Source organism: Streptomyces sp. NPDC051109, assembly GCF_044455885.1.
Lineage (GTDB): Bacteria > Actinomycetota > Actinomycetes > Streptomycetales > Streptomycetaceae > Streptomyces.
Genome location: NZ_JBITFF010000031.1, coordinates 1 through 56767 on the forward strand (window position 1 = coordinate 1; position 56767 = coordinate 56767).

Annotated in this window: 53 protein-coding genes, 1 tRNA gene and 2 pseudogenes (1 of these 56 cut by a window edge); 32 read left to right on the top strand and 24 right to left on the bottom strand. The window is 70.7% G+C overall.

Features of this window, described 5'->3' with window-relative positions:
- Positions 1-590 precede the first annotated feature (590 nt).
- Positions 591-1184 carry a TMEM165/GDT1 family protein gene (locus ACIBAD_RS34095; protein ID WP_134075251.1) on the bottom strand — a complete coding sequence of 198 codons (594 nt, stop codon included), beginning with the start codon at positions 1182-1184 and terminating at the stop codon, positions 591-593.
- A gap of 549 nt (positions 1185-1733) precedes the next feature.
- On the opposite strand from ACIBAD_RS34095, the gene ACIBAD_RS34100 reads away from it, so the two are divergent.
- From ACIBAD_RS34100 to ACIBAD_RS34115, 4 genes are all read left to right on the top strand, one after another.
- Positions 1734-2378, top strand: a complete 645-nt coding sequence (locus tag ACIBAD_RS34100) for an HNH endonuclease family protein (protein WP_134075844.1) — start codon at positions 1734-1736, stop codon at positions 2376-2378.
- Between the two features lie 103 nt (positions 2379-2481).
- Positions 2482-4167, top strand: a complete 1686-nt coding sequence (locus ACIBAD_RS34105; protein ID WP_398910682.1) for an alkaline phosphatase D family protein — start codon at positions 2482-2484, stop codon at positions 4165-4167.
- A 281-nt stretch (positions 4168-4448) separates the two neighbouring features.
- Positions 4449-5084, top strand: coding sequence for a VTT domain-containing protein (locus tag ACIBAD_RS34110; protein WP_134075253.1), 636 nt, complete (start codon positions 4449-4451; stop codon positions 5082-5084).
- 165 nt (positions 5085-5249) lie between these two features.
- On the top strand, positions 5250-5759 hold the full coding sequence (locus ACIBAD_RS34115) for a hypothetical protein (protein WP_398910684.1): 510 nt from the start codon (positions 5250-5252) through the stop codon (positions 5757-5759).
- Between the two features lie 192 nt (positions 5760-5951).
- Here the strand turns inward: ACIBAD_RS34115 and ACIBAD_RS34120 are convergent, their stop codons facing one another.
- The 5 genes from ACIBAD_RS34120 to ACIBAD_RS34140 all read right to left on the bottom strand — a co-directional run bounded on the left by ACIBAD_RS34120 (position 5952) and on the right by ACIBAD_RS34140 (position 11742).
- Complete coding sequence (locus ACIBAD_RS34120) at positions 5952-6179, bottom strand: DUF2277 domain-containing protein (protein WP_134075254.1); 228 nt, start codon at positions 6177-6179, stop codon at positions 5952-5954.
- A gap of 15 nt (positions 6180-6194) precedes the next feature.
- Positions 6195-6827, bottom strand: coding sequence for a hypothetical protein (locus tag ACIBAD_RS34125; protein WP_398910687.1), 633 nt, complete (start codon positions 6825-6827; stop codon positions 6195-6197).
- Positions 6828-7184: 357 nt separating this feature from the next.
- Positions 7185-10130 carry an NACHT domain-containing protein gene (locus ACIBAD_RS34130; RefSeq protein ID WP_398910689.1) on the bottom strand — a complete coding sequence of 982 codons (2946 nt, stop codon included), beginning with the start codon at positions 10128-10130 and terminating at the stop codon, positions 7185-7187.
- Between the two features lie 164 nt (positions 10131-10294).
- The gene (locus tag ACIBAD_RS34135; RefSeq protein ID WP_398910691.1) at positions 10295-10954 is read right to left on the bottom strand and encodes a YdcF family protein; all 660 of its coding nucleotides are present in this window, start codon (positions 10952-10954) and stop codon (positions 10295-10297) included.
- 2 nt (positions 10955-10956) lie between these two features.
- A complete protein-coding gene (locus ACIBAD_RS34140; RefSeq protein WP_398910693.1) occupies positions 10957-11742 on the bottom strand; it encodes a GntR family transcriptional regulator in 786 nt (261 codons plus the stop codon).
- Positions 11743-12231: 489 nt separating this feature from the next.
- Here ACIBAD_RS34140 and ACIBAD_RS34145 point away from each other — a divergent pair, with 489 nt between their 5' ends.
- The 12 genes and pseudogenes from ACIBAD_RS34145 (at position 12232) to xerC (ending at position 22037) form a co-directional block, all read left to right on the top strand.
- Complete coding sequence (locus ACIBAD_RS34145; RefSeq protein WP_398910695.1) at positions 12232-12489, top strand: DUF6284 family protein; 258 nt, start codon at positions 12232-12234, stop codon at positions 12487-12489.
- 59 nt (positions 12490-12548) lie between these two features.
- Complete coding sequence (locus ACIBAD_RS34150) at positions 12549-13550, top strand: hypothetical protein (protein ID WP_398910736.1); 1002 nt, start codon at positions 12549-12551, stop codon at positions 13548-13550.
- On the top strand, positions 13547-13888 hold the full coding sequence (locus ACIBAD_RS34155; protein ID WP_398910697.1) for an RRQRL motif-containing zinc-binding protein: 342 nt from the start codon (positions 13547-13549) through the stop codon (positions 13886-13888). The genes ACIBAD_RS34150 and ACIBAD_RS34155 overlap by 4 nt, the downstream gene beginning before the upstream one ends.
- A gap of 29 nt (positions 13889-13917) precedes the next feature.
- Positions 13918-14436, top strand: a complete 519-nt coding sequence (locus tag ACIBAD_RS34160; protein ID WP_398910699.1) for a hypothetical protein — start codon at positions 13918-13920, stop codon at positions 14434-14436.
- Positions 14436-15046: pseudogene (gene traA / locus ACIBAD_RS34165) on the top strand (plasmid transfer protein TraA). The gene ACIBAD_RS34160 and the pseudogene traA overlap by 1 nt, the downstream one beginning before the upstream one ends.
- A 13-nt stretch (positions 15047-15059) precedes the next feature.
- Positions 15060-17107 (top strand): annotated as a pseudogene (traB, locus tag ACIBAD_RS34170) (plasmid transfer protein TraB).
- Between the two features lie 171 nt (positions 17108-17278).
- The gene (locus ACIBAD_RS34175) at positions 17279-17758 is read left to right on the top strand and encodes a hypothetical protein (protein ID WP_398910701.1); all 480 of its coding nucleotides are present in this window, start codon (positions 17279-17281) and stop codon (positions 17756-17758) included.
- A gap of 6 nt (positions 17759-17764) precedes the next feature.
- Entirely contained in the window at positions 17765-18097 is a 333-nt protein-coding gene (locus ACIBAD_RS34180) for a hypothetical protein (protein WP_398910703.1), read from the top strand.
- A 79-nt stretch (positions 18098-18176) separates the two neighbouring features.
- Positions 18177-19097: a bifunctional DNA primase/polymerase gene (locus tag ACIBAD_RS34185; protein ID WP_398910705.1), complete on the top strand. Its 921-nt coding sequence runs from the start codon at positions 18177-18179 to the stop codon at positions 19095-19097.
- A gap of 197 nt (positions 19098-19294) precedes the next feature.
- Positions 19295-20533: a DUF3631 domain-containing protein gene (locus ACIBAD_RS34190; RefSeq protein WP_398910707.1), complete on the top strand. Its 1239-nt coding sequence runs from the start codon at positions 19295-19297 to the stop codon at positions 20531-20533.
- A 164-nt stretch (positions 20534-20697) separates the two neighbouring features.
- Positions 20698-20895, top strand: coding sequence for a helix-turn-helix domain-containing protein (locus ACIBAD_RS34195; RefSeq protein ID WP_266633573.1), 198 nt, complete (start codon positions 20698-20700; stop codon positions 20893-20895).
- Entirely contained in the window at positions 20895-22037 is a 1143-nt protein-coding gene (xerC, locus tag ACIBAD_RS34200) for a tyrosine recombinase XerC (protein ID WP_398910710.1), read from the top strand. Before ACIBAD_RS34195 ends, xerC begins: the two co-directional genes overlap by 1 nt.
- A 63-nt stretch (positions 22038-22100) precedes the next feature.
- On the opposite strand, the gene ACIBAD_RS34205 is transcribed toward xerC, so the two are convergent.
- A tRNA-Val gene (locus tag ACIBAD_RS34205) sits at positions 22101-22175 on the bottom strand.
- Positions 22176-22280: 105 nt separating this feature from the next.
- Here ACIBAD_RS34205 and ACIBAD_RS34210 point away from each other — a divergent pair.
- From ACIBAD_RS34210 to ACIBAD_RS34220, 3 genes are all read left to right on the top strand, one after another.
- Entirely contained in the window at positions 22281-23525 is a 1245-nt protein-coding gene (locus ACIBAD_RS34210) for a hypothetical protein (protein ID WP_398910712.1), read from the top strand.
- A 138-nt stretch (positions 23526-23663) separates the two neighbouring features.
- Positions 23664-24365, top strand: coding sequence for a DUF4383 domain-containing protein (locus ACIBAD_RS34215; protein ID WP_398910714.1), 702 nt, complete (start codon positions 23664-23666; stop codon positions 24363-24365).
- An 80-nt stretch (positions 24366-24445) separates the two neighbouring features.
- A complete protein-coding gene (locus ACIBAD_RS34220; protein WP_030160452.1) occupies positions 24446-24649 on the top strand; it encodes a zinc ribbon domain-containing protein in 204 nt (67 codons plus the stop codon).
- Positions 24650-24730: 81 nt separating this feature from the next.
- Here the strand turns inward: ACIBAD_RS34220 and ACIBAD_RS34225 are convergent, their stop codons facing one another.
- The 4 genes from ACIBAD_RS34225 to ACIBAD_RS34240 are packed head-to-tail and all read right to left on the bottom strand — an operon-like array spanning position 24731 to position 29983.
- Entirely contained in the window at positions 24731-25390 is a 660-nt protein-coding gene (locus ACIBAD_RS34225) for an O-methyltransferase (protein WP_134075349.1), read from the bottom strand.
- The gene (locus ACIBAD_RS34230) at positions 25387-26241 is read right to left on the bottom strand and encodes an HAD family hydrolase (protein ID WP_134075350.1); all 855 of its coding nucleotides are present in this window, start codon (positions 26239-26241) and stop codon (positions 25387-25389) included. Before ACIBAD_RS34230 ends, ACIBAD_RS34225 begins: the two co-directional genes overlap by 4 nt.
- Complete coding sequence (locus ACIBAD_RS34235; RefSeq protein ID WP_398910738.1) at positions 26238-28784, bottom strand: phosphoribosyltransferase; 2547 nt, start codon at positions 28782-28784, stop codon at positions 26238-26240. The genes ACIBAD_RS34230 and ACIBAD_RS34235 overlap by 4 nt, the downstream gene beginning before the upstream one ends.
- A 32-nt stretch (positions 28785-28816) precedes the next feature.
- Positions 28817-29983: an HpcH/HpaI aldolase/citrate lyase family protein gene (locus ACIBAD_RS34240; protein ID WP_134075351.1), complete on the bottom strand. Its 1167-nt coding sequence runs from the start codon at positions 29981-29983 to the stop codon at positions 28817-28819.
- Between the two features lie 194 nt (positions 29984-30177).
- Between ACIBAD_RS34240 and ACIBAD_RS34245 the strand changes: the two genes are divergently transcribed.
- Entirely contained in the window at positions 30178-30969 is a 792-nt protein-coding gene (locus tag ACIBAD_RS34245) for a TerD family protein (RefSeq protein ID WP_398910717.1), read from the top strand.
- 112 nt (positions 30970-31081) lie between these two features.
- On the opposite strand, the gene ACIBAD_RS34250 is transcribed toward ACIBAD_RS34245, so the two are convergent.
- The 6 genes from ACIBAD_RS34250 to ACIBAD_RS34275 form a co-directional block, all read right to left on the bottom strand.
- Entirely contained in the window at positions 31082-31822 is a 741-nt protein-coding gene (locus ACIBAD_RS34250) for a Tellurium resistance (protein ID WP_398910719.1), read from the bottom strand.
- 118 nt (positions 31823-31940) lie between these two features.
- Positions 31941-33056 (bottom strand): DUF475 domain-containing protein, encoded by a 1116-nt coding sequence (locus ACIBAD_RS34255; RefSeq protein ID WP_398910721.1) that lies wholly within the window; start codon positions 33054-33056, stop codon positions 31941-31943.
- Between the two features lie 25 nt (positions 33057-33081).
- Entirely contained in the window at positions 33082-33657 is a 576-nt protein-coding gene (locus tag ACIBAD_RS34260) for a TerD family protein (RefSeq protein WP_053688414.1), read from the bottom strand.
- Between the two features lie 156 nt (positions 33658-33813).
- Positions 33814-34389, bottom strand: coding sequence for a TerD family protein (locus ACIBAD_RS34265; RefSeq protein ID WP_030160471.1), 576 nt, complete (start codon positions 34387-34389; stop codon positions 33814-33816).
- Between the two features lie 206 nt (positions 34390-34595).
- Positions 34596-35054 (bottom strand): peroxiredoxin, encoded by a 459-nt coding sequence (locus tag ACIBAD_RS34270; RefSeq protein ID WP_134075355.1) that lies wholly within the window; start codon positions 35052-35054, stop codon positions 34596-34598.
- Positions 35055-35203: 149 nt separating this feature from the next.
- A complete protein-coding gene (locus ACIBAD_RS34275) occupies positions 35204-35635 on the bottom strand; it encodes a DUF3052 domain-containing protein (RefSeq protein ID WP_053688416.1) in 432 nt (143 codons plus the stop codon).
- 448 nt (positions 35636-36083) lie between these two features.
- On the opposite strand from ACIBAD_RS34275, the gene aceE reads away from it, so the two are divergent.
- Both aceE and ACIBAD_RS34285 read left to right on the top strand, forming a co-directional pair.
- Positions 36084-38816, top strand: a complete 2733-nt coding sequence (gene aceE / locus ACIBAD_RS34280; protein ID WP_134075356.1) for a pyruvate dehydrogenase (acetyl-transferring), homodimeric type — start codon at positions 36084-36086, stop codon at positions 38814-38816.
- An 81-nt stretch (positions 38817-38897) separates the two neighbouring features.
- Positions 38898-39797 (top strand): potassium channel family protein, encoded by a 900-nt coding sequence (locus tag ACIBAD_RS34285; RefSeq protein WP_398910725.1) that lies wholly within the window; start codon positions 38898-38900, stop codon positions 39795-39797.
- Here ACIBAD_RS34285 and ACIBAD_RS34290 read toward each other — a convergent pair.
- Entirely contained in the window at positions 39778-40179 is a 402-nt protein-coding gene (locus ACIBAD_RS34290) for a peptidase inhibitor family I36 protein (RefSeq protein WP_134075358.1), read from the bottom strand. The two genes, ACIBAD_RS34285 and ACIBAD_RS34290, sit on opposite strands and share 20 nt — an antisense overlap.
- 211 nt (positions 40180-40390) lie before the next feature.
- Positions 40391-41983, bottom strand: a complete 1593-nt coding sequence (locus ACIBAD_RS34295; protein WP_134075359.1) for an MFS transporter — start codon at positions 41981-41983, stop codon at positions 40391-40393.
- Positions 41984-42124: 141 nt separating this feature from the next.
- Between ACIBAD_RS34295 and ACIBAD_RS34300 the strand changes: the two genes are divergently transcribed.
- From ACIBAD_RS34300 to ACIBAD_RS34310, 3 genes are all read left to right on the top strand, one after another.
- Complete coding sequence (locus ACIBAD_RS34300; RefSeq protein ID WP_134075360.1) at positions 42125-42775, top strand: TetR family transcriptional regulator; 651 nt, start codon at positions 42125-42127, stop codon at positions 42773-42775.
- Between the two features lie 168 nt (positions 42776-42943).
- Positions 42944-44095 (top strand): alpha/beta hydrolase, encoded by a 1152-nt coding sequence (locus tag ACIBAD_RS34305; RefSeq protein ID WP_134075858.1) that lies wholly within the window; start codon positions 42944-42946, stop codon positions 44093-44095.
- Between the two features lie 76 nt (positions 44096-44171).
- Positions 44172-45023, top strand: a complete 852-nt coding sequence (locus tag ACIBAD_RS34310; RefSeq protein WP_134075361.1) for a DUF4429 domain-containing protein — start codon at positions 44172-44174, stop codon at positions 45021-45023.
- Positions 45024-45143: 120 nt separating this feature from the next.
- Here the strand turns inward: ACIBAD_RS34310 and ACIBAD_RS34315 are convergent, their stop codons facing one another.
- Both ACIBAD_RS34315 and ACIBAD_RS34320 read right to left on the bottom strand, forming a co-directional pair.
- Complete coding sequence (locus tag ACIBAD_RS34315; RefSeq protein WP_134075362.1) at positions 45144-46163, bottom strand: aldo/keto reductase; 1020 nt, start codon at positions 46161-46163, stop codon at positions 45144-45146.
- Positions 46160-46555, bottom strand: coding sequence for a MerR family transcriptional regulator (locus ACIBAD_RS34320; protein ID WP_245236684.1), 396 nt, complete (start codon positions 46553-46555; stop codon positions 46160-46162). Before ACIBAD_RS34320 ends, ACIBAD_RS34315 begins: the two co-directional genes overlap by 4 nt.
- Before the next feature lie 70 nt (positions 46556-46625).
- Between ACIBAD_RS34320 and ACIBAD_RS34325 the strand changes: the two genes are divergently transcribed.
- On the top strand, positions 46626-47444 hold the full coding sequence (locus ACIBAD_RS34325) for a serine hydrolase domain-containing protein (RefSeq protein ID WP_134075859.1): 819 nt from the start codon (positions 46626-46628) through the stop codon (positions 47442-47444).
- Positions 47445-47452: 8 nt separating this feature from the next.
- Here ACIBAD_RS34325 and ACIBAD_RS34330 read toward each other — a convergent pair whose 3' ends face one another.
- Complete coding sequence (locus tag ACIBAD_RS34330; protein ID WP_134075364.1) at positions 47453-48106, bottom strand: pirin family protein; 654 nt, start codon at positions 48104-48106, stop codon at positions 47453-47455.
- A gap of 82 nt (positions 48107-48188) precedes the next feature.
- Here ACIBAD_RS34330 and ACIBAD_RS34335 point away from each other — a divergent pair, with 82 nt between their 5' ends.
- From ACIBAD_RS34335 to fabF, 5 genes are all read left to right on the top strand, one after another.
- Positions 48189-49394 carry a CdaR family transcriptional regulator gene (locus tag ACIBAD_RS34335; RefSeq protein WP_030160498.1) on the top strand — a complete coding sequence of 402 codons (1206 nt, stop codon included), beginning with the start codon at positions 48189-48191 and terminating at the stop codon, positions 49392-49394.
- An 89-nt stretch (positions 49395-49483) separates the two neighbouring features.
- Positions 49484-50401: an ACP S-malonyltransferase gene (locus ACIBAD_RS34340; RefSeq protein ID WP_134075365.1), complete on the top strand. Its 918-nt coding sequence runs from the start codon at positions 49484-49486 to the stop codon at positions 50399-50401.
- 19 nt (positions 50402-50420) lie between these two features.
- Complete coding sequence (locus ACIBAD_RS34345; protein ID WP_134075366.1) at positions 50421-51425, top strand: ketoacyl-ACP synthase III; 1005 nt, start codon at positions 50421-50423, stop codon at positions 51423-51425.
- 58 nt (positions 51426-51483) lie between these two features.
- A complete protein-coding gene (locus ACIBAD_RS34350; RefSeq protein ID WP_053688427.1) occupies positions 51484-51732 on the top strand; it encodes an acyl carrier protein in 249 nt (82 codons plus the stop codon).
- 79 nt (positions 51733-51811) lie between these two features.
- Positions 51812-53077 (top strand): beta-ketoacyl-ACP synthase II, encoded by a 1266-nt coding sequence (gene fabF / locus ACIBAD_RS34355; protein WP_134075367.1) that lies wholly within the window; start codon positions 51812-51814, stop codon positions 53075-53077.
- A gap of 73 nt (positions 53078-53150) precedes the next feature.
- On the opposite strand, the gene ACIBAD_RS34360 is transcribed toward fabF, so the two are convergent.
- Positions 53151-53645 carry a DUF3145 domain-containing protein gene (locus ACIBAD_RS34360; protein WP_134075368.1) on the bottom strand — a complete coding sequence of 165 codons (495 nt, stop codon included), beginning with the start codon at positions 53643-53645 and terminating at the stop codon, positions 53151-53153.
- Between the two features lie 250 nt (positions 53646-53895).
- On the opposite strand from ACIBAD_RS34360, the gene ACIBAD_RS34365 reads away from it, so the two are divergent.
- Positions 53896-54804, top strand: a complete 909-nt coding sequence (locus ACIBAD_RS34365) for an SGNH/GDSL hydrolase family protein (protein ID WP_134075369.1) — start codon at positions 53896-53898, stop codon at positions 54802-54804.
- Between the two features lie 84 nt (positions 54805-54888).
- On the opposite strand, the gene ACIBAD_RS34370 is transcribed toward ACIBAD_RS34365, so the two are convergent.
- Positions 54889-56767 carry the 3' portion of a beta-glucosidase gene (locus ACIBAD_RS34370; protein ID WP_398910734.1) on the bottom strand. It continues 641 nt past the right edge of the window, so only the last 1879 of its 2520 coding nucleotides appear in the window; its start codon lies beyond the right edge, outside the window — the gene reads right to left on this strand; it ends in the stop codon at positions 54889-54891.

The window sequence follows — 56767 nt, forward strand, 5'->3', positions numbered from 1 at the left end:
GTCAAGGGTGGCCGAAGGCCATCGCGAAGCGACGCGACCGCAGGGAGCGCCCTTGACGGACCGACCCGACACGGAAGGACAGTGGACTGACGGGAAGCCCCCCGGACACACCACCAACCCCGACCGGCCGGGACCCCGCCCTCCCCTACTGCCCTACCCGCGACCACCGCCGGGTCGGCCACCGCGCCGCGAGGTCCGCCGCCCGATCCTCGACCGTCCGGTAGTGCCGTCGTACGTCCTCGCCCGCCATCGTGTCCTCGTCGGGGGTGGACGAACATGTATGGACCAGCCGAAGCTCCGCTCGGCCCCGGGCACGCCGCGGAGTCACCGTTGTCGATCACGCCGGCGAGCGTTCCCGCGCGCACGCCCCCCGCAAGGGATCCCGGCCAGCGCCCCCTCAGTCCGGCAACCCACAGTCCGGCAGCCCTCAGCCCGGCAGCCCGCAACCGACCGAGCCGCAACCCGGCAGCCGCAGTCTCTCCGCCTCCAACCGGCCGAGCCGCACTCCGGCAGCCGCAGCCCGGCGGCGTGTCAGCCCCTCAACCCTCAGCCCACCACCCCCAACCCACCACCCTCAGGACCTCGATCGCTCAGCCCACGATCGCCTCGTACAGGGAGAACGCGGCCAGCGCCGCCATCACGCCCGCCGCGACCTTCGTGATCAGGCGCAGCGGCACGTACTTCATCAGCGTCTTCCCGCCCAGGATCCCGATGCCCGCGACCGCCCACAGGGCCAGGACGGCGCCGATGCCGACCGAGACGGGGTTGTCGTACCGCGCGGCGAGGTTCGCCGTCATGATCTGGGTCAGGTCGCCGAACTCGGCCACCAGGATCAGCATGAATCCTGCCCCGGAGACCTTCCAGAAGGACTGGTCGGCAGGTGCCTTGACCTCCTCGTCCCCGTCGCTCTTCTTCAGGAGCAGCATGGCCGCACCCGCGAGGAAGAGGACGCCGACGACGGCTTGGACGAGCCGGTGCGGGAGCAGGGTGAGCACGCTGCCCGCGGCGATGGCGAGTGCGACGTGCACGGCGAAGGCGGCGGCGACGCCGGCGAAGACGTACGAGGCGCGGTAGCGGGTGCCGAGCATGAGTCCGGCGAGCGCGGTCTTGTCGGGGAGCTCCGCGAGGAAGACGACTCCGAAGGCGATCGCCGTGACGGTGATGCTGAAGGTGCTGCTGAACACGGGGGTGGAACCTCAATCGGTCGGGCAGGACGCCTTCGATACCGAGAGACCTTGGGGTGTTTCAGGGGTCGCTTCGGCTCGGCGGCGCCCCGACTGCGTCCCTGCACCCGCCGTGGACGGGTGCAGATGGACAAGAACAGGACACTGCGGCCGAAGGTCTCGCTGGCCGGCCGCTGCGTGCGACCTGCCTCCGGGCGCCGGCTGGGATGACCCAGCAGTATGTCGACGGTCCGGCGAAGAGCTACTCCCCTTCTGCACTCCACAGAATACGTGACGGCCGCCGCGGCTCGAAATAGGCCTTTGGTCCCGCAGTGGCCGGGCCGACCCACCCAGCCCGGCCCCCTCCTCCCCACCTCGTCCCCGGAAGGCCAACTTCCGCTTAATCTGCAGCAGTTACCCGCCCACATGTGACGTGCTCATGTCGCATGCCTGTAACCTTGCGCCCGCCGCCACGCAATCTGGCGCCGCCACCATGGCCGCGCCCCTTCGGGGCTGACCGGCCACAATCCCCCCGCATTCAGGGAGCCCCTCATGGCCCTCAAGACCCTCATACCCAGCGTCTACGCGCGTCGAATTGGCGTGCTCGCGTCAGCTGCGACCCTCGCCGCCCTCACCTCGCTCGTGAACGCGCCCGTCGCCCAGGCCGCCCCGCCCACCCCCATCAGCGCCGCGGCCGCCCGCTCCTACCTCGCCACGGTCACGCCGAAGACGGAGGGATCCCTCAGCGGGTACAGCCGCACCCTCTTCCCGCACTGGAGCACCGTCTCCGGCAGCTGCAACACCCGCGAGACCGTCCTGAAGCGCGACGGCGTCGGCGTGGTCACCGACTCCTCCTGCGCCGCCGTGAGCGGCAGCTGGTACTCCGAGTACGACGGCGCCACCTGGACCAACGCCGCCGACCTCGACATCGACCACGTCGTCCCGCTCGCCGAGGCCTGGCGCTCCGGGGCCAGCGCGTGGACCACGTCCAAGCGCCAGCAGTTCGCCAACGACCTCACCCGCCCGCAGCTCATCGCGGTCACGGACAACGTCAACCAGGCCAAGGGCGACCTCGACCCGGGCAAGTGGCTGCCGTCGCGGACCGCCTACCGCTGCACGTACGCCCGGATGTGGGTCGAAGTGAAGCAGTACTGGGGCCTGAGCATGGACTCCGGCGAGAAGTCGGCCCTGGTGGGCATCCTCAACGGCTGCTGACACCCGCCGGCCATTCACCCGGCCTCTCCCCCGCCAGGGGGAGGCCACGCCCCCCTTCCCCGTCGTACCGTGATCGAAGGGGCTACGGAGGAGGGGGAGTTGCATGGCCGGATTGCGTCTGGGGCCGCTGCTTCGCTACGTCGACTGGGACACGGGCGGTTCGGCCACGATATGGGTCGAGGCCGACCGCCCCTGTACGGCGGAAGTGCGGTGCGCCGACGGGGCCGGCGGGAGCGTGCGCACCTTCCAGATCGCCGGGCACCACTACGCGCTGGTGCCGGTGACCGGTCTGGCCCCGGGGCGCACCACGGAGTACGAGGTACTGCTCGACGGCGTGCGCGTCTGGCCGCTGCCGGGCACCGGCTTCCCGCCGAGCACGATCACCACCCCCGCCGTGGCCGCAGCCGGTCGGCCGGCCCCGGGGCTGCGGCTGACGTTCGGGTCGTGCCGGCAGGCCGCGCCACCGGCCGGCCGGCACGGGCCGCACGGTGCGGACGCCCTCGACACGCTCGCGGCGCGGCTGGCCGCAGATCCGGATGAGGTGCGGCCGGATGTGCTCCTCCTGCTGGGCGACCAGGTGTACGCGGACCAGCTGTCGAAGGAGACCAGACAGTGGCTCGCGGCCCGGCGGGATCTGCGGGAGGCTCCCGGCGCCCAGGTCGCGGACTACGAGGAGTACACGCGGCTGTATGACGAGTCCTGGCTCGACCCGGAGATCCGCTGGCTGCTGTCCACCGTCCCCAGCCTGCAGATTTTCGACGACCACGACGTCGTGGACGACTGGAACACGAGCGCGGCGTGGCTCGCGGAGATGCGGGCGACGCCCTGGTGGCAGGAGCGCGTGCTCAGCGGGCTGATGTCGTACTGGGTCTACCAGCACCTGGGCAATCTCTCGCCGGCCGAGCTCGCGGCCGACGCGGTGTACGGGGCCGTACGCGAGACCCCGGACGGTACGGATGCGCTGCGGGCCTTCGCCGCCGCCGCCGACGCCGATCCGGGCTCGGTGCGCTGGAGCTACCGGCGCGACTTCGGCCGGTCGCGGCTGCTGATCGTGGACACGCGGGCGGCGCGGGTGCTCGCCGAGGACGGGCGGGCGATGCTGGACCCCGCGGAGCAGCAGTGTCTCCGCGACAACGCCCTCGCCGGGCACGGCGGTTACGACCACCTCCTCATAGGGTCGTCGCTGCCGTGGCTGATGCCGCCGCTGATCCACGACGCGGAGGCGTGGAATGCGGCGCTGTGCCGTGGCGAGCGGGGGGATCGGTGGGCGCGGATCGGGGAGGATCTGCGGCGGCGAAGCGATCTGGAGCACTGGGCCGCCTTCCCGGCTTCGTTCGCGGCGCTGAGCGATCTGATCGAGGAGGTGGGTACGGGACCGCGGGCGCCGGCGACGGTGTGCGTGCTGTCCGGGGACGTGCATCATGCGTACGTGGCCGAGCCTCGAATACCCACTACGGCGCGGGTCTTCCAGTTGACGTGCTCGCCGGTGCACAACTCGATCCACGCGGCGGTGAAGTGGGGCTTCCGGCTGGGCTGGTCGCGGACGGGGCGATGGCTGGGGCGCGGGTTCTCGCGGCACGGGCGGACGGGTCGGCCGCCGCTGAGCTGGCGGCGTACGGGTGGGCCGTGGTTCGGGAACCAGCTGATGACGCTGTCGCTGGCGGGCCGTTCGGCCCGGCTCCGCCTCGACCAGGCACACAAGGGACGGAAGGGACGAGCGGGCAAGGCGGGCCAGAGGGTCGCCCGGCTGGTGACCGTCCTGGACCGGGAGCTGACGTCGGCGGACTGAACACCGAGGACTGAACCCCTCGGTGTGGGCGCGGCGGACTGGATCCGGCGGGTGTGAGCGAGCACGACGGACCGGGCAAGCGGACGGACTGCGACGAGGTCGGGCGGCACGAAGGGAGCCCGCAGCCCGAGCTGACAGACTGTGGGCCCGGGCAGCCCCCGGGCATACGGCGCACCAACGCCAGGCGTACGCTGTATGGCTGTCAAGCCGCCCCTGCCGCTCCCCCGCGACGTCGCGGCGCTTCATGCCGCAGCACGTCAACCGGACTGGGGAGTCCCGCCTTGTTTGAGACTCTGGGGTCGCTGACCGCGAGCCCATGGATCTACGCCGTGGTGGCGGTGTCCGTCGTGCTCGACGTCTTCCTCCCGGTGCTGCCGAGCGGGGTTCTGGTGATCACGGCTGCTGCGGCCGCGGCGGCCGCCGGTGCGGCCGGTCCGGTGCCGGTGGCGGTTCCGGCGCGGGTGCCGGACATCCTCGCGCTGCTGGTGATCGCCACGACCTCGTCGGTCCTGGGTGACATGGCCGCGTTCCGGCTGGCCCGGCGCGGCGGGGCCCGGCTGGACCGCGCGATCGCCCGGTCCCGTCGGCTGACCCGCGCCCAGGAACACCTGGGTACGGCCCTGGCCCGCGGCGGCGGCGCCCTGGTGGTGGTCGCCCGCTTCGCCCCGGCCGGCCGCTCGGTGGTCTCCCTGGGCGCCGGCAAGACCCACCGCAAGGTCATGGAGTTCCTGCCGTGGTCGGTGCTGGCGGGCATGGCCTGGGCCGGGTACAGCGTGGCCCTCGGGTACTTCGGCACCCAGTGGCTCGGCGCCACCTGGCTCGGCACGGCGGTCTCCGTGATAGCCCTCTTCGCCGCGGGCGCTCTGGCGGCCTTCGTCATCCGCCGGCCCGCCCCGGCCGCGGCCCCGGCGGCATAGCGACCGCCTGGATCCCTCGGGTGGAGCAGCGGCTCACCCGTTCACCCGGCCCCGATCGCCGCTCCGGGCCCGGGCTCCTAGCGTCCACAGCACGGCGCGCAACCGAATCCGCGTCACATCCGTGCCCTGGCCGCGCCGTTTCGAGGAGCCCGAGGAGTTCTCTCCATGCCCGCCACGCCGCTCGCCCAGCCGTCGAACCGCCGCCTCCTGGCGAGGGTCGCGGCCGCGACCCTCGTTCTCGCCGCGGCCACTCCCGTCACCCTCGCCCACTCCGCCTCCCCCTCCGCCAGCGTCTCCCCCACCGCCGTCGCGCCGGGGAGCCGGGTCAGCCTGAACGTCACGGGCTGCGGGACCAAGACCGGCACGGCCTCGTCCACCGCCTTCGGCGACGTACGCCTGACCCCCGGCAGCCTGGAGGCCGCCAACCTCATCGGCAGTGCCACCGTCTTCGGCGACGCCAACTCCGGGGCGCACACCGTCACCTTCGAATGCGGCGGCTCCGGCGGCCAGCGTTTCACCGTCTCCCTGCAGGTCACCTCCGGCGCGGCCCGCGGTGGGCTGGGCGGCAGCGTCGGCGAGATGAGCCCCGGCCAGATCGCCCTGGGCGGCACACTGGCGGCAGGGGCGCTGGCCATCGGCATCCGGATCCTCCGCCGCCGCTCACGCCTGACCTGAGGAACAGGAACCAGGGCGCCCAGGGGATGTCGTCAAAGTAGCGCCGGCCGCCCGAAGGGGCGGGGCCGGCGGGGTCTGGTGCGTGCGATCGCAAGGCGGAGGAGGGAATCGACGCGGAGCGTCGGTGACCGACGACATCGCGGCGAGCGTGCGTACCGGCAGTCCGGCCAGACGGGGCTTTGACGACACTCCCTAGGCGGTGACGGAGACCGCGCCTCTGACCTGCAGACCGTCCAGCAGGTCCCGCGTCGCCTCGGCGATCGCGTCGACGGCGGACTCGAAGACCTCCTGATTGTGCGCGGCGGGCGCCCGGAACCCGGACACCTTCCGTACGTACTGCAGCGCGGCGGCGCGGATCTCCTCCTCCGTGGCCTTCTCGGGGAGGGCGGGCGGGCGCAGGGTCTTAATGGAACGGCACATACACCCACTATCCCGCTACTGGGGCAGCTCGGCACCGGACAGTTTCATGATCAAACCTGCCTGCAGCCGCGCCCGCAGCACCGGATCCGCGACCTCCTGCAACAGCTCGGCGGCCTGCTGCAGGGCGGCGGCGGCCCGCCGGTCCTCGCGCAGGGAGGCGGTCTGGTCGGCCATGTGCCGCAGGGCGATGTCGGCCCGCCGGTGGAAGAGCTGCCCGACGAGCGTGATGACGAGTCCCACCGAGCTGGTGACCACCCCGAGGTACAGCTCCCCGCTGGTCCCGGCCTTCCACACCGCGAGCGCCACCCCGAGCAGCAGGATGACGGCTCCCGCCCCGGCGAACCGCTGGCTGGTGACGAAGCTGCTGCGGGCCTGCGTCAGCCCGTACGCGTAGTACTCGACCAGCACGGACGTGAACTCGGCGTCCCCGTGTCCGCCCCGCCCGGCCGCAGGCAGCCCCCCGACATCGGCGTACTTCGGATCCCCCACGACTCCCTCGGGCTCCGCCACCTGCGCCAGCAGCCGCGCCCGCTCGGCATCCCGCCGCCGCTCGAACCCCTCCCTGGCCAACCGGTCCAGCACGACGTACGCCACGCCGCCGGCCACGACCGCCAGCAGCCCGACACCCCCCACGACCCACTCGCCCATCCCCCGACGATCCCACGCACCCTCAACAGCCGGTCAAGCCTCCCGCACCAACGAACCGCGCGACCACGAAGGGCAGTTGCACCCGGTCCAACACAACGCAACAGAAGGGGGAGGCATGGGGCGCCCATGACGAAGGCCCCCAACCAAGATCGGTTGGGGGCCTTCGTACTGGTGGGCGTGGACGGTTTCGAACCGCCGACATCTGCTTTGTAAGCTCGCCTGGGCACCCGGGAAGCCGGCCGCCCATACAACGAAGGCAAAGCGACGGCAGCCCACCCAGTCTGTCGAGACCCTCTGATGTCCGGTGCCGTTGCCGTCAGCTACTGCCGTCAGTTCGGCAGCCGCCGACTTGGAGGCTCATGCTTGAGAATCCACAGCAGCCTCACATGCAGCCACGTCTCCAACAGTGGTGACTTCGCCGTCAATCCACTTCGCAATGAAGGCTTTCGTCTCATCGGCCAAATCCAATGCGCGGAGAGTAGCTTTTGCGGACTGTCGAAACTCTGGATGCTGACGAGCAAATGCCCACTTACGGAGAATGCGATAAACCATTCCACCTGTAGGCCAAGGACCTGCCTTCTTAGGGGGCTGACCCTCCCCAAGCCCACCCTCAGCCAACGGCAAGAGGAATAGGATTGCACCATCCCTCTGCTTTCCACTCCTGTTATGCACGGGGCCATTACAGAATCTCAGCACCGGCAGGGCGATTTCCGATTCAATGCATCGAGCAGGCACCCACGGGGTGGCCATTGCTGGAAGAATATCCGCGAGCCCGCTCAAGCACTCGGACGCACCAGATGAGATCCTGTCGAATCGCCCCCCTACCCATGCTTCATCACGGAAGTTCGCAAGTATCACAAAGGCCACAGTAGCGTTCGACCAGTAGCTCTGATCAACTCGCCACAAATCATGTACCCCATAGGTGTCCAGCAAATAATTCACTGGCAATTCACCCATGGTTACACGCCTATGGGCTGCCCAATAACTCTCGCCTTGATGACGTTCCACCTCTGGGTTAAGCGTCTCCACCAACTCTTGAACGAACGCCTGCCAGTGAGCCCGGTGATGGGGCGAGGAAGGGTAGAGATCAGTCGACTCCAACAGGGCTGGCAAGGAAAGCGCGACGAGCAGAGGCCGATCGTCTTCTGGATTCTTGGCAACGCTCTCCAGAAGCGCTTCCTTCAGATACCTCGATACCGTTGACAAATTTTCAGGACCGGCATCCATCAGGAAGGTGATGGGCTGGTAGGCCTGGAGCGGGGCGTTGGAAAACTCTGCAACACCCAGCGCTTCTACGCACAATTTGGTAGCGACCCGACACACATCCTGAATGATCGCAGGCCGAGGAACAACGAAAGCAAGAGACCGTGCAACAAATGAGACCAGATTATGCCTGGCCTTAACACCCTCAGTGTCTTGAATTGATTTCAATGTGAGCACAAGGAAATCATCCGAACCGTCATCTACGTTATATCCGAGAACTTGAAGAGCGAGTTGCGCTACCACTTCCCACTCGGCACGAAGAATCCGCGGATGGAGCTTGTCGAACAGACCCTCAGCGGTAGAGTGCGTGCGAACCAACTGGTTGGCGGCAAAGTACTCAAGGAACGTCCGATGAGTGAACCCGTACAGATTCTGCTGCTCATTTGATCCCATGTCAGTCAGAACCCAAGCTCGACCGGTGCAGAAATCCACGAATTGATTGGCCGCGTCTTCCGCCTCCGCCTCGTCTTCAAATCGACGGTCGGTCAGGAAACGCGTCATGAACTGCACCAAGCGGTCACGTGATAGGCCGTTCTGCGCTCCCGGATTGCTATACATGTGCAGGGCAAGGGCGTTCAGCGCTTGCCTTACATGTGCGTCAAATGGGAGCGGGATGACAATGCCACGCTGCTTGTCCCAGCGCTCAAATAGGAGCTCCGCACACTTCTTGTACACGTCAGGGCGATTTGACGGGATGTAGTGTTCGGACGCATAAATGCCGCACATCAGAGACAGCATCAAAGGATTCCTGCGCAAATCCGACACGAAATTGCTTTCACGCAGGAAAGACTTAGCAATCTCTGCCCTGCGCCCGCGATCGATAGACTCATCGAGGGCAAACCACTTGTCAGCGTAGTTCTTGACCTGGTCCTCTTCCAGGTCTGCCAAGTTGACTGCGGTGAAAAGGGTGTCGTCAAGGGGCGCCTCGTCGTACCCCACACGGCGAGATGTTACGAGCACAGGGGTAGCGGGATACCTGTAGACAAACGATTCGACGAATTCAACGACTTTCCGACGAAGCGACGTGTCCGTGAGTTCGTCCAAGCCGTCGAAAACTACGAAGGCTCGACCATTGTCCAACAGGTATTCAATCCCCCCTTCAGGGGGAGTGACATTATGCGGGTACTTGCAGATGGACTCCAAGAATTCGACCATCGTGTCACTGCTGGCCTTGAAGGCCTCGACGTAGTCCCTCAGGATAAAAAGCAGCGGCACCTGTGCGGCAGTGCCCGGGAATGCGGACCTTGCAATATCGTATGCCAGCTTGAGCGAAAGAGTTGACTTCCCCCCGCCCGGGTCCCCAAGAATCACAGTACGATGCGACCTTGTAATCACATCTTCCAAGGTCAGAGCTGGAGAATTGGGGGAGTGATCCGCCCCCCTACCCCGCAGACGGGGCTCGACAAAGAGCTTTCCGTAAGGAACTTTGCGATTGGTTCCGGCATGAGGCAGTCGCATCGTCCCGTAAAGATTCTTCACTTGCTCTCTGAGCTGACGCTCGAACGCGAGGTAATCGGAAAGAGTCTTGAGGTCTCCCAACCTCTCTTTGGCCCGCTCATCTGCCTGAGAGAAACACGAGGCAACCTTCAGCATCGATGCACGAGTTTCAGCAGTCATGCCGGCTACGGCTTGCACCCTAGGGGCAGACTCAAGAACCTTTTCCTTTGCGGCCCCCCAAACGGCGTTGGTAATTTCCTCGCAGTTTTGAGCGGAAGGCACGTGAAGACGAATTAGATCACCAAGTCGGTTGAATGTGGATTCAAGCTCCTTCTCGTCTTTTTTGGCCGTAGAGCCAGCGAATACCTGGGTCGCCACAGATAGGGTGATTGCCTCAAAATCTGGAGACTCCAGGAAGTCTGCGAGTTCTCGTGCCGCCTCAGGTGACATGAGTGGCATGACAGCATCGCGCGTGCTTTCAGCCAACGCCTTGCGCGTCTTCCGGTTTCGCATCCGCGTCGCGATGTACGCTACAGGGGAAGCCGCAATCTTCGCAGCTACGCTGCCCGCAGCCCGTCCAGCCGCAGGAAGGCAGGCCTTCATAATCGCGATTTCTGCTCCACTAACCACTGGGCCCCCCGAAGGCGTGATTTAGAGTGCGGCGCGCGTCACACGCGGTAGTTGCCGGCTAAAATAGCACTCGCTGAGGACCATCTGGAGGGGTTTGGGCAACATAGGGTCACAGGGGGAAGCGCGTGGCCGACGGCCTAGGCAGCCGTAGTGCGCGCGAGGCGGCTGGTGAACCCGTCGCCGCACAAGCGCTCATAGGCGGCCAAAGCTACGTCATGCACGGGCACGGCGACCATGAAGCCCTGGGCGGGATAGAGCAAGAGGCGCTGAAGGGCGCCAACCAGCATGTCGATGACCAGGCGTGGGTCACCGATGGAGTCGACGTACTGGTGGAGTGTCACGGGGGTTGAGGCGCTAACGATCTCGACGTTGGGCCACAGCTTCCGGGCTGTGGCGTATGCGCGGCGTTCCTCGTACGGCTTGCTGACCAGGAGGATGGACTCGACATCGACGCCATTCTCCTCCAGCAGGGCCTTGGTGAAGAGGATGTTCTCCCCCGTGTTCGTCGCCCTCGGCTCTACGAGGACGACGGACGGCGGGACGCCGAGTTCGAGGGCGCGTTCGCGGTAGTGGACTGCCTCGCCGCGGGGCATGCGGGTCTGCGTCGTGCGGCTGGTGGCGCCCGTGAAGACGATCAGGGGGGCCATGCCGCGTCGGTAGAGGTCGACCGTGGTGTCCGCGACGCCGAGGTCGTGGCTGCCTAGCCCCACGGCCACGGAGCATGGGCGGGGTTCGTGATGCATCTGGTGGAAGTCCCAGATGATCTCGGCATCTGCCCATGCGCGCTCAGAGACCACCGCTACTTCTCCTCATGTGCCGAGTCCGGAACCTTGAAGTCATACTCCCAGGCGAACCGCGAAGCAGCGTGCACGCCTACGGCGAACTCGACGACGGTCCCGTCCGCGGTGTACGTGGTCCGGTGCAGCTCGACCACCGGTTCACCCGCCGGCAGTTTCAGCAGCTTCACTTCTTCGCCGGTGGGGACGCGGGCGAACAGGTGCTCCTTCATGTGGTCGATCTCGTACCCGGCGTCGTAGAGCACTCGAAATCCGCCACCTCTGCCGGCGGGCCCCGGCGTGGGGTCGACCAGGCGCGTTCCCTCGACGTGTTCGGGGCGGTAGTAGCTGGTCAGGGTGTGCGTGGGCTGCTCGCCCTCTCTCACCAGACGGGCGCGCGCGTAGACCGGGGCGCCGAGCGGGAGATCGTGGGCCGCCGCCACCGCCGCAGGCGACTCGACCAGGCCGACCGTCTGCGTCTGCTCACCGCGCTGGTAGGCACGCCCTGAGGCGACACGGTCCGCGATGAACGCGACTTCGTCGCCGTCGCGCCACTTCGCCTTGTCGTACCGGCTGATCCCCAATCGCTTCAGCGGCGTCTGAGCACGGACGATCGTCCCGACGCCGCGCGAGGACGTCACGAGGCCCTCAGCCTCAAGCGCCTTGTACGCCGCATGCACGGTCGCCTTGGAGCCCTCTCCGGCCTCGACCAGATCGCGAATCTGGGGAAGCCGCTGGCCAGGGGTGTAGTCGCCGTTCTTGATCTGCCCGGCCAGCTTGTCCGCCAGCGCGCGCCATTTCGGTGCCACCAAGCACTCCTCTCGACGCAGCCAGTTTCGCACAGTCCTAGGACATTGACAGTCCTAGGACTGACGATGCATGGTCTTTCCAGACGGCAGCGCAGTCCTAGGACAGCGGAGCTGGTCTCTCGGGAGAGCCTTCTTTGGGCTGCCTGAGTCGCAAGCCAAGGGGCCCGGGACAGAGCGGGCCGAGGGCGCGCCGGACCCTGGTCATTCCGGAGGGCTTAGACCGAAAGGTCACGTCTCCATACGCCTTCGCCAGGTATGGCGGCTCTACCTCATACGGGAGTCGCAGTCCTGAAGGAGACACATCCCAGCACCGCTGCAGTCTGCTGCGGCGGCCGGTTGCCTCCTCCGCCCGTCCGCCCCCCCTGGGGCGTACGGGCGGGGTTGAGGGGAGCCGGAGTTCTTCCTGCTTCACATCAACGCAGTGCAGCCCTCGGCGCGGACACGCCGAGGGCCGCTGAGTCCCGTTCCTCTACCGAAGGAGCAAGACCCGTGGAGTCCATCGCTGCACTTCAGAACCGTGTTACCCCGTGGTCCGATGGCCTGGAGCCGTCGGATGCGGAGCTCGACGCGATCGACACCGAAATGCCCGTGGTCCTGGCCGAGGTCGAGCTGCTCGACGCGCTGATCTCGCTGCTGGACCGGCCCGCTTCGGAGTTCGACGCCCGAAGGATCCGCCGTGCGCACAACCGCGTGTGGGCCGCGCGTCGGGACCTGGCGAACCGGCAGGGTCCGAAGGAGGCAGCGTGAGCGCCGGCCGGGCCCTGACCCGTGTGCAGAAGTTCGTCCTGACGGCCGCGTTCGTGCCAATGCTCGCGACCGGCGCGGCCGGCGGTGCAGGCACCTTCTCCAACATCAAAGGCGCGTACGGCTCGGGTACCGCGCTCGGCGCGGTCGCCGCGGGCGAGGGTGCCACAGCCGTCCTGGCACTGGTCCTGCTCGGGCTGACGATGCTCGGCCAGGCTTCCCCGGCTGTGGTCCGGATCGGGCTGTGGCTGCTGCCGGCGTCTGGAGCCGTCATGGCCGCGATGGCTGCGGATGGTGTGGGCCGTACGGTGATCTACGCGGTGACGCCGATGGGCATGTGTGTGTCCGCGGAGGGCATGGCGTTCTTGGCTCGGCGGATCGTGGTCCACACCGACGGCCGTGATGCTGAGGCAGAGCACCGGGCCGCCGCCGTGGTCCGCTCGCTCGCCTACCACCGGGCCCGCGCTGCGAACCACCCCGACGAGAAGATCCGCGCACGCTCCGAGCGCACCTCCTGGAGGCTTGCCCGGAAGGTCGGCACCGGGGATGCCTCCCTCGGCACGCGTCTGCTGGACGTGCAGCGCGAGCGGGTCACCACGGGTGCGGACGTCGCGCTGGCGGACATGTTCGCCGTGGCCGTCACGCCCGAGCGTCACGCCGTCACGGCCCCCGTGGCACCCGCCCTTCCCTCCGCCCCGAAACCGCATACTCCTGCGCCGACCGTGGCCGAGGTGGAGGCCGTCACGATGCCCCGTGACGGGGAAGACACGCAGGTCAGCACCCCTACACCGGAGGCTGAGACGGACGGCGTCACGGGGGCCGTCACGCCCGTGACGCTGGACGAGGTCGCGGCCGTAGCGGGCGCTCCTACGCCCCGCCCGGCAGAGCCGCTCACGGACGTACAGCTCGTGGTGGTGCTGCGGCATCTGCGCTACTCGGATGATCCGCCCCTGTCCTACCGCCAAGCCGTCACGGCTTTCCGTGACGGCGGGTTCGTCGGCGGCGAGCAGCGCATCCGCACCGCCTGGGGCGCCCTGATGTCACAGGAAGAGAGCGCCCCGTGAGCACGCTCCCGGTCTACCCGTGGCGGCTTGCGCCGGATGGGCTGGCGACGCGTCGGCAGCTGCGGGCGGCCGGGTTACGGCCCGGTGGTCAGGACGTGGTCGCGCAGTTGGAGCGGCCCCGCTACCGGCGCGGCCCGCTGGTCGCGTTCCTGTACCGCGTGGACCGGGCTCTGCCGGTCCGGCCGATGACCGCAGCCAAGCAGGTCGCTCTCACCGCCGCGAACACGGCCCGTCGAACCTGCCCGACCTGCCGCAGGGACGCGGGCTACGTGATCCCCGCCCGGCTGGGCGAGTGCATCCCGTGCGCCTTCCCCGACTCCGAACAGCGCGCCGTCTGAACCTCCCCGACCTCGTAAGGAGTTCCGCTGTGTCTCGCCGCACCCGGCCCTCGGCCGCATCCACCATTCACATCCCGCGTCAGCGCGGCGGCCGGCGCGAGCCGGTCATCCTCGTCGTCAGCTCCGAGCCGCCCCCAACCCTGGCCTCCCGGGCCGCTCTGGCGTCGGGCCGGTGGGCGTGGAAGCACCGCCGCTCGTGGGCCCCCACCGGCATCGCCACCGCTCTGTTCGTCATCACCGGGGTTGTTCACCTGGTCGAGCCCCGCACAGCCTGGTTCCTCGCGGCGCTCGCGCTGGCCCCGGCCGGCGTGTGGGTGTGGGTACTGCTGCACCGCCGTCCGACCTCCCGCCGGGCTGCAACTTTGCGGGCGGTCTTCGCTTCGTTCGCCACCGCCGTCGCCGCGTGGATCGCGCTGGCGGTGTGGTTCGCCCCCACCCGCGCGGCCCTGTTCACCGCCTGGACCGTCCTGACCCTGGCCACGCAGGTCGCCTGGATCGTGGCCCGTCACCTGACCCCCGCCGCTGTCTCTGAGAAGGAGAGTGCGTAATGGCCAACACCACCAACGGCACCGGCTGGAACAGGGTGGGTGCGCAGCGGACCGGTACGCAGCGGACCGGTACGCAGCGGACCGGTACGCAGCGGCCCCGCTCGGCGCCGCGGGCTGGCGCCAATGGCTCCCAGACGAAGGTCAACAACAAGACGTTCTCCCCGGGCTTCACCCTGAACGTCAACGCTGGCGGCGCTGGCAACAGCGGCGGGCGCCACTCGGCCCCAGCCGGGGGCGGGCAGGGCGGGGGACGGTCGCAGTCCCTGCTGCCGGCACCGGAGTTCACCTCCCCGGCGCAGGTCCGCCAGTACTGCAACGCCGTCCGCGCCGCCGGCGTCGCGTTGTCCATCGAAGTCGCCATGGGCGCCGAGATCCTCAGGGCCACCTCGTCCAGGTGCCCGACCCCGACGGCCGCATCGGCGGCTCCCGCTTCCGGGCGGCGAAGGTCGCGCGGAAGATGCAGCGCGCCGCCGACGCCCTGCGGGACGCGGCGAAGAACGCCGCCGCGACCTATGCCCTGTTTCAGCAGGAGTACGAGGAAGAGATCAACCGCGTCCGCCACCGCGCCCGTAAACCCTCGCAGCCGCGCATGGACTGGGGCCAGCTCTAGAAAGGAGTGAGTCATGGCCACGACTGAACGCACCACTGTTGAGCAGCAGTACGAAGACCAGCTCCGCGGCGCATCCGACGGCGCGGGGATCAGCGCCTACCTGCTGCACCGGGCCAAGCCCCACCTTCCGCCGTGGCTGTGCGCCGGAGGCGTGGGTCTGGCCGGTGCGCTGGGCAGTCTCGCGTGGGAGGGCAGCGCCGCGGCCGGCGCGTCGGCCTCACTCTCGCGTCCGTCGCCCTCACCGGGGTCACCTGGTGGGCAGGCAAGAGCACCGGGGAGCAGCGCCGCCTGCATTCGGCCATCACCGTCGCCGCCGGATCCGCGTGGCTCACCGGCGCGTGCTTGGCTGGACCCACGGCCGGGGCCCTGCCGGACCTGTACCTGATGGGCGGCCCCGCGCTCGCCCTCTCCTGGAACATCCGCATGGTGCTGCGCCGCAACGTCGACGGCGCTGCCGCAGGGAGTACGGACAAGGGGCTGCTGGAGAAGGTGGGGCTGGCGCGGGCGCAGATCGGGGCGACGTCGGTGGAGCCGAACCGTGTCACCGCGAAGATGGCGCTCGAGGCGGGCGAGCAGACCAACGAGGACGTTGCCCGGGTTCTGCCGCGGATCGCGTCCGCGCTGGACCTGCCGAAGTCCGCGGTCCGCTACATGGGCGACCCCGACTCTGCCCGCCGCGGCGAGCTGGTCATCGTCCCTGAGGACATGCTCGCGCAGGTCGCCGAATGGGAAGGCCCGTCGAACCTGGGCGGGTCCATCTCGGAGCCGCTGGTCATCGGCCGCTACGACGACGGCTCGTCGCTCGTGCTGTGGCTGCCCGGTGACCCGGAGATCAAGCGCAACAGCACGCACCTGCTGATCGCAGGTGGCACCGGTTCCGGTAAGGGCGAGACGGCCCTGAACCTGATGCTGGAGATCCTCTCCCGCCGCGACGTGCTGCTGTGGGTCAGCGATCCGAAGATGTTCCAGGACTTCCGGCCGCTCCTGCCGGGCATGGACTGGTCGGCCGAGGGCGGACCGGACACCGAGGTCATGGTGGAGGCAATCAAGGCCGTCATCCCCGCCCGCACCCGCTGGCTCGGCGCCCATGGCTACCGGCAGTGGATCCCCGAGGCCGCGCAGCAGCAGACCCGTAGGGACCACACGTGCCGCCCCGACGGGCGGCCGTGCGGATGCCCCGGCATGCCGTTCCTGGTCACCTGGATGGAAGAGGCCGCCAACACGCTCCGGCTGATGGGCGACGACGCGTTTACCGGGATCGCTCAGGAGGCTCGCTCCGCTGGCGTCTCCCTGATCGTGTCCCTGCAGCGCCCCTCTTACGACCAGATGTCCACCTCGACCCGGGCGTCCCTGCCGTCCGTGATCGCCCTCGGCTGCGACCCCCGCGACGAAGGGTTCTCCCTCCCGGACACGGTCATCGACGCGGGCGCCCACCCGGGGGCGTGGGGAAACCGGCGACCCGGCTATTGCTACGTCGTCTCGCCCGGCATCCCGGAGGACCGCTACCCCTCCCCGGGCCGCACCTTCGCCGTCCCCCACACCGCCACCCCGACCATGGAGGCCCTCGCCAGGTGGGCGCAGGCCAACGGCGCCACCGCCGACCCCGTCACCGGCGGCGCGGCCCGGACGGTGGCCGGACAGAACTACGCCGGCCGCACCACCCCCGGCAGCGCTCCGACGGTGCGGCCGATCGCCGAGGAGGGCGCCGGGGTGGAAGCGGAATCATCCGGGCTCCTCGTCGACCCGGAGGACGCCGGCATCGATCCTGAGTCCGACCTGCCCGGCGGGGAGGACGGCGACGACATTCCGCTATGGGAGTCCCCCGGGCACAAGCCGTCCCCGGAGGAGGCCCGGGAGCTGTTCGCGGACGCGCTGGACGACTTCGAGACCGCCGGGCAGATGGTGGTTGGTCCGAAGGACTTCATGGACTGGTGCGACCGCCACCAGCTGTCACGACCGTGGGTCTCCGCCCGCCTCAAGGACGCGGCCCTGGACGGGCGGCTGGAGCCGACCTCGGCCACCGGTCGGTGGCGGATCGTCCCCACGCTCAAGATCGCCTGACGCCTGACACCGTCAGGCCGCCGTGACACCCAAACCCCTAGGCAAACCCGCTGTCAGCCCCCGTGACACCCGCCGTCTGACACCCCCTGACAGTCCTGCCTGACACCTCACCCCTCGGGCCCGCGCCACCCACCACGGCGCGGGCCCGACCCACACCCGGGAGGCATGCACATGCCCCACGAACCCGCGCTCCACCACCCCGAACCGATCACCTGGCAGCCTGCACCCGCCCCCGCGCCGACGCACCTGGTTCCCGTCCTGCAGGAGCAGGCGGGCATCCGTCTGGTGACCCTGCCGGACGGGACCCGCACTCTCGCCTACACCCACCCCGCCCCGACCGAACCGGCCCCCGCCCCGACGCCCGCGGCCGGGATCCCGAAGTGGGCGAAGACGACTGCGCTCCTCGTGCCAAGCCTCGGCGGGGGCATCGGCGCGGCCGGAATCGGAATCTCCTACGCCGCCCCGGGGCTGATCGCCATGGCCAACGCCCTGTGGGCTCTGGTCGCGCTCATCGCCGCAGGCGCCGTCCTTCCCGTCCTCGCCCGCGCCGGACGCACCCACGGACGGACCGGCAGCACGACGCATATCACGCAGAACATCACCGCCACCGGCCTGTTCGGCCGCGCCCACGGCACCACCCACCACCGGTAGCCCGGCATGGCCGCGTACCAGTACCTGAACTGGGGCGATGCCAGCCACTACGACCGAACCCGCAACCTGCCCTGCGTCCTCTGCCACAAGCCCACCCCGCTCCGCTCCCGAGCTGGGGAGGCCGTCCACAAGGTGTGCGCGGAGGACTGGAACGCGGGTAACCCGGACCAGCGCCGCCGCTACACCCTCCCCAACAAGGACCAGCCGCAGCACGACGTCGGCACCTGGCGCTTCCACAACGACGGCCCCAACACCCCAACGCGGCGATGGACCACGGTCACCGACCTACGCCCGCTCGGCCCGGACGATGACGGGCCCCTCGAGCTGTTCGCCGCATAACACGACGAGAGCGGCCCCGTCTCGCCAAAGCCGGGCCGCTCTCGTCTTCCAGCACGCTCAAGAACTGGAGACATCCAGCATGACCCAACCGACCACCTTGCCGCGAGACCTGCGGCCTTCGCTGTTAGCCGCCGCCCTCACCGCCGCCGCTCGCGGCTGGCCCGTCTTCCCACTCCTCCCCGGACAGAAGCGACCCGCCCTGCACGGCGAAGACCAGTGCACGAACAAGGGCCCGTGCGCAGGCGGGCACGCGAAGTGGGAGCAGCGCGCCACCACCGACCGGGCCGCGATCGTCCGTTGCTGGACCCACAAGCCGTACAACGTCGGCATCGCAACCGGCCCGGCCGGGCTGCTCGTGGTGGACCTGGACCGGCCCAAGCCGAACAGCAAGAGCGACGCGCCTGACGGCGCGGCGACCTTCAAGGCGCTCTGCGAGCGCGCCGGGCAGGCCGTCCCCACCACCTACCGGGTGCGGACCCCCAGCGGCGGGGAACACCTGTACTTCACCGCCCCAGCCGGACTCCGGCTCGGGAACACGGCGGGCAGGCTCGGCCCGCTCATCGACACCCGCGCCCGCGGCGGATACGTCGTTGCCCCCGGCAGCACCACTCCCGCAGGGACGTACGAGGTCATCGACCCTGCCCCCGTGGCGGAGCTCCCCGCGTGGATCCCCAGCCTGATCGAACCGCCCAAGCCCGCCGTGGTCACCCCGCTGCGGCTTCCGGCCGTCAGCGGCAGCCTTGCTGCGAACGCGGCCCTGGAGCGGGAATGCGAACTGGTCCGGACCGCGCCGCCGGGGCAGGCGAACAACACCCTCAACCGATGCGCCTTCAAGGTGGGGCGCTTCGTCGCGTGGGGCGACATCCCCCGCCACGAGGTTGAGCAGGCCTTCCAAGCGGCGGGGGAGGCGCGGGAACTCACCGCTGCCGAGTGCCGCGCCACCATCCGCAGCGCCCTCGACAGCTCCATCCGCCAAGCCCGGCCCCGGGAAACGGCATGAGCACCCACCCCCATCCCCGCCTGGAAGGCCCCACCCACACCCCAGACGGCACCAACCCCGCCGAACCGGCCCCCGCCACCGTCGGCAGTGGGGCGCCGAGGGTCGTCGCCCGTCAGGGCGTCCGTTCAGCTCTTCGCTCTGACCCGCACATGGCCGTGCCCCCCGCGGCATGCCCTGGATTTCAGGAGGAACGCCGCATGACCGCGCAGCAGACCATCGACGGCGCCGCCCTGCTGGATAGCGTTGAAGCCTTCCACCGGCGGTTCAACGTCTTCCCTCACGAGGCCGCCTACGTGGCCGTGACCCTCTGGGACGCGCACGCACACCTCCTCGACTGCTTCGAGGCCACTCCCCGCCTGGCCTTCCTCTCCCCCGAGCCCGGGTCGGGCAAGTCCCGCGCCCTGGAGATCGTGGAGACCCTCACGCCGCGGGCCGAGACCACCGTCAACGCCTCCCCGAACTCCCTGTTCCGGCTGGTCGATGCTCCCGAGGGACGCCCCACGCTGCTCTTCGACGAGATCGACACCGTCTTCGGGCCCAAGGCGGGCGACAACGAGCCCGTTCGCGGGTTCCTGAACACGGGCTACCGCCGCATCGGCGGCATGCACCGCTGCGTGGGCGACGGTGCGAACCAGAGCGTGCAGAAGTTCTCTTCCTACTGCGCCGTCGCCATGGCCGGGCTCGGCTCCCTGCCCGACACGATCCTGACCCGCTCCGTCATCATCCGGATGCGCCGACGGGCCCCCAACGAGAAGTGCCAGCCCTACCGCCAGCGCATCCACGAGAAGGAAGGCCACGCCCTGCGCGAGCGCCTGGCCACGTGGGCCGACTCCGTCCGGGAGCAGCTCAGCGACGCCTGGCCCGTGCTGCCCGAGGGCATCGTGGACCGGCCCGCAGACGTGTGGGAACCGCTCCTCGCCGTCGCGGAAGCGGCCGGCGGTACCTGGCCCGAGCGGGCACGCGCCGCCTGCCTGGAACTCGTCAACGCCGCACGCGACGACGACGAAGCCTCCCTCGGAATCCGGCTGCTGACCGACCTTCGCGACAAGGTGTTCTGCGACGGAGAGAGGATCCCGACTGCGGTCATCCTCGAACGACTCCTCGGCATGGACGACGGGCCTTGGAACGACGTCGACGACAAGCCCCTCAACTCTCGGGCACTGGCCAAGATGCTTGGCCAGTACGTCACCCCGGAGAACAAGCCGATCAAGCCCCGCACCTTCCGCACCCCGACCGGCACTCCGAAGGGCTACTTCGCCGAGGACCTGAGCGACGCCTGGACCCGGTACTGCCCCCCTGCCCCCGGAGAGTCCAAAACAGCCGCAACATCCGCAACATCGCAGGTCAGCATCGGTGAATTTGTTGCGGATGTCCCCTTCGACATCCGCAACACCGCGCCGGAAGCCGCCACACACTCCGCCGCTGCCACCTCCTGACGCGGCCTCCCCCGGTGCCGCCACATCCGCCGATGTGGCGGCACCCATCCGCAACAAGAACCGGATCCGCAACAGATTCGAGCCTCTGACCTGCCCTGTTGCGGCGTTGCGGCTGTTGCGGATCCCCCAGGCGAAGGAAGACGCACCGTTCCCCGGAGGTCGCATTGAGTTCGACCCTGCCCACGACCCACCAGGCGCTGACCGTGCCCGAGGTCATGGAGGCGCTACGGCTCAGCCGCTTCACCGTCTACAACCTGATCCGCTCGCGCGCCCTCCCGAGCTTCACCGAGGGCCGTGCGCGACGCATCCCCGCCGACAGCGTTCGGGCCTACCTGGAAACCAAGTTGGAGGAAGCCGCCTGATGGCACGCAAGAGGAACCCGAACGGCGCTGGCAGTATCTGGCAGCGCAGCGACGGGCGTTACGAAGCCCGCGTCTACGTCCCCCAGCCCGACGGCACACGCAGCCGGAAGACCGTGTACGGCAAGACCTGGGCAGAGTGCGACGCGAAGCGTCAGGAGCTGGTGCTGCGTGACCGCCAGGGAATCCCGACACCGACTCGCTCGGCGAAGCTCTCCGAGTGGCTGCCGTTCTGGCTGGAGACGTTCGTCAGGAACGACCGCAAGAAGACGACGTACGCGAAGTACGAGACTCACGTCCGCCTGTACCTCATCCCGAATCTGGGCTCCAAGCGTCTGGAGACCCTCGGGGTGCCCGACGTGCGGCGCATGCTGGCCGCTGTGACCGCGCAGGCGTCCGCCGCCACGGCCAAGGAATCGCACCGCGTGCTGCGCAGCGCCCTCACCGCGGCGAACCGGGAAGAGCTGATCAGTCGGAACGTGGCCCAGCTCGTGCCGGCGCCGCGCGTGGTCCAGCGGGAGTTGAAGCCGTGGGATCTCGACGAGACGCTGACGTTCCTTGAGGCCGCTCGGTGCGACCCGCTCTACGCGGCCTTCGTGCTGGCGGTGGCCCTGGGGCTCCGCCGCGGCGAGATCCTCGGGCTCCGTTGGACGGACATCGACCTGGAACGCCGGACGCTCACCGTGCGGAACCAGATCCAGCGCGTACAGAAGGAGCTGTACGCGGACTCGACCAAGAATCGACGCACCCGAGCCATCCCGATCCCGGGGATGTGCGTGGCACCGCTGCGGTGGCAGCGCATGCGGCAGGCCGCGCTGCGGGCCGCCGCCAAGGAATGGGACGAGAGTGACTACGTCTTCACGACACGCACGGGCCGGCCGGTCGAGCCGCGCAACCTCAGCCGGTCCTTCGAGCGGATCGGCCTGGACGCCGGCCTGCCGCGAATCCGGCTGCACGACGCGCGGCATGGGTGCGCCACGCTGCTCTTCGCTGCCGGGGTGGCGCCGCGGGTGGTGATGGAGATCCTGGGGCACTCGCAGATCGCCGTCACGATGAACATCTACACCCATGTGACGGACGGCAGCAGGCGGGAGGCGATGGGGCACATGGACCGGCTGTTGCGCCGTCGGCGGCCGGCCGAGTAGGCAACTGCCGTCACTTGAAGCCGTCAAAGGCCCCCAACCATGATCGGTTGGGGGCCTTCGTGCTGGTGGGCGTGGACGGTTTCGAACCGCCGACATCTGCTTTGTAAGAGCAGCGCTCTACCCCTGAGCTACACACCCGTGGATGAGTGGACAGCCTACATGGCAGGCGCACCCCCCACGCAAACCCGCATCCGTGGGAGAGAATGGACCGGGGCATGGCGGAGGCGGTACGGGAGAGGGATTGTGACGACGGCATCCCGCAGGTGGTTCGGCGGGCGGGACGAGAGTCGGCGGGCGGATGCGCAGGCGGCGAAGGATGCCGCCGCGGCCGCGTTCTACGAGCTGGACACCGCGCAGCGGGATCTGCGGATCTCCATGGAGACCATCGCGGCCGCCGACGGGTCTCCCGCGGCGCGGCAGGCCGGGGAGGGGTTCGCCGCGCTCGGGCAGCGGATCGACCAGGTCAGCCACGTGTACATCGAGGCCGTCGACGCGCACGACCTCGACCGGGTGGACCTGGAGGGGTCCGTCGCCGCGCGGGCGCGGGAGCAGCTGACGCGGGCCCGCGACGAGCTGGTCCGGGTCAAGGGCGAGCTGGACCGCTTCGCCCAGGGGCTGCAGCCGCTGCTGGACAAGGCCGAGACGCAGCTGGCCCGGGTGGCGCCCGCGCGGGAGCGGGCGCGGGCGGCGCTGCTCGCGGCGAGCACGGCGCTGGACGACGTACGGGGCAAGGGGATGCGGGCCGACGAGTTCGCGGCGCGACTGGCCGCGCTCGGGCCCGAGCTGACCCTGCTGAACCAGGGCGCCGCGCAGCACGGGGTGCAGGAGACCATCCAGCGCGCGGACCGGATCCTGCGGGACGCGGAGGCGATACGGGCCGAGGTGGCGCGGCTCCCGGAGCGGGCCGCGGAGATCGACCGGCGGCTGGTGAGCCTGCGGACCCGGGCGCAGGCGCTGCGCAATCGGGCGGACCGGGTGGATCCGGTCCTCAGTGAGCTGCGCCGGCGGTTCAGTGCGGCGTGCTGGCAGGACCTGCAGCAGGTGCCGGATCAGGCCGTACGGGACGTGGCGCGGGCCGAGGAGCAGCTGAAGGAGGCCGCGCGGGCGCGCGAGGAGCAGCGCTGGGCGGACGTGTCGGCTTTGATCGAGTCGGTCCGGGGTGCGCTGGACGCCACCGACGAGGCGGTGTCGGCGGCGCAGGACCGGCTGTCGCGGCTGGAGGCGGTGGCGCGGGACCCGCAGGCGGAGGTGCAGCGGACCCGGTTCGCGATCCGGGATGCGCAGCGGCTGGCGATGGAGGGCCGCAGTGTGCCCGATCCGCGGCACGCGCGGCCGCTGGACGAGTCGGTGGCGCGGATGGAACGGGCGCTCGCGGGGCTGGAGGAGCGGCATCCCGACTACTGGCATTTCCTTCAGGAGATGGAGCAGGTGCGGGCAGCCGTGGGGCGGGTCGTCTCCGACATCCGCGGCGGGCGCGGGAGCGGCTGAGGTCGGCTGAGGTCCACGTCGGCTGACGTCGGCCACCTCGGCCGACGCCGCCCGGGGCCGGCCGAGGTCAAGGGGGTCCGCGCTTGTCGCGGAGGGGCCATCGGCGGATGCTGGAGGTGGCTGGAATAGGAGGGCGTGATGGCTGCCCACACTTCGCACACCTCTCGTGAACCCGACGCACCCCCCGTGACCGCTCCGCACGCGGCCTACGGGTGCCACGAACCGCACGAGCACTACGCGCCGTACGTGGCCCACGGGCCGATCGAGCTCCCCGCACCGCACGTCCCCTACCTGGTGCGGCGCATCGCACGTCCCGTCAACACCCGGCTCGACGAGCACCTGCCCACCGACCACAAGCTCAGTAAGGTGTACCGGGTGGGCGCGGGCCTGATGGGGCTACTGCTGGTCGCCTTCGGGATCCTGGGCCTCATCGACCGGATCGGGTTCTTCGACACCGGTGGCGCCACTGTGATGGCGCTGAACACCAACGGCGCGCTGAGCGTCCTGTCGATCTGCATCGGGCTGCTGCTGTTCGTGGGGATGGTGATCGGCGGGAACTTCGCCTCCACCCTCAACATCGTGCTGGGGCTGGCCTTCATCGCCAGCGGGTTCGTGAATCTGGCCCTGCTGGACACCGGGCTGAACTTCCTGGCCTTCAAGATCCAGAACGTGCTGTTCAGCTTCGTCGTCGGCGTGATGCTGATGTGGTTCGGGATGTACGGGCGGGTGGGCAGCGCGCTGCCGCACGACAATCCGTACTGGCGGGCCCGCCACCCCGAGCAGGCCGCACGGGAGGACCGGGCCGCGGCAGCCGCCGGCAGGCTCAGCCACGGCTTCTAGGTTTCTGGGCTTCTGGGCTTCTGGGCTTCTGGGCTTCTGGGCTTCTGGGCCGCCGCCGCCCCTGTGGGTAGCCTGGGGCCATGCCTCGTTACGAATTCCGCTGCCGGACCTGCGAAGACACCTTCGAGGTCAGCCGGCCCATGGCCGAGTCCTCCGCGCCCGCCGACTGCCCGGCCGGGCACGCCGACACCGTGAAGCTGCTCTCCGCCGTCGCCGTGGGCGGGACCAGCAGCGCCCCCGCCCCGTCCGGCGGGGGCTGCTGCGGTGGCGGAGGCTGCTGCTGACCGGAAAGCGCCGTACGCGCCGGACGCGCGGGACGCGCCGGGTCCGCGTGCCGGGCCTGGCACGCGGACGACCCGCCAGCGCTAGCGCTTGCGCGACAGGGTGAGGCCGTCCGAGATCGCCAGCAGGACCGACTCCATGCGGGTGTCCGCCGCGACGTGCTCGTTGTACGCGCGGACTCCCGCCGCCGAGCCCGTCGCGGACTCGTCCAGGACCCTGCCGTGGAACAGCGTGTTGTCCGTGACGATCAGCCCGCCCGGGCGCAGCCGCGGAACGAGCTCCTCCCAGTACGCGATCTGGCTTTCCTTGTCCGCGTCCACGTAGGCCATGTCGATGTGCGGTTCCTGCGGCATGGCGCGCAGCGTGTCCAGCGCCGGGGCGATCCGCAGGTCGATCCGGTCGGCGACGCCCGCCGCCTCCCAGGCCTCGCGCCCGTACGCCGTCCACTCCTCCGAGACGTCGCAGGCGACGAGCACGCCGTCCGCGGGCAGGGCCTGGGCCATCGACAGGGTCGAGAAGCCGGTGAAGGTGCCGACCTCGACGATGTGGCGGGCCCCGGTCAGCCGGACCAGGAAGGCCAGCAGCGGCCCCTGCTCCTCCGCCGACTGCATGCCGGCGACGTCCGGGAACTTCTCGTACGTGGTCGCCACCAGCTTCTGCTGGACGGGATCCAGTGGAGGGTTGTGGTCGAGCATGTAGCGGTACAGCTCATCGGTGATCTTGGTGCTGTTGCCCTTGGTCATGCGCCCAGTGTGCCGACATCGCCGACCGGCCGGACACCCTTCCGGGCCACCGCCCGCGCGAAGGCCCGTACGATCTCCTCCCCCGCCAGCACGCCCGCCGCCGCCAGGGCCGTGACCGTCGGCGCCGTCCAGCCCGCGTCGGCCAGTTCTCCGTGCCCCGGCCGCCAGGCCGCGTCCGCCGCCAGCAGGAGGTCGGCGTCCAGCAGCGAGTCGCCGGCGGCGAGGGTCGTGGTCGCGCCCGTACGGCGGGCCACCTCGCGCATCGCCGCGCTCTTCGTCAGCGGACGGGGCACGGCGTAGATCTTGCGGCCCTGGAGGGAGACCGTCCAGCCGCGCCCGTCGGCCCACTCCGTCAGCGCCTTGACCCACTCCTGCGGCACCAGGGCGCGTTCGACGACCAGGTACGCGAACAGGTCCTCCGCGATCCGCGCCTTGCGCAGCCACGCCGGGTCCGCCGTCGCCAGCAGGTGCGCGTTCACCTCCTCCAGCGGGGCGCACTCCCGGGCCAGTCGCGCGGCCACCTGGCGCCGCCAGTCCCGGTCCGGGACGCCGTCCACGAGCAGCTGCCCGCCGTTGGCGCAGATCGCGTACGGGGCCGGGCGCCCGGGGAAGCGGATGCGCTGGTACTGCTTGCGCGTACGGGTCGTCGTCGGGACGAAGACCACCGCGGGATCTGCCGCCAGCTCGGCCAGCAGCGCCGCCGCCGTTTCCGTCATGTACGACAGCGGCTTGCTCTCGTGCACCTCGACGCACAGCAGGCGCGGGGCCACCGGGTCGGGCATGGTCAGGCCGAGCGCGGCCGCCGAGTAGATGAGCGTGCGGTCGAGATCACTGGCTACCAGGACAGTCACTTGGAGGTCACGGCCTTTCCGTCGGCGCCGGTCGCGCCACGCGTGAAGCGGGGGTGGATGAGTCCTACGCAGGTGTAGGGGAGCCCGTCGACCTCTTCCACCGGCACGCCCCGCTGCTCCGCGAGCAGCCGTACGTGGTCCAGGTCCGCCCCGGCGCCGCGCTGCGCGAGGATCTTCCACGGCACGCGCCGCAGCAGCACCCGCGTCGTCTCGCCGACGCCGGGCTTGACCAGGTTCACGTCGTGGATGCCGTACTCCTCGCTGATCCGCTCGACCGCCGCCCAGCCCTCCCAGGTGGGCGTGCGGTCGGCGGCGAGGAGCTCCTTGACCTCGGCGTCGACGGCCTCGGCCACCTCGTCGAAGCGGGCGGCGACGGTGTCGATGAAGCCGGTGGAAACATCGGCTCCGGCGAGTTCGCGGTAGAACTTCGCGCCGTGGAAGTCGGCGGGCCCGACCAGGTCGGACCTGAGGACCGTACGCGATATCAGTCCGGAAACGGTGGAATTGAGGCAGGCGGAGGGGATGAGGAAGTCCTCGCGGGTGCCGTACGTGGACACGCAGGAACCGGGGTCGGCGAGGACCACGATCTCCGGGTCGAAGCCCGGGCCGCCCGCTTCCCGGTGGGCCTCCAGTGCCGCCGCGAGCTCGCGCGTGATGGCCCCCTTGCCCGTCCAGCCGTCCACGAAGACGACGTCCGCGGGGTCGTGGTGGGCGGCCAGCCAGCGCAGGGCGTTGGGGTCGATGCCGCGGCCGCGCACGATGGAGACGGCGTAGTGCGGCAGGTCCAGGCCGTGCCGGGCCCGGGCCCAGCGGCGCATCAGGACACCGACGGGGGTGCCGGCGCGGGCCAGCGAGACGAGGACCGGGGAGGGCGACCGCTCGGCGAGGACGGTCTCGGTGACCGTGCCGACGGCCCGGGCGATACGGGCGGCGGACGCGGTCAGCGCGCTCTGGTAGAGCTCCTGGTACTGGGGTGACGGCTGGTACTCGACTGGCAGCGACTCGGCGTAGTGCGCGCCGCCGGCCTGGATGGCCTCCTCGCGTTCCTCGGTCGGGGCCTCCAGGGCCGCGCCGGAGAGATCCTGGAGCAGCCAGCCGCAGTCCTCCGGGGCGTACGAGGAGAAGGCCGGTCCGCGCAGCGGCTCGGGCAGGATCGGCTCGGGCATGATCGGCTCCCGCCGGTCGGAGGAAACGCCGGAGGAGGTGTCCGGGGTGTACGAGGGGACCAGCGCGAGCAGGACCCGGCCCGCGTGCGGGGCCAGGCGCGCGAGGAGCCCGTCGGGGGCGTGCAGCGCACCGGTGTCCCCGTGGGTGTCGGCGACGGCGACGACGGTGTCGAAGCCGGCGCCCGCGACGTTGTAGGCGTAGCGGTCGCCGGGTCCGTCGGCGGGCGTGTCGTGGGCGGGGAAGACGAGCCGGGAGCGGATGGCGTAGCCGGGGTCGTCGACGGCGAGCACGGGCGAGCGGGTGGTGGTCGAGAACCGGACCTCGGCCGCGGCCCCGGACTCCTCCAGGGCGCGCGCGAGGCGCAGCGGCGCGTACATGAGCTCCTCGTTGCCGAGTACGAGGACCCGACCGGGCTCGGCTCCGAGCGCGTCGGCGAGCTGTCGGGCCAGCGCGGGCAGGGCCGCTTCGAGCCGGGCGCGGTGCTCGGGGGTGAACCCGTGCCGGCCGCCGTCCGGGACTCCGGCGGGCCAGTCCAGCACGATCCGCCCGACGGGGGCCGCGGCGGAAGCGGGGGCCCTGTCCGAAACGCCCGGAGCCGGAACGCCGGGAGCCGGAGCGCCCGGGGCGGGAACGCCGGGAGCCTGAGCGCCCGCGCCCTGGCGTTTGTACTCCTCGACCAGTGCCTGTCCCTTGGCCAGGACCCCCTCGGGGAGGTGCACCGTCCCGGAGGCGAGCGCGATGAGGTCGACGCGCGCGCCGATCTCGGCGGCGAAGGCGGTGAGCCGCCCGCGGTCGGCCGGGGAGCGCATGTCGACGAGGGCGACGACCACGTAGTGCGCGCGGGGGTGGCGGGCGTGCAGGTCGCGGATGGTGTTCAGGACGGTGTTGCCGGTGGAGAACTCGTCGTCGACGAGGACCAGCGGTCCGCTGCCGGCCAGCAGTTTCGGGTCCTCCGGCAGCAGCAGGTGCGAGGTGGCGTGCGAGTGCGCCTCCTCGAACCCGCCGGCGGGCTCGACCCCGGGCACGGGGCGGCGGGTCGAGTGCAGGTAGGGGGTCGCTCCGAGGCCGTCGGCCACGCAGTGCCCGAGCCCGGTCGCCGTCTCGGCGTACCCGAGGACCACCGCGGCGGCGGCCTCGTCGCCCAGCAGGGCCCGGACGCGCTCGCCGAGGCCGTACCCGGCGGCGTACACGGCCCGCGGGGACTGCGGGACGTGCTTGCCGAGCACCTGCGAGACGAGCAGGTGGGCCCGCTTCGGGTTGCGCCGCAGGGCCAGGCCGAGCAGTTCGTCCAGCCGCGGCGACCCGGGGTCGCCGGCCTCCTCCAGGCGTACGCCCAGCCGCTCGGCCACCCAGGTTCCCGACCACACCGCGTCGATCGTCTTGTCCTTCTCCGTAGTCGAGGGCCGGGTCACAGCTGGAGTCCGGCCGTGAGCAGGTCGACGAAGCCGACCTCCTCCTTCGCCACGCCGAAGACCTCGGCGCGCAGCATGGTGCGCTCGGCCCAGGCCCGGTGGGGCTTCACTTCGTTCATCTTGTTCGTGTAGGCGGAGCGCATGACCCCGCCGCCGCCGCGCTCGGGGCGCAGGATGTCCTGGGCGTCGCTGAACTCCTCGTGGGAGACCACCGACAGCGCGTGGACGGGGGTGACGTGGGCGGGGTGGATGCAGGTCTTGCCGAGGAGTCCGTTGGCCCGGTCGAGTTCGATCTCGCGCAGGAGCCCGTCGAGGTCGTGCTCGATGAGGGTGGTGCGCAGCTCTTCGGCGCCTTCCTGGAGGAAGGGGCTGCGGCGCAGCTGGGGCTTGAAGAGGCGCTGCTGGTTGCGGAAGTACTCCCAGACGGGTCCGGTGACGGTGAAGCCGGTGCCGTCGGCGCGGCTGAGCACGTTGACCACGTCGGCGATGACTCCGGCGACGATCTGCACGTCGTAGGCGGTCATGTCCGGGGTGCGGCGCAGTCCGTAGACCGAGCAGAAGTCGGTGACGCCGAGGCGCAGGGCCAGGACGCGGTCGCGGTACCGGCCCACGGTGCGGGAGATGCCGGCGAGGGCTTCGACGCGGGTTTCGAGGTGGAGGAGGTCGGGGGTCTCCAGGACGGGCATGGCGTACAGCGGCCGCTGTCCGTGGGCCGCCTCGGCCTGGGCGACGGCGTCGAGGAAGGCGGTTCCGCGGCTCTCGGTGAACTTGGGGAGTACGAATCCGGCCAATCTGCGGGCCGCGCCGCCGAGGCGGTGCACGAGGTCGGGTATCTGCTCGGGGGTGCGGACCCGGATGAAGAGGAGCGGGAGCTCTTCGCCGTCGGCGTCGAGGGCCGCGAACTGGCGGACGAGGTTGTCCTCGGCGTCGGCGACCTCGGCGTCGCTGATCGAGTCCTCCAGGCAGAGCACCATGGAGACGACCCCGCGGGCGGCCTGCTTGCGGACGTCCCCGGCGAGGTTCGGGCGGGTGGCGGGGCTGTAGAGGGTGGCTCCGAGGGCGGCGGAGAGAATGCGGGCGGGGGAGGCGGCGGTGAACTCGGCCGGCTCCTGGTGGAAGAGGTCCTTGCGGACGGTGGGCGATATGTGCCCGAAGTGACGCATGTGCTTCCCCCGTACTGCCTCGGCGGCCCCAGTGGCGTGGCCGGTAATAGTACGTACGAACGTGAGTCAAGAGTTCCTCAAGCACATGAAGTTCAGGTAACCCTCTTGCACAATGCCCAGGTCTTTCTTTCGCGACAAGGCCCTGCGGGGGGCCGCGTTGTTCCGCGCCGCCCCGGGAGGGCAGGATGACGGGCATGACGCACGCGATGCAGAAGGGCTCGAACATCCCGGTGACCGCCGTGGCGGTCCGGGCGGTGCTGCGCTGGACCGGCGGCCCCGAGGTGCCGGACGTCGACGCCTCGGCACTGCTCGTGGGCCCGGACGGGCGCGTGCGCTCGGACGAGGACTTCGTGTTCTACAACCAGCCCCGGCACCCCTCGGGGGCCGTCTGGCGACTCGGCAAGAAGCAGATCGGCGAGGAGATCACCGACGCCGTGCAGGCGGACCTGCGCGCGGTGCCGCCGGTGGTCGACCGGATCCTGGTGGTGGCCTCCGCCGAGGACGTGCCGTTCCAGCAGGTCCACGACCTGCGGATCCTGCTGTACGACGCCACGGCGACCGGCGGCGCCGAGCCGCTGGCCTTCTTCGACGTGCGCCCCGAGACCGGCGCCGAGACGGCCCTGATCTGCGGGGAGCTGTACCGCCGCGGCGACGGGTGGAAGTTCCGCGCGCTGGGCGAGGGCTACTCGAACGGCCTCGTCGGGCTGGCGACCGACCACGGGATCTCCGTGGACGAGAACGCCGCCGAGGGCGGGTCCGGGGAAACCGCCCCGGCCGCCGGGCCGACCGGAGAGCAGACCGCGCAGATGCACCCGCCGGGCCGGCAGGCGCCGCAGACACCGCAGGCGCCGGTGACGCAGGCCCCGCCGCCCGTGCAGCCGGCGTACGGGTACCCGCAGCCGGTCTCCCCGGCCCCGGTGCCGGTCCCGGGCGGCGACCCGACGTTCCGGCTGCCGGTGCAGGGCCCGCAGTTCCTCCGCCGCTGACGCGCCGCGCCTGACCGGGACCGCCGGAGACCGCGGGAGGCCGCCGGAGACGGCTGGGGCCGGCCCGGGGACCTCCCGCGGACCCTCCCCGGCCCCCCGGGTCCCGGTCGGGTCAGGCCTTGGCGCTCTTGTAGCCCCGCCCCCACTGCAGGCCCCACCCGTACAGCCGGTCCAGCTCGGCCTGGAACCCGTATACGAACTTCACCTCGCGCCGCACGATCAGCTCGCCCTTGACGTGCTCCATGGAGAGCACCGCGCAGGAGCGGGCCTGCGGCTGGCGCTCCTCCAGCGGGATCTCGATGCGCGGCCCGGTGATCGGGTAGAGGGTGATCATGGCGTGCGTCCGGTCGAAGGCCGGGGTCTGGTCGTAGATGTAGACGAACACCAGCAACCGCTTGATCTCGTCGGCGTGGTCGAGGTTGACGAAGACCGTCTCCCCCGACGGCGCCCCGAACCGGTCGTCGCCGCTGAGCTTCACGTACGGCGGGCTGTTGATGTCCCCGTGGAGGCTGCCCAGCGGCTGGACGACGCCCCGGGTCCCGTCGGCCAGCTCGTAGAGGCAGCCGAGGTCGAGGTCGACGTTGACCATGCCCTGGGTGTGCGCCTGCACCATGTCTGGCTTGAACAGCTTGAACGGGTGGCGCAGGAGCCGGCCGCCCTCGCCCCCGCCCCGGCCGCCGATGTCCGAGCTGCGCATGCGCCAGGACAGATTGACCCGCAGGTTCCCGTGGACCGCCCCCTGTTTGGTGAGCGACACCGTCGGATGCCGTTTGGTCAGCTCGATCGCGGCCGAGCCGCTGCCCGAGTCGAACTGCAGGGCGCGGCTGCCCCTGATCCCGTCGAAGAATCCCATTTCCCCTGTCCCCCCTCGGTCTGTGTAGGCGGGGCGGCCTACGCGGACGGGGCGGCCCGGCAGTCCGCAGACCAGCCCGGCCGCCCCGTAGTTGGAGCGTTCCGCATTACCGCCGTGATCATGCCTCGGCGGTGGAACCCTCCAATTCCAAGCGCTTGTTGCGCCGCACCGAGGACCAGAAGGACCAGGCGATGAGGATCACGCCGACGAGGCCGGTGATGACCTCGTTGATCTCGTACTGGATGGTGACGAGCAGGATCACGGCGAGCGCGCCGATCGCGTAGTGCGCCCCGTGCTCCAGGTAGACGTAGTCGTCGAGGGTGCCCTGGCGGACCAGGTAGACCGTGAGCGACCGGACGTACATGGCGCCGATGCCGAGGCCCAGCGCCATCAGCACGATGTCGTTGGTGATGGCGAAGGCGCCGATGACCCCGTCGAAGGAGAAGGAGGCGTCGAGGACTTCGAGGTAGAGGAACATGAAGAAGGCGGCCTTGCCGGCCATGGCGACGGCCGAGACGGGCTTGCCGGTCTTCTTGGCCGCTTCCTCGGCTTCGTGCTCGGCCTCTTCCTCTTCTTCGAGGCGGTTCTCGAAGTAGCCGGAGAGACCGCCGACGATCATGTACGTGATCAGGCCGGCGATGCCGGAGACCAGGACGGTCTGCGCCTTGTCCACGTGGGCGCCGCCGTGCTGGTGGGCGTGGGCGGCGAAGGTGGCGGACGTGATCAGCAGGACGATCAGCGCGATGCACGCCGACAGCATGTCGATCTTGCCGAGCTTGGCGAGCGGCCGCTCCAGCCATGCGAGCCACTTGATGTCCCGGTCCTCGAAGATGAAGTCGAGGAAGATCATCAGAAGGAACATGCCGCCGAAGGCCGCGATCGCCGGGTGGGCGTCCGTGACCAGCTGCTGGTACATGTCCTTGTCGTTCAGCGCCAGATCGACGGCCTCGATGGGCCCGATGCCGGCGGTGACCGCGACGATCACGACGGGGAAGACCAGGCGCATGCCGAACACGGCGATGAGCACGCCGACGGTGAGGAAGATCTTCTGCCAGAAGGCGTTCATCTTCTTCAGGATTCCGGCGTTGACCACCGCGTTGTCGAAGGACAGCGAGATCTCAAGGATGGACAGGATCGCGACGATCCCGAGTCCGGTCATTCCCCCGTAGAACCCCGCTGCGACCAGACCGAGCGCAGTGACTGCGAACGACCAGCCGAAGGTTTTGAGAACCACTGGCACCCCATCGTCTTGTACGGCTTTACGAAACGTTGACCCCGAAGTCTAGAGCGATGCCCCGGAGCCCCGACGCGTACCCCTGCCCCACCGCTCGGAACTTCCATTCGCCGCCGTACCGGTAGACCTCGCCGAAGATCATCGCGGTTTCGCTCGAGGCGTCCTCGGTGAGGTCGTAGCGGGCCAGTTCCTGGCCGTCCGACTCGTTGACCACGCGGATGAAGGCGTTGCTGACCTGGCCGAAGCTCTGGCGGCGGGCCTCCGCCTCGTGGATCGAGACCGGGAAGACGATCTTGTCGACCTCGACCGGCACCTTGGTCAGGTCGATGATGATCGATTCGTCGTCGCCCTCACCCTCGCCGGTGAGGTTGTCCCCCGTGTGTTCGACGGAGCCCTCGGGGCTCTTCAGGTTGTTGTAGAAGACGAAGTACGCGTCCCCCAGGACCCGGCCGTCGCGGCACAGCAGCGCGCTGGCATCGAGGTCGAAATCGGCCCCCGTGGTCGAGCGCGCGTCCCATCCGAGACCGACCAGGACCCGGGTGAGGTTCGGTGCGGCCTTGGAAAGGGAGACGTTGCCCCCCTTGGCGAGTGTGACGCCCATGTTGTGGTCCTCCCCGGACGACGTGGTGATCGCGGCGGCCCCGCGTGGCGGGCCGCCGGTGGAGCTCGGCGGTGCATCTCGTCGGTGCACCGTCGCAAAGCACGTCCGGCGCCGTACACACAGTGCACGGCGCCGGACGGGTGACTGCTGGCGGGCTCAGACGTTGACGCCGAAGTCCTGGGCGATGCCGCGCAGGCCGGAGGCGTAGCCCTGGCCGATGGCGCGGAACTTCCACTCCGCTCCGTTGCGGTACAGCTCGCCGAAGACCATGGCGGTCTCGGTCGAGGCGTCCTCGGAGAGGTCGTAGCGGGCGAGCTCGGAGTTGTCGGCCTGGTTCACGACGCGGATGTACGCGTTGCGGACCTGGCCGAAGCTCTGCTGGCGGCTCTCGGCCTCGTAGATCGAGACCGGGAAGACGATCTTGGCGACATCGGCCGGGACGCCGGCCAGGTTCACCTTGATCGCCTCGTCGTCGCCCTCGCCCTCACCGGTGGTGTTGTCACCGGTGTGCTCGACCGAGCCGTCCGGGCTCTTCAGGTTGTTGAAGAACACGAAGTTCGAGTCGTTGGCGACCTTGCCCTGGTCGTTGGTCAGGATCGCGCTGGCGTCGAGGTCGAAGTCGACGCCGGTGGTGGTGCGAGCGTCCCAGCCCAGACCGACGATGACCGCCGTCAGATTCGGCGCGGCCTTGGTCAGCGAGACGTTTCCGCCCTTGCTGAGGCTGACTCCCACGGGTCCTCCATTGGGTTCATGTGTGGGGCGGTGCCCCGTCGTGCGGTTTCTACCGGGATCAACGCTTCGATCCTAGTGACGGGTTCCCGCCTGTCGGCGTCTTTCCCGGTGAACAGTTCGCGGAACCCGCCCGAAGTGCGGCGATTGCGCGACGGCCCGACGGGTTCGGAAGGCCCCCGGGGTCCTCGGGGGCTCCAGGAGGTTCCTCAGAGGCTGTCGAGGGCCTTGATGTACTCGTTCAGGTCACGCGCGTCGGGCAGGCCGTTGACGACGGTCCAGCGCACGATGCCGTCCTTGTCGATGATGAAGGTGCCGCGGACCGCGCAGCCCTTCTGCTCGTCGAAGACCCCGTACGCGCGGGAGGTCTCGCCGTGCGGCCAGAAGTCCGAGAGCAGCGGGTAGTCGAGGCCCTCCTGCTCGCCGAAGACGCGCAGGGTCGGCACGGAGTCGTTGGAGACCGCGAGGAGCTGGACGTCGTCGTTCTGGAACCGCGGCAGCTGGTCGCGCAGCTCGCACAGCTCGCCGGTGCAGACACCGGTGAAGGCGAACGGGTAGAAGAGCAGCACCACGGCCTTCTCGCCGCGGAAGTCGGAGAGCCGCACGGTGGCGCCGTGGTTGTCCTTGAGCTCGAAGTCCGGGGCCTTGCTGCCGACCTCGATCGCCATCTCTCGCATCCCTTCGTCCTGCATCCCTGCGTTGGGCTGTTCGGGTGGGTCCAGCCTAGGCCGACCATGTGCCGGGAACGCACGCACCCCGCCGACCGGAACGGATTCCGGCGGGCGGGGTGCGTGTCCGCTTGGCTGCGGGGCGCGGCTCAGCGCTTGGTCTTGGCGGTGGCCGTCTTGGGCGTCACCAGCTTGGTGGCGGCCCATTCCTTGCCGACGCTGACGCTCCTGGTCTGCGACAGGCCGGCCGTTTCGGCGGCCTCGCTGATGTCGCTGGCCTCGACGTAGCCGTCACGGCCCGTCTTCGGGGTCAGCAGCAGGATCAGGGCGGCGTCCTCGACCAGCTCGGTGGCATCGACCAGCGCATCCGTCAGATCGCCGTCGTCCTCCCGGAACCACAGCAGGACCGCGTCTGCGACGTCGTCGTACTCCTCGTCGACGATTTCGCCGACGTGCTCCTCGACGGCATCACGGAATTCCTGATCGACGTCGTCGTCGTAGCCGATCTCCTGGACCACCTGTTCGGACTGGAAACCCAGCCGGGCGGCCAGGCTCTCCGCGTGGTCCGCGGTCGCGCTCACGGGGTGCCTCCTGCTCATGTTCGGTGAATGTCTTCGGCGGCGCGCGTACGCGCAGCATTGGGCGTAGTCCACACGGGCGGGGCGGATCGCGCAAGTACCCGGCCGCCGAGACCGTCGAAACGGTGACGATTACGGCCGTCTCGCCGCAACTTTCAGCCTTCCCGTGTGCACGTCTGGTGATTCATCCCACACCATTCCAGCTCATTCGGCATCATCGGCGACGCTGAGCGGCTTTCCTACCTGTTTGAGGTACGAACGGTCTTACGAACCCGCTGATCGTCTTGGGCGTAGGGTTGCGATGTGGCCGGACCCGCCGCCGACGGCGCCCCGAATCGCCTCGGACTCCAGTGATTACCCAGTGGTACAGGTGACGATTCCGACCGAGCGTAAGACGATGGGAGGCGGCGAAACCCCCATGGCACGACTCCCCTGACAGCGAAGGAACAGCGTGGCTTCCGCATCCGATCGCAATCCGATCATCATTGGCGGCCTGCCGAGCCAGGTCCCGGACTTCGATCCGGAGGAGACGCAGGAGTGGCTCGACTCCCTGGACGCAGCCGTCGACGAGCGGGGCCGTGAGCGCGCCCGCTATCTGATGCTGCGACTGATCGAGCGGGCCCGCGAGAAGCGCGTGGCCGTGCCCGAGATGCGCAGCACGGACTACGTCAACACGATCGCGACCAAGGACGAGCCGTTCTTCCCCGGCAACGAGGAGATCGAGCGCAAGGTCCTGAACGCCACCCGGTGGAACGCGGCCGTCATGGTCTCGCGCGCCCAGCGTCCGGGGATCGGCGTCGGCGGCCACATCGCCACGTTCGCCTCCTCCGCCTCCCTCTACGACGTGGGCTTCAACCACTTCTTCCGGGGCAAGGACGAGGGCGACGGCGGCGACCAGATCTTCTTCCAGGGCCACGCCTCCCCCGGCATCTACGCGCGCGCCTACCTCCTGGACCGGCTCTCCGAGCAGCAGCTCGACGCGTTCCGGCAGGAGAAGTCGAAGGCCCCGTACGGCCTGTCCAGCTATCCGCACCCGCGGCTGATGCCGGACTTCTGGGAGTTCCCGACCGTTTCGATGGGCCTCGGCCCGCTCGGTGCGATCTACCAGGCCCGGATGAACCGGTACATGGAGGCGCGCGGGATCGCCGACACCTCGAAGTCACACGTTTGGGCGTATCTCGGCGACGGCGAGATGGACGAGCCGGAGTCGCTCGGCCAGCTGTCGATCGCCGCCCGCGAGGGCCTGGACAACCTGACCTTCGTCGTGAACTGCAACCTGCAGCGGCTCGACGGCCCGGTGCGCGGCAACGGCAAGATCATCCAGGAGTTGGAGTCGCAGTTCCGCGGCGCCGGCTGGAACGTCATCAAACTGATCTGGGACCGCTCCTGGGACCCGCTGCTGGCGCAGGACCGCGACGGCATCCTGGTCAACAAGATGAACTCGACGCCGGACGGCCAGTTCCAGACGTACGCCACCGAAACCGGCGCCTACATCCGCGACCACTTCTTCGGCGACGACCAGCGGCTGCGGGCGATGGTCGAGAACATGAGCGACCAGCAGCTGCTGCACCTGGGCCGCGGCGGCCACGACCACAAGAAGATCTACGCGGCGTACGCGGCGGCCAAGGCCCACAAGGGCCAGCCGACGGTGATCCTGGCGCAGACGGTCAAGGGCTGGACGCTCGGCCCGAACTTCGAGGGCCGCAACGCGACGCACCAGATGAAGAAGCTGACGGTCGACGACCTCAAGCGCTTCCGCGACCGCCTGCACATCCCGATCACCGACGCGCAGCTGGAGGGCGGCGCCCCGCCGTACTACCACCCGGGCAAGGGCTCGCCGGAGATCCAGTACATGCACGACCGGCGCAGCTCGCTGGGCGGCTACGTGCCGACCCGCGTGGTGCGCGCGAAGCCGCTGCAGCTGCCGGAGGACAAGGCGTACGCGGCGGCCAAGAAGGGCTCGGGCCAGCAGTCGATCGCCACGACGATGGCGTTCGTGCGCATCCTGAAGGACCTGATGCGGGACAAGGAGATCGGCAAGCGGTTCGTGCTGATCGCCCCGGACGAGTACCGCACGTTCGGCATGGACGCGTTCTTCCCGAGCGCCAAGATCTACAACCCGCTGGGCCAGCAGTACGAGGCGGTCGACCGCGACCTGCTGCTCGCGTACAAGGAGTCCCCGACCGGCCAGATGCTGCACGACGGCATCTCGGAGGCGGGCTGCACGGCTTCGCTGATCGCCGCGGGTTCGGCGTACGCGACGCACGGCGAGCCGCTGATCCCGGTCTACGTCTTCTACTCGATGTTCGGCTTCCAGCGCACGGGTGACCAGTTCTGGCAGATGGCCGACCAGTTGGCGCGCGGTTTCGTCCTGGGTGCGACCGCCGGCCGGACCACCCTGACGGGTGAGGGCCTCCAGCACGCCGACGGTCACTCCCAGCTGCTGGCGTCGACCAACCCGGGCTGCGTGGCCTACGACCCGGCGTACGGGTACGAGATCGCGCACATCGTCCAGGACGGCCTGCGCCGCATGTACGGGCCCGAGGCCGAGGACGTCTTCTACTACCTGACCGTCTACAACGAGCCGATCCAGCACCCGGCCGAGCCGGCCGATGTGGACGTGGACGGCATCCTCAAGGGCATCCACCGGGTGTCCGCAGGCTCCGCGGGCTCCATCGGGGCGCAGATCATGGCCTCGGGCGTGGCCGTGCCGTGGGCGCTGGAGGCCCAGCGGATCCTCGCCGAGGAGTGGAACGTGCGGGCGGACGTCTGGTCGGCGACCTCCTGGAACGAGCTGCGCCGCGAGGCCGTCGAGGTGGAGGAGCACAACCTGCTCCACCCGGAGGAGGAGCAGCGCGTCCCGTACGTGACGCGGAAGCTGTCGGGTGCCGAGGGGCCGTTCGTGGCGGTCTCGGACTGGATGCGGTCCGTCCCGGACCAGATCTCGCGGTGGGTGCCCGGCGCGTACACCTCGCTGGGTGCGGACGGCTTCGGCTTCGCGGACACGCGCGGCGCGGCCCGGCGCTTCTTCCACATCGACGCGCAGTCGGTGGTGCTGGCGGTGCTGACCGAGCTGGCCAAGGAGGGCAAGATCGACCGTTCCGCGCTGAAGCAGGCGGTGGACCGGTACCGGCTGCTGGACGTCTCGGCGGCCGACCCGGGCGCGGCGGGCGGCGACGCGTAGCCTCCGAGGACAGGCGTCGAGGCGGGCTCCCGGCAGTGCCGGGGGCCCGCTTCGCTTTACCAGTTCCTTACGATGCTCCGTATGAAGGAACCCTCCCGCCAGCTGCGGTGGGAGCGGCGGAGCCAGACCCCGCTGCTCGTGCTCGCCGCGGCCTTCACCGTCGCCTACGCCGTGCCGATCGTCGCGCCCGACGCGGACGCCGACGTGCACCGGGCGTGCGCGGTCACCGAGTGGGTGGTGTGGGGGGCCTTCGCCGCCGATTACCTGATGCGGCTGGGCCTGTCGACGGCCAAGAAGGCGTTCGTCCGGACCCACTGGCTGGACCTGGGCGCGGTGCTGCTGCCGATGCTCCAGCCGCTGCGGCTGCTGCGGCTGGTGTCCACGCTGCTGCTGGTGGGCCGGCGGGCCCGGATGGCCCCGCAGATCCGGCTGACCACGTACGTGGCGGGGGCGGTGGTCGGGCTGCTGATGTTCGGCTCGCTCGCCGTGCTGAGCGTGGAGCGGGACGCCCCGAACGGGAACATCAAGAACCTGGGCGACGCCGTGTGGTGGAGCTTCACCACGATGACGACCGTCGGGAACGGGGACCACTCCCCCACGACCGGGCTCGGCCGGGTGCTCGCGGTGGGGCTGATGCTGTCGGGGATCGCGCTGCTCGGTGTGGTGACCGCCAACATCGCGGCCTGGTTCATCTCCCGGTTCGAACGCGACGACCGGGTGGAGCGGGCGCAGACCGCCGCGATCGCCGAACTGGCGGCGGAGGTACGGGCGCTGCGCGCCGAGATCGGGCGCCTCGGCGGGACGGCCGCCCCGGACCCGGCGGCCACGCCGGGTGCGGCGGCCGCCCCCGACCCGGCGGCCGCCCCCGACCCCGCGTCCGCCCCCGACCCGGCGGCCGCTCCGGGCGCCGCGGCCGACGTACCGGCCCGGGTGCCCGAAGCGGCCCCGGCGGCGGATGCCGCTACCGCTCCCACACCTTGAAGGCCCTGACCAGGTAGGGCGATTCGGGCAGCCAGACCCCGTCGCCGGGATAGGTCTGGAACTCGCCGGTCTCCGCGCACTCGGCCGACTGGTAGGTGGTCACCGGCCGTCCGATGCGGTTGACCAGCGACTGGGCACTGGTCCCGGCGGGCAGCGCCGTACAGCTGTTGATGTCCAGGGTGCTCAGCTCGTGGGCGTGGCGGGTGCCCTTGAACTCCGGCTTCGCCCACAGGCACAGCTGCCCGGTGGCGCAGGCGGGCGCCTTGCCCGGCGGCGGGCCGGCGGCGTGTGCGGCGCTCGCCGTACTCGGGACGAGCGCCGCGAGGGCCAGGACGGTCGCGGCCAGGACGGTGGTGGACCGTGCGGGTGAACTCGTACGCATGACAGGTCAACTCCTCGTGGACGGCGGCACCCCGGACTGCTTCCGGAGCGCCTCGGACACCACGCTGACCTGCGAGGACGGCCGGGCGGAAGGGGCCTGGGGCCGGTCCACCCGGATAGGCGACAGCCCCGCCGGAACCGTCCGGCGGGGCTGTCGTGCGTCAGCGGTTGACGCCCCAGCGAGGGCGTCGGAGCCATGGGGGCGGCCCGGGTCAGATGTGCGCCGCGCCGGCCCCTGCGGCGGCGTTCTCGCCGCGCTTGGTGAAGCAGGCGACGACCGCGGCGAGCACCGCGATGCAGCCGGCGACGGTGAAGGCGGTGCTCATGCCGTCCACGAACGTGTCGTGCGCGACCTTGGTGATCGTCTCGACGGCCTCGGCCGGGGTCCCCGGCCGGACCGGGGCGATGCCGACCTGGACCCCCTTCTCGGCGAGGTCCAGCTGCTCCGGGGTGAGCGCGGGCAGCTTCGCCCGCGCCCAGTTGTCCCCGAACGAGTTGCCGACGGTGGTGGCCATGACGGCGCCGAGGACGGCGGTGCCGAGGCTGCCGCCGACCTGCATGGCGGCCTGCTGGAGCCCGCCCGCCACACCGGAGAGCTCCAGCGGGGCGTTGCCGACGATGACCTCGGTGGCGCCGACCATGACGGGCGCGAGGCCGACACCGAGGAGGGCGAACCAGAGCGACATCTGCACGGTGCCGGTGCCCGGGGTCAGCGTGGACATCCCGAAACAGGCGACGGCGGTCGCGACCATGCCCGTGACCAGCGGGATCCGCGGGCCGACGGCGGTGATCGCGGCGCCGGCCAGCGGTGAGCCGATGATCATCATGCCGGTCAGCGGCAGCAGGTGCAGGCCGCTGTCGACGGGGCTCATGCCGTGCACGTTCTGCAGGTAGAAGGTGACGAAGAACAGGCCGCCCATGAAGGCGAACGCCATCAGCACCATGAGCACGGTGCCCGCGGACAGCGGGAGCGAGCGGAACATGCCGAGCGGGATCAGCGGCTCGGAGACCTTCGACTCCCAGACGGCGAAGAGCACGAAGCAGAGCGCGGAGGCGCCGAGGAAGAGCAGGGTCTTGGTGTCTCCCCAGCCCCACTCCGAGGCCTTGATCAGCGCCCAGATGAGGGAGAACATCGCCCCCGACAGCAGCAGGATGCCGACGGCGTCGAAGGACTTCGGGGCGTTCTCGGCGCGGTGGTCGACCAGGATGAACAGGCCGAAGGCCAGGGCGATGGCGCCGACGGGCACGTTGATGAAGAAGACGGACTGCCAGCTGACGTTCTCCACCAGCAGGCCGCCCACGATGGGCCCGGCGGCCGTCGAGGCGCCGATGACCATGCCCCAGATGCCGATCGCCATGTTGAGCTTCTCGGCGGGGAAGGTGGCGCGCAGCAGGCCCAGCGCGGCGGGCATCAGCAGGGCGCCGAACAGGCCCTGCGCGACGCGGAAGGCGATCACGTATTGGACGCCGGACGAGAGGCCGATCGCGGCGGAGGCCGCCGCGAATCCCGCGACGCCTATGAGGAAGGTCTGGCGGTGGCCGAAGCGGTCGCCGAGCTTTCCGGCGGTGATCAGCGAGACCGCCAGGGCGAGCAGGTAGCCGTTGGTGATCCACTGGACGTCGGCGAGCGAGGCGCCGAGGTCCTTTTGGATCGCGGGGTTTGCGACGGCGACGATCGTGCCGTCCAGGGTGACCATCATGACGCCGATCGCCACGGCTAAGAGGGTCAGCCAGGGGTGGCCGCGCAGACCGGTGCGGGCCGGAGCCGGACCCGTTTCCTTGGCGAGCGTGATCCGACTAGTCATGCGGACAGGCTAGTGACAGCGACTGACACTTCACAAACGGCTTAACGAGGCAGCGGCTGTCAGGTCGGTCACAGGTACCCTGACCGCTCACTCAGCGTCAGAATCGGCAGGCCGGGCCTGCGGAAAGGACACCCCTCGGTGATGACCGACGAGCGGCCGGCCCCGGTGCCAGCGCCCGGACTGCGCGAACGCAAGAAGCGGCGCACCCGGGACGCGCTGCTGCGCGCCGCTCTCCTCCTCTTCGTCGCGCAGGGGTACGAGCACACCACCGTCGACGAGATCACCGACGCCGTGGACGTCTCCCAGCGCACCTTCTTCCGGTACTTCGCCAACAAGGAGGAGGTCGCCTTCGCCGTCCAGGACCTGGTCGAGTCGCACTTCCTCGCCGCGCTGCGTGCCCGGCCGCCCGCCGAAGGCCCGCTCGAAGCCCTGCGCGGCGCGCTGCTCGCCGCCTGGGACACCCTGGACGAGGCCCTCTCCGAGGTGGTGCCGATCGACCTCTACATGCGGACGTACCAGCTCATCGAGTCGACCCCGGCCCTGCTGGCCGTGCACCTGCGCCGCTCCACCGAGCTGGAGGAGCGGATCGCCCGGCTGATCGCCGAGCGCGAGGGCCTGGACGTGGACGAGGATCCGCGGCCGAGGGTGGTGGTTGCCGCCTTCTCCGGGGTGATGAGGGTCACCGGGCGGCTGTGGGGCCAGGGCGAGGACGCCAGCGTGGCCTCGATCCGGCGGATGACCGAGGCGTGCCTTGACCAGATCGGCCCGGCACTGGCCGCGGAGTGGCGCTGAACACCCGTATGGGCTCGCACGGTCGGCCGTGAACCCGGTCACCCCGGGCGCCGTGGCCGGATCCGGTCTCCTACGCTGGTCCCAGTGAACCTGCCCGGCCTCGCCCACTCCACCGCCTTCGGCGCCGACCCGCGCCCCGCCGCCCTGCGCACCCTGCTCGCGCTCGCGGTGGTCTTCATCATGCTGGCGACCACCGGCTGGACCGCGGTGCACCGCCCCGACGCGGGCACCACCCTGCGGACCGCCGCCCTCGCCTCCTGGGCGTCGGCCCGGATCGACGGCCGCCCGGTACCGTCCGCCGACGCCCCCGTGCGGACGGTGGCCCGGTTCTTCGCCGGTCTCGACGGATCCCAGCGGGCCCGGCTGGCCGAGGGACACCCCCTGGTCGTCGGCAACCTCGACGGTGTGCCCGCCGCACTGCGCTACCGGGCCAACCTGCGCGGGCTGGAACTGGCCGAGCGGGCCGAGGAGGCCCGCAGCCGGGACGTCAGCCTGACTCCGGCCGACCGCACCACGGCCGGCCGGCGCGCCCACCGCTTCGAGTCCCTGGCCCAGCCGGGCCGGCAGATCCTCGCCTTCGACCCGACCGGCGGCGGCCGTGTCGCGGAGGTGTTCGGCGACCTCGACCGGGCGCACCGAGTCTCGGTGGTCGTCCCCGGCGTGGACACCGACGCGCTCACCTTCGAGCGCACCCAGCGCCGCCTCAGCGCGCCGGTCGGCATGGCGCAGTCGCTGTACGAGGCCCAGCGCGCGCAGGCTCCCGGCAGCCGGACCGCGGTCATCGCCTGGGCCGGCTACACCGCGCCGACCGGGGTGGGCATGGACGCGGCCACCGGCCGGATGGCGGTGGACGGAGCCGTACGGCTGGAGTCCCTGGCGGCGGCGCTCCCCGGGGACGCGAGCGTGGCGCTGTTCTGCCACAGCTACGGCTCGGTGGTGTGCGGGGTCGCCGCGCACGCGCTGCCGCGGTCGGTGACGGACGTGGTGGTGGCGGGCAGCCCGGGGATGCGCGCGGAGTCGGTGGCCGGCCTGCACACGTCGGCCCGGGTGTGGGCCACGCGGGACGCCGGGGACTGGATCGCGGACGTACCGCACCTGGAGGTCGGCGGGGTCGGCCACGGGGCGGACCCGGTGTCGCCGGACTTCGGATCGCGGGTGCTGTCCTCGGCCGGGGCGAAGCTCCACACCGGCTATTTCGAGCCAGGCACCGGATCCCTGGACAACTTCGCCAAAATCGGAACCGGTGCGTTCGGTTCCGTCACGTGCGCGACCGGCGACGATGCGTGCCGGCGTGGAATTTCCGGGACAGACGGGGACTGACACGTGTAGAGCCCTGGAAAACGGGCTTCGCGCCGAGGGGGGACGCACGGGGGTGCGTCCCTTTACCATGTGCCGCATGGGTGACGTACTGGCCGGAAATCATGCCGTCTGGGAGTTCGACTCGGACTCGGTGCTCATCCGCTTCGCACGGGGGATGAGAACGCCGAGGACACCGAGACTCCTGCACGCCCTCGGGGAGCGGCGCATCCCCTTCGAGGCGTTGGCGGGGGTGAGCGTGAGCGCGACCGGATCCGGGGGGAGACGGGACGCGGTGGTCCTGCGTGCCGTGCCGCGGCCGGGCGCTGATCCGCTGATGGAGGCCGCCGGCGGGCAGTTGCGCGAGGTCTGCGATCCGTACCGGCTGGTGCTGCCGGGCGACCGGGCCGGGCAGGCCGCAGAGTTCGCGGACGCCGTACGGGCCCGGCTGGGCCCGGAGGCCGCCGAGCCGGCGGAACGCTTCCTGGTCCGGGTACCGCAGCCGCCGCTGCAGCTGAAGGCGTACGACGCGCGGCTCGGCTTCGACGGCTCGGCGGTCACCTTCCACTGGTCGCGCACGGGGGCCACGAGCACCAAGTGGAAGGCGGGCGACCAGCGTTACCCGCTGACCGCGCTGACCGGCGTCGAGTGGAGCTCCCCTGAGGCCCCGGGCGGCCACCTGCGGCTGCTGCTGCGGGACGCGGCGGCCGACCCGCGGCCCGACCACGACCTGGCGGCCGCGGTGTTCGCCGTCGGGTACGGGTCGGTGCACGAGTCGCTCCCGTTCGCGGCGGCCGTGCTCGCCGCACTGCGCGGCCGCGCCCCGGTGGCCTCGGTCCCGGCGGGCCGTACGGATGAACGCCTGCACCACCTGGGTGAGTTGTACAGCGCGGGACTGCTGACGGACGCCGAGTACACGGCGCTGCGCGACCGCTTCGCCGCCGAAGCCTGACGCGCGGCCGACCGGCCTGCGACTGACCGGTCGGTGACCGGCCGGCCCGCGACCGGCCGGCACCCGCCCTCCGCGGCCGCCGACGGGAGGCCCCCCGGCGGCGGCCGCGGCCGGGGCGGATCACCCCTCGCGGCCCGCCGAGGTCCAGGTCATGTCCGGGTAGCGGTCGCCCGCGACCTGGCCGGCGATCGGCTCCAGCAGCTCCAGCTCCGCCGGCGTCAGCGTGATCCGGGTCGCGGCGGTGTTCTCCGCCAGGCGGCCGGTCTTGCGGGTGCCCGGGATCGGGACCACGGTCAGCCCGTGCACCTGCGCCCGCTGGTGCACCCACGCCAGCGCGATCTGCGCCGGGGTCGCCCCGTGCGCCTGCGCGATCTCCCGCACCGGCGCCAGCAGCTCCGCGTTGGCCTTGGCGTTGTCACCCGTGAACCGGGGCTGGAAGCGGCGGAAGTCCGCCGCCGACAGATCGGCCGAGGCGTCCGCGAACGAGCCGGTCAGGAAGCCGCGCCCGAGCGGGGAGTACGGCACGAAGGCCACGCCCAGCTCCGCCGCCGCGCCCACCGCCGTGTTCTCCACGTCCCGGCTGAACAGCGACCACTCCGACTGGAGCGCCGCGATGGGGTGCACCTCGTACGCCTCGCGCAGCTCGGGGCCGGTGACCTCGCTGAGCCCCAGGTGGCGCACCTTGCCCTCCTGCACCAGCTCGGCCATCGTGCCCACCGACTCGGCGAACGGCACGGCCGGGTCGCGCCGGTGCATGTAGTAGAGGTCGATCACGTCGGTACCGAGCCGGCGCAGGCTGTCCTCCACGGCCCGGCGGATGTAGGCGCGGTCGTTGCGGATGCCGCGGTGCTGCGGGTCGTCGGTGCGCTCGATGCCGAACTTGGTCGCGAGGGTGATCTCGTCCCGGTGCTCGGCAACGAACGGCGCGATGAACTTCTCGTTGGCTCCGCGCCCGTAGCTGTCCGCGGTGTCGAAGAGGGTGACCCCGGTGGCGAGGGCCGCTTCCAGGGTGTCGCGGGCCCGCGCCTCGTCGGTCTCCCCGTAGAACTCGCTCATGCCCATGCAGCCGAGGCCCTGGACGCCCACCAGCGGGCCCCCCTTGCCGAGTTCGACCTGCTCGATGGTGGTGTTCTGCGTCATGGTCGTGTCGCCTTCCCCGCGGTCGTGCCCTTGGCATACATGTCGATCTTGAAGTCCAGTACGGCGAGCGCGTCGTTCAGCTCCGTGATCCGCGCACGCACCTCGCGCCGCGTCTGCTCCAGCAGTTCGCGCCGCTGGTCGACGGTGTGCTCGCCCTCGCGCACGAGTTCGGCGTAGCGGACCATGTCGGCCACCGACATCCCGGTGGCGCGCAGCTTGCCCACGAAGGCCAGCCAGTGGAGGTCCCTGTCGCTGAACCGGCGCTGTCCCGAGTGGGAGCGGTCCACGTGCGGCATCAGGCCGATCCGCTCGTACCAGCGCAGCGTGTGCTGGGTCAGACCGGTCCGGGCCTCGACCTCGCTGATCGTGTACCGCGTCTCCGTCAGGCTCATGACGACCACGCTAAAACCTTGGAGTGCACTCCAAGCAAGTAGGCTCGGCCGCATGGAGAGCGTGGAGACCCTGCAGAGTCTGCGGACCATCGAAAACTGGCCGGTACCGACCGCCGCGGCGGCCGTGGTGCGCGCCGACGGGAGCCTGGCCGGCTCCCACGGGCCCGTGGACCACCGCTTCGCGCTGGCCTCGGTGACCAAGCCCCTCGCCGCGTACGCCGCGCTCGTCGCGTACGAGGAGGGGGCGATCGAGCTGGACGAGCCGGCCGGGCCCGAGGGCTCGACGGTCCGTCACCTGCTCGCGCACACCAGCGGGCTGGCGTTCGACGAGCACCGCGCGATGGCCGCGCCCGGTACGCGCCGGCTGTACTCGAACGCCGGTTTCGAGGTGCTCGGCGACCACATCACCAAGGCCACGGGCATCCCGTTCGCGGAGTACGTGCACCAGGCGGTGTTCGAACCGCTCGGCATGGCGTCGACCACGCTGGAGGGCTCGCCCGCCAAGGACGGGGTCTCGACGGTCTCCGACCTCGTCCGGTTCGCGGCCGAGCTCCAGGCGCCGCGGCTGCTGGACGTGCGCACGGTCGCGGAGGCCACCTCGGTCGTCCACCCGGGGCTCAAGGGGGTGCTCCCGGGGTACGGGATCCAGTCACCCAACGACTGGGGGCTCGGCCTGGAGATCCGCGACGGCAAGTCCCCGCACTGGACGGGCGCCTCGTCCTCGCCGCGCACCTTCGGCCACTTCGGGCAGGCCGGCACCTTCCTGTGGGTGGACCCGGACGCCCGCGCCGCTTGTGTGGCGCTGGCCGACCGCGCCTTCGGCCCGTGGGCCGTGGAGGCCTGGCCGCCGTTCACCGACGCGGTCCTCGCCGAGCTCGCCGCCCGGTAGGCCGGACGCTACGGCAGCTCCCAGATCAGCAGCTCGCCCGGGGATCCGGCGACGATCTCCAGGCCTTGTTCCCCGGTGATCCGCGCCGCGTCCCCGGGGCCGAGCTCCTCCCCGTCCAGCCGCAGGTCCCCGCGCACCACGTGCAGGTAGATCCGCTCCGCCGCCGGTACGGCCACCCGCTCGCCCGCGCCGGGACGGCGCACGTGCAGGACGGCGCCGGCCGCGGGGATCTCGTACGGGGTGCCGTCGGCGATCTGCCGGACCAGCGTGTACGCGGGCTCCCCGCCCCCGGCCAGCGGCGCGAGCCACGTCTGCACGAAGCGCAGCGGCGCCGCGCCGTCGTTGCGCTCGATGTGCCGGGCGCCGGATCCGGCGGCCAGGTGCTGCACGTCACCGGGCCGGACCACGGTGCTCTCGCCCGTGCTGCCCTTGTGCGTGAGCTCGCCCTGGACCACCCACGTGACGATCTCGGTGTGGCTGTGCGGGTGCTCGTCGAAGCCGGCGCCCGGGGCGAGCGCCTCCTCGTTGCAGGCCAGGACCGGGCCGAAGCGCAGATTGTCCGGATCGTAGTGCGGGCCGAACGAGAAGGCGTGCGCGGTCGTGATCCCTGCGTCCGGATCCCCGCCCGCGTACCGGTCGGCCCCTCGGCGTACGTCAATCATGGAAGTCACGGTAGCCCCCCGGTGGAATGCCGCCGCGGGACCGGACTCCGCGCCGCCGTCCCGATAAGGCAGTCTTGTCCCCGTGCCCCAACCCGAACGTGAGCATTCCCCCGCGCATCCCGCTCCCGCCCATCCGCACGCCGCGACGCTGCGCCGACTGGAGAAGTCCTCCGGCCGGCTCGCCGCGAACGCGATCGCGCGCATGGACGAGACCCTGCCGTGGTACCGGGCGATGCCCCCGGAGAACCGGTCCTGGATCGGCCTGGTCGCGCAGGCCGGCATCGCCGCGTTCACGGAGTGGTTCCGGCACCCGGAGACGCCGCAGGCGATCTCCACGGACGTCTTCGGCACGGCTCCGCGCGAGCTGACCCGGGCGATCACCCTGCGCCAGACGGTGGAGATGGTCCGGACGACGATCGAGGTCATGGAGACCGCGATCGAGGAGGTCGCGGCCCCGGGCGACGAGTCGATCCTGCGCGAGGCGCTGCTGGTGTACGCCCGGGAGATCGCGTTCGCGACGGCCCAGGTGTACGCCCAGGCCGCCGAGGCGCGCGGCGCGTGGGACGCCCGCCTGGAGTCCCTGGTCGTGAACGCGGTGCTGTCCGGCGAGGCGGACGAGGGCGCGCTGTCGCGGGCCGCCGCACTTGGCTGGAATTCGCCGGAGCACGTGTGCGTGGTGCTCGGCACCGCCCCGGAAGGCGACAGCGAGCTGACGGTCGAGGCGATCCGGCGCGCTGCCCGGCACCACAAGCTCCAGGTCCTCACGGGCGTGCTCGGCGACCGGCTGGTGGTGATCGCGGGCGGCAGCGACAACCCGATCCAGGTGGCGAAGTCGCTGATCGGACCGTTCGCGGCGGGCCCGGTGGTGGCCGGTCCGGTGGTTCCGGATCTGCTCAACGCGACCAAGTCGGCGCAGGCCGCGGCGGCCGGGCTGAAGGCGTGCACGGCCTGGCAGGACGCCCCGCGGCCGGTGCTGGCGGACGATCTCCTGCCCGAGCGCGCGATCGCCTCGGACCCCTCCGCCCGGGAGCAGTTGGTGGAGGAGATCTACAGACCGCTGGAAGAGGCGGGGTCGGCGTTGCTGGAGACGCTGAGCGTGTATCTGGAGCAGGCGAGCAGCCTGGAGGGGGCGGCGCGGATGTTGTTCGTGCACCCCAACACGGTGCGCTACCGGCTGCGACGTGTGACCGACGTCACCGGCTGGTCACCGTCCGATGTCCGATCTGCGTTCACGCTGCGGATCGCCTTGATCCTCGGGCGTCTGGCCGACGGCGATCAGCAGTCCTAGACTTTTGTCGGACATCAACAATTACCCCGACGGTTCTTCGTCCCTGTCCCCACGGGCGGCGGGGACCGTCCACAAGAGAGAGTGTGAGGGTGCTCGTACTCGTCGCTCCCGGCCAAGGCGCACAGACGCCCGGCTTCCTGACTCCCTGGCTCGACCTCCCCGGCGCCGCTGACCGCGTCGCCGCCTGGTCCGACGCCATCGGGCTCGACCTTGCCCACTACGGCACGAAGGCGGACGCGGACGAGATCCGCGACACGGCGGTGGCGCAGCCGCTGCTGGTGGCCGCCGGTCTCCTGTCCGCTTCGGCCCTGGGCTCCCGTACGGCCTTCGGTGCCGTCGCGGGCCACAGCGTCGGCGAGATCACCGCCGCCGCGTACGCCGGCGTGCTGTCCGACGCGGACGCGCTGTCGTTCGTACGGACCCGCGGTCTGGCGATGGCCGAGGCCGCCGCCGTCACCGAGACGGGCATGGCCGCGGTGCTCGGGGGCGACCAGGCGGTCGTCGTGGCGCACCTGGAGAAGCTGGGTCTGACCCCGGCGAACATCAACGGCGCGGGCCAGATCGTCGCCGCAGGAACGATGGAGCAGATCGAGGCCCTGGTGGCCGAGAAGCCCGAGGGCTCCATGAAGGTCGTCGCCCTCAAGGTCGCGGGCGCCTTCCACACGCACCACATGGCTCCCGCGGTCGCCACGCTGGAGAAGGCCGCGCAGGCCCTCGCCCCGGCGGACCCGGAGCTGACGTACGTCTCGAACAAGGACGGCCACGTCGTCACCACGGGTGCCGACGTCGTCGCCCGCCTGGTCGGCCAGGTCGCCAACCCGGTCCGCTGGGACCTGTGCATGGAGAAGTTCGGCGAGCTGGGTGTCACCGGGATCATCGAGCTCAGCCCGGGTGGCACTCTGGCGGGGCTGGCCAAGCGCGCGCTCAAGGGCGTGCCGACCGTGGCCCTGAAGACCCCGGACGATCTCGAAAAGGCCGCCGCGCTCGTCGCCGAGCACGCGGCCTGAGAGAAGGAGCCCACACAGCATGTCGAAGATCAAGCCTGCCAAGGGCTCCCCGTACGCCCGCATTCTCGGCGTCGGCGGCTACCGCCCGACCCGCGTGGTCTCCAACGAGGTCATCCTGGAGACGATCGACTCGTCCGACGAGTGGATCCGCTCCCGCTCCGGCATCGCGACCCGGCACTGGGCCTCGCCCCAGGAGACCGTCGCCGCGATGTCGGTGGAGGCCTCGGGGAAGGCGCTGGCCGACGCCGGCGTCTCGCCCGAGCAGATCGGCGCCGTGATCGTCTCGACGGTCTCGCACTTCAAGCAGACCCCGGCCGTCGCGACCGAGATCGCGCACCGGATCGGCGCGGTCAAGCCCGCCGCGTTCGACATCTCCGCGGGCTGCGCCGGCTTCGGCTACGGCCTGACGCTGGCCAAGGGCCTCGTCATCGAGGGCTCGGCCCAGTACGTCCTCGTCATCGGCGTGGAGCGGCTGTCGGACCTGACCGACCTGGAGGACCGCGCGACGGCCTTCCTGTTCGGCGACGGCGCCGGTGCCGTGGTCGTCGGCCCCTCGGACGAGCCGGCCATAGGCCCCACGGTGTGGGGTTCGGAGGGCGACAAGTCCGAGACGATCAAGCAGACCGTGCCGTGGGACCAGTACCGCAGCACCGACAGCGGCGAGAAGTTTCCGGCCATCACGCAGGAGGGTCAGGCGGTCTTCCGCTGGGCCGTCTTCGAGATGGCCAAGGTGGCCCAGCAGGCGCTCGACGCGGCCGGGATCACCGCGGAGGACCTGGACGTCTTCATCCCGCACCAGGCAAACATGCGGATCATCGACTCGATGGTGAAGACTCTGAAGCTGCCGGAGCACGTCACGGTCGCCCGTGACGTGGAGACCACCGGCAACACGTCGGCCGCCTCGATCCCGCTCGCTATGGAGCGGCTCCTGGCGACCGGAGCGGCGAAGAGCGGCGACACCGCGCTCGTCATCGGCTTCGGGGCGGGACTCGTCTACGCCGCGACGGTCGTTACCCTCCCCTAGGGTCCGGGAACCACATCCCGCCCCGCTTCACCCCAGTTAGCTATAGAAGGAGCGCCACATGGCCGCCACGCAGGAAGAGATCATCGAGGGTCTCGCGGAGATCGTCAACGAGATCGCCGGCATCCCCGTCGAGGACGTCGAGGCCGGCAAGTCGTTCACCGACGACCTGGACGTCGACTCGCTGTCCATGGTCGAGGTCGTCGTCGCCGCCGAAGAGCGCTTCGAGGTCAAGATCCCGGACGAGGACGTCAAGAACCTCAAGACGGTCGGCGACGCCGCGGACTACATCCTGAAGCACCAGGCCTGAGCCTGACGAGCGTTTGTCGCCACCTGGCGGTGGCGCCGTGACAATTCAGCACCCCCTTAGACGTGGAGAAAGAATTCCTGTGAGCCCGACCAATCGCACCGTGGTCGTCACCGGTATCGGCGCAACCACTCCGCTGGGTGGCGACAGCGCTTCGACCTGGGAAGGTCTGCTCGCCGGCCGGTCCGGCGTCTCGCCCCTGGAGGGCGAGCGCTTCGCCGAACTGCCGGTACGCATCGCCGCACAGGCCGCCGTGGACCCCAGCGAGGTACTGCCCCGCCCGCTGGCCCGCAAGCTCGACCGCTCGGCGCAGTTCGCCCTCATCGCGGCCCGTGAGGCCTGGGCGGACGCGGGTTACACCGCTCCGGCCGGCGAGGACGAGTCCATCGCCCCCGAGCGTCTGGGCACCGTGATCGCCTCCGGTATCGGCGGCGTCACCACCCTGCTCGACCAGTACGACGTACTGAAGGACAAGGGTGTGCGCCGGGTCTCCCCGCACACCGTCCCCATGCTCATGCCGAACGGCCCGTCGGCCAACGTCGGCCTGGAGGTCAACGCCCAGGCGGGCGTGCACACTCCGGTCAGCGCGTGCGCCTCCGGCGCCGAGGCCATCGGCTACGCCGTCGAGATGATCCGCACCGGCCGCGCCGACGTGGTCGTCGCGGGCGGTACCGAGGCGGCGATCCACCCGCTGCCGATCGCCGCGTTCGCCAACATGATGGCGATGTCCAAGAACAACGAGAACCCGCAGCAGGCTTCCCGCCCGTACGACAAGGCCCGTGACGGCTTCGTCCTCGGCGAGGGCGCGGGCGTCGTCGTCCTGGAGTCCGCCGAGCACGCCGCCGCGCGCGGCGCCCGGGTCTACTGCGAGGTGCTGGGCCAGGGCCTGTCCGCGGACAGCCACCACATCGCGCAGCCGGAGCCGACCGGCCGCGGTGTCGCGGCCGCGGTGCAGAACCTGCTGGACAACACGGGTCTCGACCCGGCCGAGCTGGTCCACCTGAACGCGCACGCCACGTCGACCCCGCAGGGTGACACGGCCGAGCTGAAGGCCCTGCGCAAGGTCCTGGGCGACGACCTCGACCACATCGCGATCTCCGCGACCAAGTCGATGACCGGCCACCTGCTGGGCGGCGCCGGCGGTATCGAGACGGTCGCGACCGTGCTCGCGCTGTACCACCGGATCGCCCCGGCGACCATCAACGTCGACGACCTCGACGATGACATCGACGCGGACATCGTGGTCGGCGAGGCGCGCAAGCTGCCTGCCGACGGCCCGATCTCCGCGATCAACAACTCGTTCGGCTTCGGCGGCCACAACGTCACCCTGGCGTTCCGCACCGTCTAGTTCGACGCGGCAGTACGTACGAAAGGGCCCGCCCGGCACTCGCCGGGCGGGCCCTTTCCGTATGCGCCGGGACTCAGACGACCTGGTGGAGCCAGCGGACCGGAGCGCCCTCACCCGCGTAGCGGAAGGGCTCCAGCTCGTCGTCCCAGGGCTTGCCGAGCAGTTTGGCGATCTCCGCCTCCAGGTCCGTCTCGCCGCCCGCGGACCGGGCGAGGGCTGCGCGCAGCCGGTCCTCGGGGATCAGGATGTCGCCGTGCATTCCGGTGACGGCGTGGAAGATGCCGAGCTCCGGGGTGGAGCTGTAGCGCTCGCCCTCGGCGGTGGGGCAGGGCTCCGCGGTCACCTCGAAGCGCAGCAGGTGCCAGCCGCGCAGCGCGGACGCCAGCTTCGACGCGGTGCCCGCTTCGGCCTGCCACGAGAACTCGGCTCTCCAGGTGCCGGGGGAGGCGGGCTGCCTGATCCAGTCGAGGTTCACCCGCACCCCGAGCACGCCCGCAACAGCCCATTCCACGTGCGGGCAGAGCGCGCGCGGAGCGGAATGCACGTACAGAACTCCACGTGTCGTCACCGGGACCTCCAGTGTGGGACGAGGTCGGGAATAAACTCCAGAAAACGGACAGTATGTGACGTGATGTAATGTAACGGAAATTATTTGACATTGCGCTACGGGACCTGCGGCCGAAACGCCACGGGAAAAAGCTACCGTGCGCCAGGGGTCATGGTGTGACGTACGGTCGGTCCGAGGCCGCCAAACGCAGAGCATTCACTCAGCAGGACGCCCCCCGAGTACGCGGGGCGACAAGGAGGGAAACCACCCGATGCGCACCACCGCCACGCGACGCCGCGCGCGCACGTCCTGGCGTCGGACCCTCGCGGGCGCGGGCGCGGCGGCGGCCCTCCTGGCCGGGATGCTGACCGGGTGTCAGTCGGGCGGGTCGGACACGGAGGGTGAGCGGGGAGCGCAGGCCGGGCCGCGCTGGAACACCGCGCCCGCGTCGATCGCCGCCGTCGGCGATTCCATCACGCGGGGTTTCGACGCCTGTTCGGTACTGGCGGACTGCCCCGAGGTCTCCTGGGCCACCGGGAGCGATCCCGCCGTCCACTCGCTCGCCGCCCGACTGCTCGGGGAGGCCGGGGTGCCGGCGCGCAGTTGGAACTACGCGGTGACGGGCTCGCGGATGGCGGACCTGGCGGGTCAGCTGGCCTCGGCCGCGCAACACAAGCCCGACCTGGTCACCGTGATGGTGGGCTCGAACGACGCCTGCCGGCCGACGGCTTCGTCGATGACGCCGGTGGCGGAGTTCCGCGCCGGGTTCGAGAAGGCCCTCGCCGGCCTGCGCGCGGCCTCCCCCACGTCCCAGGTGTACGTCTCCAGCGTGCCGGACCTGCAGCGGCTGTGGGAGCAGGGCAAGGACACCCCGGTGGTGCGGCAGATCTGGAAGCTGGGGATCTGCCAGTCGATGCTGGCGGACCCGCTGTCGGCGGCCACGGGGGCGACCGCCCGGCGCGAGCAGGTGCGGGCGCGGGTGGTCGAGTACAACGAGGTGCTGCGCGAGGTCTGCTCGAAGGACGCGCTGTGCCGCTACGACGGCGGCGCGGTGTTCCAGTACCCGTTCGCCGCGGAGCAGTTGAGCCGCTGGGACTGGTTCCACCCCGGCAAGGACGGCCAAGCGCGGCTCGCGGAGCTGGCGCACCGCCAGGTGACGGCGGCCGATCCGCCGCGCTGACGCGGGGCGTTCAGGGACCGGGGGCGGGTGTCAGGGCCCTCCCCCGGTCCGGCTCATGGGTGATTTCCGGCCACCCGGAAGGCTCTAGACCTCCAGGGTCGCCGTCAGCCGCGTGTCGCCGTGGGAGCGGCTCGCACGGACCTCGTAGCCGCCGCCGATCCGCTGCCAGCGGCCGGCCTGCTCGTCCCAGACCTCGAAGGCGCGCGCGGGCAGGGCGATCTCGGCCTCGACGCTCTCGCCGGGGCCCGCCTCGACGCCCGCGAACGCGGCCAGCCAGCTCGCCGGACGCTCGACCGCCGCGCCCTGTGTACCCTCGGACGCCCCGGCGACGGGGGCGAGGTAGACCTGGACGACCTCGCGGCCCGGCCGGGTGCCGGTGTTGGTGACGCGGACCCGGGCGGTGGTCCCGGTGACCTCCAGGGACTCGTACGCCCAGTCGGTGTATCCGAGGCCGTGCCCGAACGGAAAGGCCGGGGCGATGCCGTGGCGCTCGTACGCCCGGTAGCCGATGAAGAGGCCCTCGGTGTACTCCAGGCGACCCTCGGCCGGGACCACCTCGGTGACCGGCGCGTCGGTGAACCGCGCGGGCCATGTGGTGGGCAGCCGCCCGCCCGGCTCCGCGAGCCCGAGCAGTACGTCGGCCAGCGCGGCCCCGCCCTCCTGCCCGGGGAACCAGGTCAAGAGTACGGCGGCCACCTCGTCCCGCCACGGCAGCTCGACCGGGGAGCCGGCGTTGACCACGACCACGGTGTTCGGGTTGGCGGCGGCGACGGCGCGCACGAGGTCGTCCTGGCGGCCCGGCAGGGAGAGGTCGCGCCGGTCGAAGCCCTCGGACTCCACGCGCTCGGTGGTGGCGACGACCACGACGGCGGTGTCGGCGGCGCGGGCGGCGGCCACGGCCTCGGCGATCAGCTCGTCGGCGTCGCGCCGCGGGCCGAGGTGGAGCAGCGAGAACATGATCGCCTTGAGCGGCAGGGCGCTCGTGTCGGGCACCTGGAAGGTCAGCGACACCTCTACGGCCTCGCCCTCGGCGAGCGTCACGCGGGCGCGTTCGCTGGGGGCGCCGAAGAAGGCCTCGAAGGGGTCGGCCTCGTTGCCCATCGCCTGGACGCCGTCCCAGAGGGTCTCGCCGCCGACGGCGAGGGTGAAGGCGCCGAGCCCGCGGGTGCCGAAGGCGTGCTCGCCGCTCTCGCGCGGCACGAACGTACCGGTGACCTCGATGCTCGCCATGGTCTCGTACGAGGCGCCCACCGGCAGGTCGTCGCCGATCCACTGGACCTGGCCGGTCGGCAGACTGCCCTCGCCGAGGACGGCGCCGGAGGCGTCGCGGCAGATCGCGCGGAGCGCGAAGCCCTGGTCGGCGGCGCTGAGTTCGTCGGAGGGGTCGGCTCCGACGGCGAAGGCCAGAGCGCCTTCCGGGAGGGCGGCGGTCAGTCCGTCCAGCGGGGAGACGATCCGCTCGGGGAAGACGGTGGCCGAGCCGCCGCCGAGGACGCGGGCGTCGCGGGCGGCGGCGCCGAGCAGGGCGACGGTGCGGCCGGGGCCGGAGTCCAGCGGGAGGGCCCCGTTCTCGTTGCGTACGAGGACGAAGCCGCGGGCGGCGAGCTCGCGGGCCAGCGCCTGCCCGTCGATCGGGGCCGGGGTACCGGTGACGACGGCGGGCGCGCCCTCCAGGATCCCGACGCGGGCGGCGAGGCGCAGGACGTTGCGCACGGCCTCGTCCACGGCGGACTCGGGGACCTCACCGGCCCGGACGGCCGCGGCGAGGGCGGGCCCGTACACGGTCTGCGGTCCGGGCATGGCGACGTCGAGGCCGCCGAGGATGTCGCCGGTGGTGGAGCGGGCGGCCATCCAGTCGGAGACGTTGTACCCGTCGAAGCCCCATTCGCCGCGCAGGACTTCGTTCACCAGGTACCGGTGCTCGGTCATCGTCGTGCCGTTCACCTGGTTGTACGCCGTCATG

Excerpts from the sequence above, each read along its gene's own strand:
- ACIBAD_RS34215 (WP_398910714.1), top strand. The coding sequence starts at position 23,664 with ATGGCTGCCCACACTTCGCACACCTCTCGTGAACCCGACGCACCCCCC.
- ACIBAD_RS34330 (WP_134075364.1), bottom strand. The coding sequence starts at position 48,106 with ATGATTGACGTACGCCGAGGGGCCGACCGGTACGCGGGCGGGGATCCG.
- ACIBAD_RS34350 (WP_053688427.1), top strand. The coding sequence starts at position 51,484 with ATGGCCGCCACGCAGGAAGAGATCATCGAGGGTCTCGCGGAGATCGTC.
- ACIBAD_RS34310 (WP_134075361.1), top strand. The coding sequence starts at position 44,172 with ATGGGTGACGTACTGGCCGGAAATCATGCCGTCTGGGAGTTCGACTCG.
- ACIBAD_RS34345 (WP_134075366.1), top strand. The coding sequence starts at position 50,421 with ATGTCGAAGATCAAGCCTGCCAAGGGCTCCCCGTACGCCCGCATTCTC.
- ACIBAD_RS34125 (WP_398910687.1), bottom strand. The coding sequence starts at position 6,827 with ATGGGCGAGTGGGTCGTGGGGGGTGTCGGGCTGCTGGCGGTCGTGGCC.
- ACIBAD_RS34365 (WP_134075369.1), top strand. The coding sequence starts at position 53,896 with ATGCGCACCACCGCCACGCGACGCCGCGCGCGCACGTCCTGGCGTCGG.
- ACIBAD_RS34115 (WP_398910684.1), top strand. The coding sequence starts at position 5,250 with ATGCCCGCCACGCCGCTCGCCCAGCCGTCGAACCGCCGCCTCCTGGCG.
- ACIBAD_RS34130 (WP_398910689.1), bottom strand. The coding sequence starts at position 10,130 with ATGAAGGCCTGCCTTCCTGCGGCTGGACGGGCTGCGGGCAGCGTAGCT.
- ACIBAD_RS34295 (WP_134075359.1), bottom strand. The coding sequence starts at position 41,983 with ATGACTAGTCGGATCACGCTCGCCAAGGAAACGGGTCCGGCTCCGGCC.
- ACIBAD_RS34220 (WP_030160452.1), top strand. The coding sequence starts at position 24,446 with ATGCCTCGTTACGAATTCCGCTGCCGGACCTGCGAAGACACCTTCGAG.
- ACIBAD_RS34260 (WP_053688414.1), bottom strand. The coding sequence starts at position 33,657 with ATGGGCGTCACACTCGCCAAGGGGGGCAACGTCTCCCTTTCCAAGGCC.
- ACIBAD_RS34120 (WP_134075254.1), bottom strand. The coding sequence starts at position 6,179 with ATGTGCCGTTCCATTAAGACCCTGCGCCCGCCCGCCCTCCCCGAGAAG.
- ACIBAD_RS34250 (WP_398910719.1), bottom strand. The coding sequence starts at position 31,822 with ATGGGATTCTTCGACGGGATCAGGGGCAGCCGCGCCCTGCAGTTCGAC.
- ACIBAD_RS34190 (WP_398910707.1), top strand. The coding sequence starts at position 19,295 with ATGACCGCGCAGCAGACCATCGACGGCGCCGCCCTGCTGGATAGCGTT.
- xerC (WP_398910710.1), top strand. The coding sequence starts at position 20,895 with ATGGCACGCAAGAGGAACCCGAACGGCGCTGGCAGTATCTGGCAGCGC.
- ACIBAD_RS34285 (WP_398910725.1), top strand. The coding sequence starts at position 38,898 with ATGAAGGAACCCTCCCGCCAGCTGCGGTGGGAGCGGCGGAGCCAGACC.
- ACIBAD_RS34320 (WP_245236684.1), bottom strand. The coding sequence starts at position 46,555 with ATGAGCCTGACGGAGACGCGGTACACGATCAGCGAGGTCGAGGCCCGG.
- ACIBAD_RS34245 (WP_398910717.1), top strand. The coding sequence starts at position 30,178 with ATGACGCACGCGATGCAGAAGGGCTCGAACATCCCGGTGACCGCCGTG.
- ACIBAD_RS34240 (WP_134075351.1), bottom strand. The coding sequence starts at position 29,983 with ATGCGTCACTTCGGGCACATATCGCCCACCGTCCGCAAGGACCTCTTC.
- ACIBAD_RS34270 (WP_134075355.1), bottom strand. The coding sequence starts at position 35,054 with ATGGCGATCGAGGTCGGCAGCAAGGCCCCGGACTTCGAGCTCAAGGAC.
- ACIBAD_RS34185 (WP_398910705.1), top strand. The coding sequence starts at position 18,177 with ATGACCCAACCGACCACCTTGCCGCGAGACCTGCGGCCTTCGCTGTTA.
- ACIBAD_RS34300 (WP_134075360.1), top strand. The coding sequence starts at position 42,125 with ATGACCGACGAGCGGCCGGCCCCGGTGCCAGCGCCCGGACTGCGCGAA.
- ACIBAD_RS34315 (WP_134075362.1), bottom strand. The coding sequence starts at position 46,163 with ATGACGCAGAACACCACCATCGAGCAGGTCGAACTCGGCAAGGGGGGC.
- ACIBAD_RS34290 (WP_134075358.1), bottom strand. The coding sequence starts at position 40,179 with ATGCGTACGAGTTCACCCGCACGGTCCACCACCGTCCTGGCCGCGACC.
- ACIBAD_RS34105 (WP_398910682.1), top strand. The coding sequence starts at position 2,482 with ATGGCCGGATTGCGTCTGGGGCCGCTGCTTCGCTACGTCGACTGGGAC.
- ACIBAD_RS34180 (WP_398910703.1), top strand. The coding sequence starts at position 17,765 with ATGGCCGCGTACCAGTACCTGAACTGGGGCGATGCCAGCCACTACGAC.
- ACIBAD_RS34175 (WP_398910701.1), top strand. The coding sequence starts at position 17,279 with ATGCCCCACGAACCCGCGCTCCACCACCCCGAACCGATCACCTGGCAG.
- ACIBAD_RS34225 (WP_134075349.1), bottom strand. The coding sequence starts at position 25,390 with ATGACCAAGGGCAACAGCACCAAGATCACCGATGAGCTGTACCGCTAC.
- ACIBAD_RS34150 (WP_398910736.1), top strand. The coding sequence starts at position 12,549 with ATGCTCGCGACCGGCGCGGCCGGCGGTGCAGGCACCTTCTCCAACATC.